The sequence below is a fragment of the Catenulispora yoronensis genome (assembly GCF_039531695.1).
Classification (GTDB): Bacteria; Actinomycetota; Actinomycetes; order Streptomycetales; family Catenulisporaceae; genus Catenulispora; species Catenulispora yoronensis.
Genome location: NZ_BAAAQN010000021.1, coordinates 1 through 56,023 on the forward strand (window position 1 = coordinate 1; position 56,023 = coordinate 56,023).

50 protein-coding genes (1 of these 50 cut by a window edge) are annotated in these 56,023 nt (G+C 72.1%); 33 read left to right on the forward strand and 17 right to left on the reverse strand.

Going from position 1 to position 56,023, the window contains the following annotated elements; genetic code table 11:
• The first annotated feature begins 127 nt into the window (after positions 1-127).
• The 4 genes from ABD481_RS18745 to topA all read left to right on the forward strand — a co-directional run bounded on the left by ABD481_RS18745 (position 128) and on the right by topA (position 8,105).
• Positions 128-706, forward strand: coding sequence for an ATP-binding protein (locus ABD481_RS18745; protein ID WP_344666980.1), 579 nt, complete (start codon positions 128-130; stop codon positions 704-706).
• Positions 707-929: 223 nt separating this feature from the next.
• Complete coding sequence (locus ABD481_RS18750; protein WP_344666981.1) at positions 930-3,380, forward strand: sodium-translocating pyrophosphatase; 2,451 nt, start codon at positions 930-932, stop codon at positions 3,378-3,380.
• Positions 3,381-3,483: 103 nt separating this feature from the next.
• Positions 3,484-4,974, forward strand: coding sequence for a DUF7059 domain-containing protein (locus ABD481_RS18755; protein ID WP_344666982.1), 1,491 nt, complete (start codon positions 3,484-3,486; stop codon positions 4,972-4,974).
• Positions 4,975-5,282: 308 nt separating this feature from the next.
• On the forward strand, positions 5,283-8,105 hold the full coding sequence (topA, locus tag ABD481_RS18760; protein WP_344666983.1) for a type I DNA topoisomerase: 2,823 nt from the start codon (positions 5,283-5,285) through the stop codon (positions 8,103-8,105).
• A 91-nt stretch (positions 8,106-8,196) separates the two neighbouring features.
• On the opposite strand, the gene ABD481_RS18765 is transcribed toward topA, so the two are convergent.
• The gene (locus ABD481_RS18765) at positions 8,197-8,382 is read right to left on the reverse strand and encodes a hypothetical protein (RefSeq protein WP_344666984.1); all 186 of its coding nucleotides are present in this window, start codon (positions 8,380-8,382) and stop codon (positions 8,197-8,199) included.
• On the opposite strand from ABD481_RS18765, the gene ABD481_RS18770 reads away from it, so the two are divergent.
• Complete coding sequence (locus ABD481_RS18770; RefSeq protein ID WP_344666985.1) at positions 8,381-8,923, forward strand: GNAT family N-acetyltransferase; 543 nt, start codon at positions 8,381-8,383, stop codon at positions 8,921-8,923. The genes ABD481_RS18765 and ABD481_RS18770 overlap by 2 nt on opposite strands.
• A gap of 248 nt (positions 8,924-9,171) precedes the next feature.
• The gene (locus ABD481_RS18775; protein ID WP_344666986.1) at positions 9,172-10,527 is read left to right on the forward strand and encodes a C40 family peptidase; all 1,356 of its coding nucleotides are present in this window, start codon (positions 9,172-9,174) and stop codon (positions 10,525-10,527) included.
• A 46-nt stretch (positions 10,528-10,573) separates the two neighbouring features.
• Here ABD481_RS18775 and ABD481_RS18780 read toward each other — a convergent pair whose 3' ends face one another.
• On the reverse strand, positions 10,574-11,974 hold the full coding sequence (locus ABD481_RS18780; protein ID WP_344666987.1) for an MFS transporter: 1,401 nt from the start codon (positions 11,972-11,974) through the stop codon (positions 10,574-10,576).
• A 55-nt stretch (positions 11,975-12,029) separates the two neighbouring features.
• On the opposite strand from ABD481_RS18780, the gene ABD481_RS18785 reads away from it, so the two are divergent.
• Complete coding sequence (locus ABD481_RS18785; protein ID WP_344666988.1) at positions 12,030-13,109, forward strand: ArsR/SmtB family transcription factor; 1,080 nt, start codon at positions 12,030-12,032, stop codon at positions 13,107-13,109.
• A gap of 151 nt (positions 13,110-13,260) precedes the next feature.
• Here ABD481_RS18785 and ABD481_RS18790 read toward each other — a convergent pair whose 3' ends face one another.
• Positions 13,261-13,770, reverse strand: coding sequence for an inorganic diphosphatase (locus ABD481_RS18790; RefSeq protein ID WP_344666989.1), 510 nt, complete (start codon positions 13,768-13,770; stop codon positions 13,261-13,263).
• 94 nt (positions 13,771-13,864) lie between these two features.
• Between ABD481_RS18790 and dacB the strand changes: the two genes are divergently transcribed.
• Entirely contained in the window at positions 13,865-15,397 is a 1,533-nt protein-coding gene (gene dacB / locus ABD481_RS18795; RefSeq protein WP_344666990.1) for a D-alanyl-D-alanine carboxypeptidase/D-alanyl-D-alanine endopeptidase, read from the forward strand.
• Positions 15,398-15,504: 107 nt separating this feature from the next.
• On the opposite strand, the gene ABD481_RS18800 is transcribed toward dacB, so the two are convergent.
• Positions 15,505-15,882 carry a MerR family transcriptional regulator gene (locus ABD481_RS18800; RefSeq protein WP_344666991.1) on the reverse strand — a complete coding sequence of 126 codons (378 nt, stop codon included), beginning with the start codon at positions 15,880-15,882 and terminating at the stop codon, positions 15,505-15,507.
• A gap of 61 nt (positions 15,883-15,943) precedes the next feature.
• On the opposite strand from ABD481_RS18800, the gene ABD481_RS18805 reads away from it, so the two are divergent.
• The 13 genes from ABD481_RS18805 to ABD481_RS18865 all read left to right on the forward strand — a co-directional run bounded on the left by ABD481_RS18805 (position 15,944) and on the right by ABD481_RS18865 (position 29,830).
• Positions 15,944-16,813 carry a polysaccharide deacetylase family protein gene (locus ABD481_RS18805; protein ID WP_344666992.1) on the forward strand — a complete coding sequence of 290 codons (870 nt, stop codon included), beginning with the start codon at positions 15,944-15,946 and terminating at the stop codon, positions 16,811-16,813.
• 38 nt (positions 16,814-16,851) lie between these two features.
• Entirely contained in the window at positions 16,852-17,907 is a 1,056-nt protein-coding gene (locus ABD481_RS18810) for a zinc-dependent metalloprotease (protein ID WP_344666993.1), read from the forward strand.
• Between the two features lie 171 nt (positions 17,908-18,078).
• Entirely contained in the window at positions 18,079-19,167 is a 1,089-nt protein-coding gene (gene tilS / locus ABD481_RS18815) for a tRNA lysidine(34) synthetase TilS (protein WP_344666994.1), read from the forward strand.
• Between the two features lie 37 nt (positions 19,168-19,204).
• Positions 19,205-19,744: a hypoxanthine phosphoribosyltransferase gene (hpt, locus tag ABD481_RS18820; protein WP_344667113.1), complete on the forward strand. Its 540-nt coding sequence runs from the start codon at positions 19,205-19,207 to the stop codon at positions 19,742-19,744.
• A 204-nt stretch (positions 19,745-19,948) separates the two neighbouring features.
• On the forward strand, positions 19,949-21,964 hold the full coding sequence (ftsH, locus tag ABD481_RS18825; protein ID WP_344666995.1) for an ATP-dependent zinc metalloprotease FtsH: 2,016 nt from the start codon (positions 19,949-19,951) through the stop codon (positions 21,962-21,964).
• A gap of 101 nt (positions 21,965-22,065) precedes the next feature.
• On the forward strand, positions 22,066-22,662 hold the full coding sequence (gene folE / locus ABD481_RS18830; RefSeq protein ID WP_425559219.1) for a GTP cyclohydrolase I FolE: 597 nt from the start codon (positions 22,066-22,068) through the stop codon (positions 22,660-22,662).
• Positions 22,663-22,919: 257 nt separating this feature from the next.
• Entirely contained in the window at positions 22,920-24,968 is a 2,049-nt protein-coding gene (locus tag ABD481_RS18835; RefSeq protein ID WP_344666996.1) for a phosphatidylglycerol lysyltransferase domain-containing protein, read from the forward strand.
• Positions 24,969-24,977: 9 nt separating this feature from the next.
• Entirely contained in the window at positions 24,978-25,859 is an 882-nt protein-coding gene (gene folP / locus ABD481_RS18840; RefSeq protein WP_344666997.1) for a dihydropteroate synthase, read from the forward strand.
• The gene (locus ABD481_RS18845; RefSeq protein WP_344666998.1) at positions 25,856-26,440 is read left to right on the forward strand and encodes a nuclear transport factor 2 family protein; all 585 of its coding nucleotides are present in this window, start codon (positions 25,856-25,858) and stop codon (positions 26,438-26,440) included. The genes folP and ABD481_RS18845 overlap by 4 nt, the downstream gene beginning before the upstream one ends.
• Before the next feature lie 172 nt (positions 26,441-26,612).
• Complete coding sequence (gene folB, locus ABD481_RS18850; protein ID WP_344666999.1) at positions 26,613-27,044, forward strand: dihydroneopterin aldolase; 432 nt, start codon at positions 26,613-26,615, stop codon at positions 27,042-27,044.
• Positions 27,041-27,592, forward strand: coding sequence for a 2-amino-4-hydroxy-6-hydroxymethyldihydropteridine diphosphokinase (gene folK / locus ABD481_RS18855; protein WP_344667000.1), 552 nt, complete (start codon positions 27,041-27,043; stop codon positions 27,590-27,592). The genes folB and folK overlap by 4 nt, the downstream gene beginning before the upstream one ends.
• Positions 27,593-27,656: 64 nt before the next feature.
• Complete coding sequence (locus ABD481_RS18860; RefSeq protein ID WP_344667001.1) at positions 27,657-28,268, forward strand: DUF3180 domain-containing protein; 612 nt, start codon at positions 27,657-27,659, stop codon at positions 28,266-28,268.
• A gap of 158 nt (positions 28,269-28,426) precedes the next feature.
• Positions 28,427-29,830, forward strand: coding sequence for a hypothetical protein (locus ABD481_RS18865; RefSeq protein ID WP_344667002.1), 1,404 nt, complete (start codon positions 28,427-28,429; stop codon positions 29,828-29,830).
• A gap of 29 nt (positions 29,831-29,859) precedes the next feature.
• Here the strand turns inward: ABD481_RS18865 and ABD481_RS18870 are convergent, their stop codons facing one another.
• The gene (locus ABD481_RS18870) at positions 29,860-31,032 is read right to left on the reverse strand and encodes an NADH-quinone oxidoreductase subunit D (RefSeq protein ID WP_425559214.1); all 1,173 of its coding nucleotides are present in this window, start codon (positions 31,030-31,032) and stop codon (positions 29,860-29,862) included.
• 86 nt (positions 31,033-31,118) lie between these two features.
• On the opposite strand from ABD481_RS18870, the gene ABD481_RS18875 reads away from it, so the two are divergent.
• Entirely contained in the window at positions 31,119-32,531 is a 1,413-nt protein-coding gene (locus ABD481_RS18875) for a hypothetical protein (RefSeq protein ID WP_344667004.1), read from the forward strand.
• A 71-nt stretch (positions 32,532-32,602) separates the two neighbouring features.
• Here the strand turns inward: ABD481_RS18875 and ABD481_RS18880 are convergent, their stop codons facing one another.
• The 3 genes from ABD481_RS18880 to ABD481_RS18890 all read right to left on the reverse strand — a co-directional run bounded on the left by ABD481_RS18880 (position 32,603) and on the right by ABD481_RS18890 (position 36,576).
• Positions 32,603-33,325 carry an SWIM zinc finger family protein gene (locus ABD481_RS18880; RefSeq protein ID WP_344667005.1) on the reverse strand — a complete coding sequence of 241 codons (723 nt, stop codon included), beginning with the start codon at positions 33,323-33,325 and terminating at the stop codon, positions 32,603-32,605.
• A gap of 137 nt (positions 33,326-33,462) precedes the next feature.
• Complete coding sequence (locus ABD481_RS18885) at positions 33,463-35,433, reverse strand: serine/threonine-protein kinase (protein WP_344667006.1); 1,971 nt, start codon at positions 35,431-35,433, stop codon at positions 33,463-33,465.
• Positions 35,434-35,487: 54 nt separating this feature from the next.
• Positions 35,488-36,576, reverse strand: coding sequence for an SAM-dependent methyltransferase (locus ABD481_RS18890; RefSeq protein WP_425559215.1), 1,089 nt, complete (start codon positions 36,574-36,576; stop codon positions 35,488-35,490).
• Positions 36,577-36,667: 91 nt separating this feature from the next.
• Between ABD481_RS18890 and ABD481_RS18895 the strand changes: the two genes are divergently transcribed.
• The 3 genes from ABD481_RS18895 (at position 36,668) to ABD481_RS18905 (ending at position 39,459) form a co-directional block, all read left to right on the forward strand.
• Complete coding sequence (locus tag ABD481_RS18895; protein ID WP_344667008.1) at positions 36,668-37,993, forward strand: sensor histidine kinase; 1,326 nt, start codon at positions 36,668-36,670, stop codon at positions 37,991-37,993.
• Between the two features lie 119 nt (positions 37,994-38,112).
• Entirely contained in the window at positions 38,113-38,721 is a 609-nt protein-coding gene (locus ABD481_RS18900) for a response regulator (RefSeq protein ID WP_425559220.1), read from the forward strand.
• A gap of 165 nt (positions 38,722-38,886) precedes the next feature.
• Positions 38,887-39,459, forward strand: a complete 573-nt coding sequence (locus ABD481_RS18905; RefSeq protein WP_344667009.1) for a Uma2 family endonuclease — start codon at positions 38,887-38,889, stop codon at positions 39,457-39,459.
• A 13-nt stretch (positions 39,460-39,472) separates the two neighbouring features.
• On the opposite strand, the gene ABD481_RS18910 is transcribed toward ABD481_RS18905, so the two are convergent.
• Positions 39,473-40,909: an NCS2 family permease gene (locus tag ABD481_RS18910; protein ID WP_344667010.1), complete on the reverse strand. Its 1,437-nt coding sequence runs from the start codon at positions 40,907-40,909 to the stop codon at positions 39,473-39,475.
• A gap of 165 nt (positions 40,910-41,074) precedes the next feature.
• Between ABD481_RS18910 and ABD481_RS18915 the strand changes: the two genes are divergently transcribed.
• The 5 genes from ABD481_RS18915 to ABD481_RS18935 all read left to right on the forward strand — a co-directional run bounded on the left by ABD481_RS18915 (position 41,075) and on the right by ABD481_RS18935 (position 44,797).
• Positions 41,075-41,395: a DUF2530 domain-containing protein gene (locus tag ABD481_RS18915; RefSeq protein ID WP_344667011.1), complete on the forward strand. Its 321-nt coding sequence runs from the start codon at positions 41,075-41,077 to the stop codon at positions 41,393-41,395.
• Between the two features lie 139 nt (positions 41,396-41,534).
• A complete protein-coding gene (locus tag ABD481_RS18920) occupies positions 41,535-42,107 on the forward strand; it encodes a DUF2617 family protein (protein WP_344667012.1) in 573 nt (190 codons plus the stop codon).
• Entirely contained in the window at positions 42,104-42,868 is a 765-nt protein-coding gene (locus ABD481_RS18925; RefSeq protein WP_344667013.1) for an SDR family NAD(P)-dependent oxidoreductase, read from the forward strand. Before ABD481_RS18920 ends, ABD481_RS18925 begins: the two co-directional genes overlap by 4 nt.
• A gap of 71 nt (positions 42,869-42,939) precedes the next feature.
• Positions 42,940-43,854, forward strand: a complete 915-nt coding sequence (locus ABD481_RS18930; protein WP_344667014.1) for an SRPBCC family protein — start codon at positions 42,940-42,942, stop codon at positions 43,852-43,854.
• Between the two features lie 76 nt (positions 43,855-43,930).
• Positions 43,931-44,797 carry a FadR/GntR family transcriptional regulator gene (locus tag ABD481_RS18935; protein WP_344667015.1) on the forward strand — a complete coding sequence of 289 codons (867 nt, stop codon included), beginning with the start codon at positions 43,931-43,933 and terminating at the stop codon, positions 44,795-44,797.
• Between the two features lie 254 nt (positions 44,798-45,051).
• Here ABD481_RS18935 and ABD481_RS18940 read toward each other — a convergent pair whose 3' ends face one another.
• The 3 genes from ABD481_RS18940 to ABD481_RS18950 all read right to left on the reverse strand — a co-directional run bounded on the left by ABD481_RS18940 (position 45,052) and on the right by ABD481_RS18950 (position 47,322).
• On the reverse strand, positions 45,052-45,528 hold the full coding sequence (locus tag ABD481_RS18940; protein ID WP_344667016.1) for a helix-turn-helix domain-containing protein: 477 nt from the start codon (positions 45,526-45,528) through the stop codon (positions 45,052-45,054).
• 328 nt (positions 45,529-45,856) lie between these two features.
• Positions 45,857-46,441 (reverse strand): anthrone oxygenase family protein, encoded by a 585-nt coding sequence (locus tag ABD481_RS18945; protein WP_344667017.1) that lies wholly within the window; start codon positions 46,439-46,441, stop codon positions 45,857-45,859.
• Positions 46,438-47,322 carry a Rossmann-fold NAD(P)-binding domain-containing protein gene (locus ABD481_RS18950; protein WP_344667018.1) on the reverse strand — a complete coding sequence of 295 codons (885 nt, stop codon included), beginning with the start codon at positions 47,320-47,322 and terminating at the stop codon, positions 46,438-46,440. Before ABD481_RS18950 ends, ABD481_RS18945 begins: the two co-directional genes overlap by 4 nt.
• A gap of 82 nt (positions 47,323-47,404) precedes the next feature.
• Here ABD481_RS18950 and ABD481_RS18955 point away from each other — a divergent pair, with 82 nt between their 5' ends.
• Entirely contained in the window at positions 47,405-48,388 is a 984-nt protein-coding gene (locus ABD481_RS18955) for an AraC family transcriptional regulator (protein WP_344667019.1), read from the forward strand.
• Between the two features lie 47 nt (positions 48,389-48,435).
• Here the strand turns inward: ABD481_RS18955 and ABD481_RS18960 are convergent, their stop codons facing one another.
• The 3 genes from ABD481_RS18960 to ABD481_RS18970 form a co-directional block, all read right to left on the reverse strand.
• On the reverse strand, positions 48,436-49,545 hold the full coding sequence (locus ABD481_RS18960; RefSeq protein WP_425559221.1) for a DNA polymerase III subunit delta': 1,110 nt from the start codon (positions 49,543-49,545) through the stop codon (positions 48,436-48,438).
• A gap of 155 nt (positions 49,546-49,700) precedes the next feature.
• Positions 49,701-52,607: a dTMP kinase gene (gene tmk, locus ABD481_RS18965; RefSeq protein WP_344667021.1), complete on the reverse strand. Its 2,907-nt coding sequence runs from the start codon at positions 52,605-52,607 to the stop codon at positions 49,701-49,703.
• A 114-nt stretch (positions 52,608-52,721) separates the two neighbouring features.
• Entirely contained in the window at positions 52,722-53,543 is an 822-nt protein-coding gene (locus ABD481_RS18970) for a DUF4232 domain-containing protein (RefSeq protein ID WP_344667022.1), read from the reverse strand.
• A 156-nt stretch (positions 53,544-53,699) separates the two neighbouring features.
• On the opposite strand from ABD481_RS18970, the gene ABD481_RS18975 reads away from it, so the two are divergent.
• The gene (locus tag ABD481_RS18975; RefSeq protein WP_344667023.1) at positions 53,700-54,938 is read left to right on the forward strand and encodes a helix-turn-helix domain-containing protein; all 1,239 of its coding nucleotides are present in this window, start codon (positions 53,700-53,702) and stop codon (positions 54,936-54,938) included.
• A gap of 54 nt (positions 54,939-54,992) precedes the next feature.
• Here the strand turns inward: ABD481_RS18975 and ABD481_RS18980 are convergent, their stop codons facing one another.
• Together ABD481_RS18980 and ABD481_RS18985 are read right to left on the reverse strand one after the other, a co-directional pair.
• A complete protein-coding gene (locus tag ABD481_RS18980; RefSeq protein WP_344667024.1) occupies positions 54,993-55,436 on the reverse strand; it encodes an SRPBCC family protein in 444 nt (147 codons plus the stop codon).
• 57 nt (positions 55,437-55,493) lie between these two features.
• A complete protein-coding gene (locus ABD481_RS18985; RefSeq protein WP_344667025.1) occupies positions 55,494-55,856 on the reverse strand; it encodes a DUF488 domain-containing protein in 363 nt (120 codons plus the stop codon).
• A 29-nt stretch (positions 55,857-55,885) separates the two neighbouring features.
• On the opposite strand from ABD481_RS18985, the gene ABD481_RS18990 reads away from it, so the two are divergent.
• Positions 55,886-56,023, forward strand: partial view of a class I SAM-dependent methyltransferase gene (locus ABD481_RS18990; RefSeq protein WP_344667026.1) — the beginning only. It continues 681 nt past the right edge of the window; the window shows 138 of its 819 coding nt (coding positions 1-138); its start codon is at positions 55,886-55,888; the stop codon falls past the right edge of the window.

A 56,023-nucleotide genomic window follows, 5' to 3' on the forward strand; every position in this document is an offset into this window, starting at 1 on the left:
GCCGGGCCGGCGGCCCCGGCCCCCCCGGCCGTCGCCGGTGACCGCGCGCGCCGGCCCGGCACACCGCGGCCCGCCGCGGCACCGGCACCGGGCCGTCCAATCCGCACTTGTTCCTAAGGGGTCTGCAATGGATGCGCAATCGTCGGCCGTCGGCACGGTGGCCAAGACCGAGAGCGCCACGGCCGTCCTGCTGCGGTTCACGCCGCAGCCCGAGCACGTCCGGACCGCCCGCCTGGTGGCGGTCGCGCACGCCCGCCGGGTGGGCGTCGAGGCCGGCCTGCTCGACGAGGTCCGCCTCGCCGTCGGCGAGGCCTGTTCCCGGGCGGTGGGCCTGCACCAGCGGCACTGCCCGGGCGAGCCGGTGGTGGTGGTGCTGGACGCGGTCGACAGCACCGACTCCGGCCTGGCCCCCGACCGGTTCGTGGTCGCGGTCGCCGACCGGGTCTCCGGCGCGGTGCCGGGGCCGCGCGGCGAGGACGCCGACGGCGCGGCCGAGGCCCAGGCCGGTGCCGAGGGTGCCGACGGCGCCGAGGGTGTCGAGGGTGCCGACCACGCCGCCGCGCCCGCGCCGGCCGCCGACGAGGACGACCTCGACGACGCCGAGATGGGCCTGGCGGTCCTCACCGGGCTGGTGGACGACCTGGACATCACCGCCGGACCGGACGGCGGGGCCGTCCGCATGGGCTGGCCGGTCAAGGAATTTTAGAAAGGGAGATATCCGTCCGCGGCCAAAAAGCGGCGCGTAAACCCACATCAGCGTAGGCAAGCGTTCACCAAACCGAGTGAAAGTGGCCTTCGTCACATAGCGATCCGTGAGGTCGACGAAACGATCTGTTGACCGACCTCGTGTATTCACGCGTAGACTCCCCTGCCATTGGCTGTGATCTGAGTTACAGCGTCGGAAAACGGATCGTCACAGTGGAGGACGCATGCCGCGTATCGCGGACAGCGGCTCGACGGTGATCTCATTGGCCGGGGGAAACCTCGCCTGGATCTTCGTGGTGGCCGTGATCGCCCTGGGTGCGCTCGGTGTCGCCGGCATTCTCGTCAAAGAGGTGCTGGCGGCCAGTGAGGGCACGGAGAACATGAAACGCATCGCGGCAGCGGTGCAGGAAGGTGCGTCCGCATATCTGGCTCGACAGTTCCGCACACTGTCGATCTTCGCGGCCGTCGCCTTCTTCCTGCTGCTGGCTCTGCCGGCCGACGACTGGTCCCAACGGATCGGGCGCTCGGTCTTCTTCCTGGTGGGGGCCGCCTTCTCGGCGGTGACCGGGTACGTGGGGATGTGGCTGGCGGTGCGCGCGAACGTGCGCGTGGCGGCGGCCGCGAACGAGTCCGGGTCGCCGCGCGCGATGCGGATCGCCTTCCGCACCGGCGGCGTGGTCGGCATGTTCACGGTGGGTCTGGGCCTGTTCGGCGCCGCCGTGGTCGTGCTGGTCTACAAGGACAACGCGCCCAAGGTGCTGGAGGGCTTCGGGTTCGGCGCCGCGCTGCTGGCGATGTTCATGCGGGTCGGCGGCGGCATCTTCACCAAGGCCGCCGACGTCGGCGCCGACCTGGTCGGCAAGGTCGAGAACAACATCCCCGAGGACGACCCGCGCAACGCCGCGACGATCGCCGACAACGTCGGCGACAACGTCGGGGACTGCGCCGGCATGGCCGCGGACCTGTTCGAGTCCTACGCGGTGACGCTGGTCGCGGCGCTGATCCTGGGCAAGGTCGCCTTCGGCACCCAGGGCCTGGTCTTCCCGCTGCTGGTGCCGGCGCTCGGCGTGATCACCGCGGTGATCGGCATCTTCGCGGTGTCGCCGCGGGTCGGCGACAAGAACGCGATGGCGGCGATCAACCGGGGCTTCTTCATCAGCGCCCTGGTGTCCGTGGTGCTGGTCGCGATCGCGGCCTTCGCCTACCTGCCGGACCAGATCCAGAAGCTCGACGGGGTGGACCCCGGGGTGCTGGCGCAGGCGGCCACCAAGGACCCGCGGATCGTGGCGCTGGGCGCCGTGATCGTCGGCATCATCGTGGCCACCGTGATCCAACTGCTGACCGGGTACTTCACCGAGACCACCCGGCGGCCGGTGCGCGACATCGGCAAGACCTCGCTGACGGGCCCGGCGACCGTGGTGCTGGCCGGCATCTCGGTCGGCCTGGAGTCGGCGGTCTACTCGGCGCTGCTGATCGGCGGCGGCGTGTTCGCCGCCTACCTGCTCGGCGGGGCCTCGCTGACGCTGTCCCTGTTCGCGGTGGCGATGGCCGGCACCGGCCTGCTCACCACGGTCGGCGTCATCGTGGCCATGGACACCTTCGGCCCGGTCTCGGACAACGCGCAGGGCATCGCGGAGATGTCCGGCGACGTCGGCGAGGAGGGCGCGCAGGTGCTGACCTCGCTGGACGCGGTCGGCAACACCACCAAGGCGATCACCAAGGGCATCGCGATCGCGACGGCGGTGCTGGCCGCGACCGCGCTGTTCGGGTCCTTCCACACCGCCATCGGCGAGGGCGTGGCCAAGGCCGGCGGGATCGAGAAGGCCGGCCAGGACGTGCAGAACGGGCTGCAGTACGTCGGCGTGCTGGACGTCTCCAACCCGCGGAACCTGTTCGCCATCATCATCGGGGCGGCGGTGGTCTTCCTGTTCTCCGGGCTGGCCATCAACGCGGTGTCCCGGGCGGCCGGCGCGGTGGTCTACGAGGTCCGGCGCCAGTTCCGGGAGATCCCGGGGATCATGGAGGGCACCGGGCGGCCGGAGTACGGCCGGGTGGTGGACATCGTGACCACCGACTCGCTGCGCGAGCTGGTCACCCCGGGTCTGCTGGCGGTCATGGCCCCGGTCGCGGTCGGCTTCTCCCTCGGAGTCGGCGCGCTGGGCTCCTACCTGGCCGGGGTGATCGGCACCGGCGTGCTGATGGCGGTGTTCCTGTCCAACTCCGGCGGGGCCTGGGACAACGCCAAGAAGATGGTCGAGGACGGCCACTTCGGCGGCAAGGGCTCCCCGGCGCACGAGGCCACGATCATCGGCGACACCATCGGCGACCCGTTCAAGGACACCGCCGGTCCCGCGATCAACCCGCTGATCAAGGTGATGAACCTGGTCAGTCTGCTGATCGTGCCGGCCGTGGTGCAGCTGTCGATCGGCACCGACGCCAACGCCGGCATCCGCGCGCTGATCGCGGCGGCGGCCATCGTGGTGATCGTCGCCGCCGTCTGGAACAGCAAGCGCAAGTCGATCGCGGTGTCGGACTCCAACTCGGACGCCGGCTCGGGGTCCGGGGCCGCGGTGGCCGCCGCGGTCGAGGGTGCCCCGGGCGCGTCAGGTGCCCCCGGCGCTCCGCGCAACGGCGGCGAGGACAAGACGGTGGAGGCCTCGGCCGGTTCGGTCTGACCCTTCTCCTTATTAATGGGTGCCCCCGGCCGTCAAGGCCGGGGGCACTTCTGCTGGGGCGGGTGTGGCGGGCCGCGGGCCGGCCAACCCCGACAATGGGTCCATGGAGAAGCTGCGCGAAGCCCTGATGAAGGCCGACTACACCGTGGACGGCGTGCTGGAGGTCCTCGGCCCGCTCGCTTATGCCGCCCTGGCCCGTAGCGAGAGCGTCCCGGCTTTGCGCGCGACCGGGGGCGGTTCCCCCGTGGAGACCCTGATCCGGCTGTTCCTGCTCCAGCAGGCGGTGGACCGCGCAGCCGTGGAGGCGGCGCTGCCGGTCGCCGACTGCCTGGCCGCCGGCCTGGTCGTCGCGGACGGCGGCCGGCTGCGGGCCGCCCTGGACATCCGCCCCTACGGCGACGACGACGGCCACGACTGGTACCTGGTCAGCGACCTGTCCGGCGGGCTGCACGCGCAGGGGCAGGGACATCCCGTGCGGGAAGACCATGTACTCGGCGTCGGCGGCGCCTCGACCACGCTGGCCCAGCTCACCATCCGGGACCGGTTCGGCTCCGCGCTGGACGTCGGCACCGGCGGCGGGGTCCAGGCCCTGCACCTGTCGACGCACGTCGGCCGGGTGGTCGGCACCGACCGGAACCCGCGGGCGCTCAAGCTGGCCGCGCTCACCCAGCGGCTGTCCGGCGTCGAGCCGTTCGACCTGCGCGAGGGATCGCTGTTCGAGCCGGTGGCCGGGGAGAAGTTCGACCTCATCGTGTCGAACCCGCCGTTCGTCATCTCTCCGGACAACGCCGCGCAGGGCGGCCGGTTCGTCTACCGCGACTCCGGGCTGCCCGCCGACGAGGTCTGCCGGCGGCTGGTCGCCGACGCCCACCAGCACCTGGCCGAGAACGGCTGGTGCCAGGTGCTGGCCAACTGGCTGCACGTCGACGGCGTCGACTGGCGGGAGCGGGTGGCCGGCTGGGTCCGGGACACCGGCTGCGACGCCTGGGTGGTGCAGCGCGAGGCCCAGGACCCGGCCGAGTACGTGGAGCTGTGGCTGCGCGACTCCGGCGAGTACGGCACGCCCGACTACCCGCGGCGCTACGACGCCTGGCTGGACTACTTCGAGCAGAACAAGGTCGGCGCGATCGGGTTCGGGTGGATCACCCTGCACCAGGCCGGCTCCGACCACCCGCTGCTGCGGCTGGAGGAGATCTCGCACCCGGTCGAACAGCCGCTCGGGCCGCACATCCCCAGCTGGTTCGCGCGCCACGACTTCCTGCGCGACGTCGACGACGAGGAGCTGATGGGCCGGCGCCTGGCGGTGGCCCCGGACGTCCGCTGGGAACAGGTGGCCCGGCCCACCTACGAGCAGGGCAGCGGCTGGGGCGGCGACTCCTCCCGGATCAGCCAGACCGAGGGCTTCATGCGCTCGGCCGACATCGACCCCATCGGGGCGGCCGTGGTCGGCGCGGCGGACGGGGAGACCCCCTTGGGGGAGATCCTGGACGCCGTCGGCGAACGCTACGGGATCGACGCGCGCAGTCTGCGCGGCGGCGCGATCGAGGCCATCCGGGGGCTGGTGGAGGATGGATATCTCTTCCCCGTCGGGTAGCGGCACCGCGCCCGCCATCAGCGTCGATGCGCGTCGCATCGGCCCCGGGAGTGCTCCGGCGTCCCAGGGTAGGGCGATTTCCGGTTCCGTCCTATACGCCAGTTCGGGTTAACGTTCGGTTGTACGCCGACCATTCAAGACAACGAGTAGGACACAGTAGACAGCGCGGGGACGTTCGGCTGAGGTACGGTCACTCTCCGTTGGTGTCGGTTGGTGCCGCTGTCGGACGACGACGTGTCGGGCCGCGGTGTGCGGGGTACGCCCAAGCGCGTATCCCTTGGGGCTAGCAGCTGGAAGCAGAGGTAACGGTGGCAGGCAAGGGTTCAGCGGACTCGGGCGGCGCGACGCGCCGTCTGGTCATCGTCGAGTCGCCCGCCAAGGCGAAGACGATCAAGGGCTACCTCGGTGCGGGCTACACCGTCGAGGCTTCCGTGGGCCATATCCGCGACCTGCCCGCCGGGGCGGACGAGGTGCCGGAGAAGTACAAGGGCACCTCGATGGGCCGGCTCGGCGTGGACGTCGACGGCGAGTTCGAGCCGCTCTACCTGGTCAACGCCGACAAGAAGAAGCAGGTGGCCAAGCTCAAGGACCTGCTCAAGGAGGCCGACGAGCTCCTGCTGGCCACTGACGAGGACCGGGAGGGCGAGGCCATCGCCTGGCACCTCCAGGAGGTGCTCAAGCCCAAGGTCCCGTCCAAGCGCATGGTGTTCCACGAGATCACCCGCGAGGCGATCCAGGAGGCCGCGCAGAACACCCGCGAGATCAACCTGCAGCTGGTCGACGCGCAGGAGACCCGGCGCATCCTGGACCGGCTGTACGGCTACGAGGTCTCCCCGGTGCTGTGGAAGAAGGTCCGCACCGGACTGTCCGCCGGGCGCGTGCAGTCCGTGGCCACCCGCATGGTGGTGGACCGGGAGCGGGAGCGCATGGCGTTCACCGCCGCCGAGTACTGGGACCTGACCGGCTCGTTCGAGACGCTGAAGGCCGCCGGGCCGGACGACCCGCGCGGCATGACCGCGCGGCTGGCCAACGTCGATGGCAAGCGGGTCGCCGCCGGCCGCGACTTCGGGCCGGACGGGCAGCTCAAGTCCGGCAGCCAGAACGTCGTGCACCTCACTGAGGTCACCGCGAAGGCGCTGGCGGCGGCGCTGCGCCAGGCCGACTTCAGCGTCCGGGGCGTGGAGCGCAAGCCCTACCGGCGCTCGCCCTACGCGCCGTTCCGGACCACCACGCTGCAGCAGGAGGCCAGCCGCAAGCTCGGGATGGACTCCAAGCGGACCATGCGGGTGGCGCAGAGCCTGTACGAGAACGGCTTCATCACTTATATGCGTACCGACAGCATCACGCTGTCGGACACCGCGCTGAACGCCGCCCGGACCCAGGTGCGCGAGCTCTACGGCGCCGACTACCTGCCGGACGTGCCGCGGCGCTACGACTCCAAGGTCAAGAACGCGCAGGAGGCGCACGAGGCCATCCGGCCCTCCGGCGACACCTTCCGGACGCCGGCCCAGACCCGGCTCACGGGCGACGAGTTCCGGCTCTACGAGCTGATCTGGATGCGCACCGTCGCCTCGCAGATGAAGGACGCGACCGGCCACACGGTGACGGTGAAGGTCGGCGGCGCCGCCGCGGACGGCCGGGACGTGGAGTTCAGCGCCAGCGGCCGGATCATCAGCTTCCACGGCTTCCTGAAGGCGTACGTCGAGGGCACCGACGACCCGGACGCCGCGCTGGACGACTCCGAGCAGCGGCTCCCGGCGGTGGCCGAGGGCGACGCCCTGAGCACGACGAAGATGACCGCGGACGGGCACTCGACCAAGCCGCCGGCCCGCTTCACCGAGGCCTCGCTGATCAAGGAGATGGAGGAGCGCGAGATCGGCCGGCCCTCGACGTACTCCGCCATCCTGGGCACGATCCTGGACCGCGGCTACGTCTCCAAGAAGGGGACGGCGCTGGTGCCCTCCTACACCGCGTTCGCCGTGGTGGGGCTGCTCGAGCAGCACTTCGGCGACCTGGTGAACTACGAGTTCACCGCGCGGATGGAGGACGACCTGGACCGCATCGCCCGCGGCGAGGCGCAGCGCGTGCCGTGGCTGCGGCGGTTCTACTTCGGCCCGACCGAGACCGAGCGCGCGGCCCTGGAGCGCTCCGGCGACCACGGCGCGGTGGCCGACCACCTGGGCGGCCTGAAGGACCTGGTGACCGACCTGGGCAACATCGACGCCCGGGAGGTGAACTCGTTCTCGGTCGGCGAGGGCATCGTGCTGCGCGTCGGCCGCTACGGGCCGTACATCATCCGCGACCTGGAGGACGGCACCCAGCAGCGCGCGAACGTGCCCGACGACCTGCCGCCGGACGAGCTGACCGTGGCCTTCGCCGAGGAGCTGTTCCTGCAGCCCAGCGGCGACCGCGAACTGGGCAAGGACCCGTCGACCGGCTACGAGGTGGTGGCCAAGACCGGCCGCTACGGGCCCTACGTCACCGAGATCCTGCCCGAGGGCACCCCGACCCGCGGCAAGAACGCGGTGAAGGCCCGCACCGGCTCGCTGTTCAAGAACCAGACGATCGACACCGTCTCCCTCGACGAGGCGCTCAGGCTGCTGTCGCTGCCCCGCGTCGTGGGCCGGGACCCGGAGTCCGACGAGGAGATCACGGCCCAGAACGGCCGCTACGGGCCGTACCTGAAGAAGGGCACGGACTCCCGCTCGCTCACCAGCGAGGAGCAGATCTTCGACATCACCCTCGACGAGGCGCTGGAGATCTACAAGCAGCCCAAGGCCCGCGGCCGCGCCGCCGCGAAGCCCCCGCTGCGCGAGCTCGGCCCGGACCCGGTCTCGGGCAAGCCGATCGTGATCAAGTCCGGCTTCTACGGCGAGTACCTCACCGACGGCGAGACCAACGTCACGATCCCCAAGAGCGAGACCGTCGAGGGGATCACCCAGGCGAAGGCCTACGAGCTGCTGGCGGAGAAGCGCGCGAAGGGCCCGGCGAAGAAGACCGCGAAGAAGGCCGCGGCGAAGAAGACGACCGCCAAGAAGACGGCGACGACGAAGTCGGCGGCCGGGAAGACGACGAAGACCGCCGCGAAGAAGACGGCGGCGAAGAAGACGGCCGGGTCGACGACGAAGTAGGAACGGGGCGGGAGCGGGGCTGCGGGCCGGGGCGGGGCGGGGCGCGTCAGGGCTCGGGTTACTCGAAGGAGTGAACGCGGTCGGGTTTTCTTCACTCGATGGAGTGGGGAAAACCTTTGATCGAGATCTCCCTGAGTAGTGATGGCGCGACCGCCTGAAGCTGCCGGTGCCGTTCGACATCGATATCGACTTCGCCGCGCTGCGCGGCTTCCGGTGACCCGGCCGATCGCCTGATCAGCCGCTCTCGGCACGTGCGAACCGTCATAATGGCGCGCATGAGTTCGAGCGCGGGCCGGGTCCATGGCGTCCACCTTCGGGAAGCCGTGGACGAGGACTCGGGGGCGATCGGGCGGGTGCGGCATGCTTCGTGGCAGCGGGCGTATTCGGGGCTGATGCCGGCGGACTATCTGGCCGGGCTGTCGGTGGACGGGTTCGAGCTCAGTGCGCGGCGGATGCTGGACGACCGGGTGGAGCGGCGGATGTCGGTGTTCGTCGCGGACGTCGGCGGGGTGGTGGCCGGGTTCGCGTCGGTGGGCCCGAGCCGGGACGCCGGGGAGCCGGCGCGGGTGGGCGAGCTCTACGCCATATACCTGGACCCGGCGATCTGGCGGCTGGGCATCGGGCGGCGGCTGCAGGAGGTCGCGTTGGGGCGGCTGCGGGACGACGGCTACCGCGAGGCGACGCTGTGGGTGCTGGCCGCGAACACCCCGTCGCGGGCGTTCTACGAGCACACCGGGTGGCGGCACGACGGCGGCGTGTCCGGGTTCGAGGCCGGGGCCGAGGTGCTGGACGAGACCCGGTACCGCAGGGCCCTGTGATCCTCGGGGCGGGCCCGGGGCGGGCCCGGGTGGTTAATCAGTTCTTTGAACCAGTGGCCGGATCCGTGGCCGGCGACGGCCTAACCCGTTCGGGGGAAAAGCCGGGCGGCTGACCTCGGAACCGCGCAGTGCGTCCATTTTGAGATGAAAGATGACGTGACGGGTGGGTAGCTCACCTCACAGTCGTCGATGGCTGTCACCGGCCGTCGACAGTCATCGACCTCTGGGCGGCGCGGAAGGAGACCGGCATGCGGGTGCGCGGGCACGGCCGCCGTGTGACGCTCGTGACGGCGGGCGTGATGGCGGGCGCGATGGTGGCGGCGCTGGTGAGCGTCACGGCGCATGCGGATCCGAACGGACTCGGGGGGTCCGGCGGGGCCGGCCGCCCGGCACCGACGATCCCCGGCCAGGGCGACATCGACCGGGCGAAGTCCGGCGTCCGCGACCGGCAGGCCGCCGCCGACCGGATCGAGGCCGACCTGGCCGCCGCCGACCGCTCGCTGCGCGCCCTGGAGGCGTCCTCCGGCCTGGCCGCCGAGGCCTACGACACCGCCGTGGCGCAGGCCGCCACCGCGACCCGCGCCGCCGCCGACGCCCGGACCAGGGCCGAGGCCGCGGTCGACATACAGCACCAATCCGAACGGCGGCTCGGCGCGCTCGCGGCCGAGACCTACCGCCAGGGCCCGGACATGGCACGGATGCTCGTCCTGCTGCACGCCGACTCCCTCCACGACTTCGCGACCCGCCGCCAGGCGCTGGCCAACTCCAACGCGGCCGGGGCGCTGGCCGTCAAGGACGCCCGCCAGGCGGCGAAGGACGCCGCCACGGCCCGGCAGCAGGCCGAGCGGGCCGCGCGCGATCAGCAGACCGCCGAGGCGAAGGCGCGCGCCGCGCGGGACCACGCGCGAGCGCTGACGGTGTCCCAGCAGGGGCAGGTGACGGGGATCAAGGCCCGGCGAGAGGCGCTGCTGGGGCAGCTCGCCGCCGCGCAGGGGATCGAACTGGGGCTGGAGCGGCAGCGGCAGGCCGGGCTGGCGGAGGCCGCGGCGCGGGCGGAGGCGGCGCGGCGGGCGGCGGTGGCGGCAGCAGCGGCGGCGGCTTCGGCTGCGGCAGCCGCAGCAGCGGCAGCGGCTTCGGCGTCGGCGGCCCAGGCGGCGGCCGGCCAGTCCCCCAAATCGGGCACCCCGGCGGCCGCGTCCGGCTCCCGCACGCCTCCAGCCGCGTCGCCCAACACCGACGGCGCCGTCCGCACCATGCTGAACTACATCTACGCCCAGCTCGGCAAGCCCTACGTCTGGGGCGGCGCGGGCCCCGACGTCTTCGACTGCTCGGGCCTGGCGATGCGCGGCCTGGAAGCCGCCGGCTGGAACTTCCCCCACCCCGCGCAGTGGCAGTACCTGGCGATGCACCCGCTCACCTACAGCCAGCTCCGCCCCGGCGACCTGGTCTTCTGGGCCGAGGACGACGCCGACCCGCACACCATCTACCACGAGGCGATCTATATCGGGAACGACCGCATCATCCAGGCCCCGCACCCCGGCGGCGTCGTGGAGCAGCAATCGTTGTGGATCAACGGGACGCCGAGTTTCTACGCGCGACCGTGAGCCGGCGGAACGGCGGACCCCATAAATCAATACCCTGCGAGATCCGCTACTTCCCGTCGCCGCGCCGCGCCACCGGCTCGATCGCCGCCCCCGCGACCGCGAACACCAGCCCCAGGACCACCCACCCCGCGAGCCCGTGCCGCAGCGCGGTCTGCGTCACCACCAGCGGCCCCGCCATCTGCCCGGCGGCGACGCCCGCGTTGAACACGCCCTGGTAGGCCCCGACGGCGCGGACGTCGGCGAGGTCGTAGCTCAGGGTCCAGGCACCGGCCTGGTTCAGGACCTCGCCGAGCGTCATCAGGACGCCGCAGGCGAGCAGGACCAGGGTCGCGGCGACCGGGGACAGGCCCTCCGCACAGGCCGCCACCACACAGGAAGCGGCCACGGCCAGGCCGCCGAGCCGCAGGGCGCGCGCCGCCGACGCGATCCCGCGCACCGAACGCGCAGCTCGCACCTGGAGCAGCACCACCAGGGCGGTGTTGACGATCAACATGCCGGACACCAGGACGCGGGGCGCGCGGGTGTCCTGGAGCAGCCACAGCGGCAGACCGATCTCGCCGAGGGCGAACTGGATCATCAGGACCGCGTTCAGCGCCGAGACGGCCTGGTACCGCCGGGACACGCGCACCTTCGGCGGTCGACGAGCGGCGGCGGATACGGATACGGATACCGAGCCTGAGCCGGAATCCGAGCCCAGGTCCGAGCCCGAGCCGGAATCCGAGCCCAGTTCCGAGCCCGAGCCCAGGTCCAGGTCCGAGGCCGAGTCCAGGTCCGAGCCTGGTTCTGGGTCTGGCACTGAGTCTGGGGCTGGCACTAGGTCTGGTTCCGGGTCTGCTTCCACCACCTCCCGGAGCCTCAGCCGCGGCAGCAGAGCCACCATCCCCAGAAAGCTGACCGCGTCCACGACGATCGCCCCCTGATAGACCGCCCGGCTGTCCGTCTGCAACGCCAGCGCGGCCACCGCGGCGCCCGCCCCGATCGCCGCGTTGGTGACCGCCCGGATGTAGGCCCGGTCCGCCACTCGCGTCGCGGGGTCGAAGGCGCGCGCGTACAGCGCCTGTCGGACCGCCGCCGCGCCCCGGTCCAGCGCCGTGGCGATGCAGACCACCGCCGCGAACGCCCAGAACGTTGTGCAGAACGCCAGCGCGGCGACCGCGACGGCCTCGCCGCACAGCAGCACCGTCGACACCTGCTTGATCCCGTACCGGTCCGCCGCGCGGCCGGCCGGGACGCTCGCGAGGACGCCCGCCAGCCCCGCCAGGGTCAGCACCACGCCGACGCGGGTGGCGCTGAAGCCGAGCGTGCGGGTGAAGAAGAGGGCGGAGATGGTCAGGTAGAGGCCGTTGCCGAAGCTGGTGAGCAGCGTCGCGAGGGCGAGCCGGCGCCGGGGGCCGGGGACCGGGCGGGCCGGCGCCCCGGTCCCGGGCCGGGTGAAAAGCAAGGTCATGGGGCCAGCACAGCCCGATAGCATCGGCACCGGAATCGATTCAGCGGGGGACTGAATGATCACGATCGAACTCGGCCTCGACGATCTGGCGGCCACCTCCTTCGCCTACTCGGCGACCATGGAGGCCGGCATGAGCCTGCGGATGTGGACCCACGCCTCGGCCTACGCCGAGCACATTCCGCTGTTCAGCCGCATGCGCCCGGCGTTCGAGCGGCTGGACACCGTGCTGCTGACCTCGCTGGTCGGTGCCACGCGGTGGATCCCGGACTTCCTGACCCCGCGGCCGACGACACCGTGGCCGGACTTCCGGCGCGAGCTGGCCGTGCTGCGTGCGACGCCTCCGGAGCAGGTCTGGCCGGAGCTGGAGCGCACGTTCCTGCCGATCGAGGGTGCCGTACCCGAGCGGCTGACCGGTGCGCGGGAGGACCCGGAGCGGCTGCTGGCCGACATCGCCGACACGCTGGAGGCGTACTGGGAGACGTGCCTGCTGCCCGAGTGGTGGCCGCGCGCCAAGTCGCTGCTGGAGGCGGACCTCGTCCACCGGGCCCGGGTGCTCGCCGAGCGGGGGGCCGCCGCGCTGTTCGCCGAGCTCAGCAACCGCCTGAGCTGGGACGGCCGGCGGCTGGTGATCCGGTGGGACAACGAGCCGGTGCCCGGCGCGCCCTCCTACGACGTGGACGCCGCCGGACAGGGCCTGCTGCTGATCCCGACCTGCTTCTCGCACGGCGCGCTCAGCGTCATCACGCCCGCCGGCCCGCCGTGGATCGCCTACCAGGCGCGCGGGGTGGCGACGCTGGCCGAGCGCGTGGAGCCGCCGCCGGCCGGGCCGGCGCTGGAGCGGCTGCTCGGTCTGCCGCGGGCCCGGCTGCTGCTGATGCTGGACCAGCCGGTGTCGACGACGGAGCTGGCCCGGCTGCTGGCCGTGACGCCGGGAGCGGTGAGCCAGCATCTCAAGGTGCTGTCGGACGCCGGCCTCACGGCGCGGGCCCGGCACGGGCGCAGCGTGCTCTACGTCCGCAGCCCGCTCGGGAACTCCCTGGCGGGGATGTCACCGGGGATGTCGCCGGGGGTCTCACAAACGGCGGCGAGCGCCGGTCAAAGCGGAGAAGCGACGGCGGAGGACGACGCGGCCTGAGGGTCTTCCCGTCCGCCGCCGCGAGCGTGAAACCCCCGACGGGGACATTCCCGTCGGGGGTTCGACGTTCTCACCGGCGTGTCCGGCGGGCCGGCGCCCGCCGGAAGTCCGGAAGCGGCCCGAGGGAACCAGAGGGAGCCTGAGCGAGGTCCTACAGGTGGTGGACCTTCTCCTCCTCCGGGAGCTCCTCGAAGCGCTTGTAGGAGCGCATGATCTCGACCTCGGCCTGGGCGCGGTTCTGCCACTCGGCGTGGTGGACCTCCTTGCCCGGCTCCAGGTCCTTGTAGGAGGTGAAGAAGTGCTGGATCTCCTGGCGCTCGAACTCGGAGATGTGGTGGTAGTCCCGCAGGTGCTCGAAGCGCGGGTCGGTGGCCGGCACGCACAGGATCTTGTCGTCGCCGCCGGCCTCGTCGGCCATGTTCAGCATGCCGATGGCGCGGCAGCGGATCAGGCAGCCGGGGAAGGTGGGCTCGTCGAGCAGGACCATCGCGTCCAGCGGGTCGCCGTCCAGGGACAGCGTGTCCTCGATGAAGCCGTAGTCGGTCGGGTAGACCATCGAGGTGAAAAGCATGCGGTCCAGCCGTATGCGGCCGGTCTTGTGGTCGACCTCGTACTTGTTGCGCTGGCCCTTGGGGATCTCGATGAGAACGTCGAACTCCATGGTCTTTCCTCGTTTCCGCGCTTTCAGGTGCTGCTACTAGTGTCGCCCAGACAGGCGGTGACGACAGAGTTCGCAAGATCAAGGAGTGACCCGAGTGGCAAGACAGGTGCCGGGAACGCTGCCGACCGCCATTGTGTCAGCCGCGATCGGGATCGTACTGGCCGGTGCCGGCGTCTGGGCGGCCGGTCCGTGGTCCGGTGGTCAGCGGGTGAGTGAACGGCAAGTGCGGTTCACGGGCACCGGGACGCCGTCCGGAACGCCGGTCGCGCAGGCTTCGCACGATTCGATCGCGCCCGCCTCGCCGTCGCCGTCGGTGCGGTCCACCGGGCCGACACACAGCCCGGCCCAGGCCGCCCTGGCGCCGGTTCTCGCAGGTGAGAAGGTCGGCGGCGCGCTCACGACGGCACAGCTGGCCGGCGCGCTGGCGCCGCTGACGACCGCGGCGGGGCTCGGCAAGCACGTCGGGGTGGCGGTCGCCGATCCCGCCTCGTCCGCACTGTTGTTCGACAACCGTGCGGCGGACGGCTTCGCACCGGCGTCCACGAACAAGGTCGTGACGGCGGTGGCCGCGCTCGCCGCGCTGGGACCGGACAAGCAGTTCACGACCCGGGTCGTCCAGACCTCCGGCGGGGCCGCGGACGGCGCTTCCGGAGCGGCGATCGTGCTGGTCGGAGGGGGTGACCCGACGCTGTCGACGCAGCCGGCGCCGGCCGATCCGGCCTGGCGCCCGGCGTCGCTCGACGAGCTGGCGGCGGCCACCGCGGACGCGCTGCGGGCCAAGGGCGTGAATTCGGTCACACTTGGCTACGATGCGTCACTGTTCGGAGGCCCGGCGCTCAATCCGACGTGGTCGGCGGGCTACACGGACGGGAACGTGGCCCCGGTCGTCGGCCTGATGGTCGACGAGGGCCGGAGCCGACCGGGTGACGAGCTGAGCCCGCGGGTGCCGGATCCGGCGTCGACGGCGGCGTCGGCGTTCGCGGCCCGGCTGACGGCGCACGGCGTGAAGGTCGTCGGGAAGCCGACGTCCGCGCCGGGAGCGGGGGCTGGCACCGGCACCGGCGCCACCCTGGCCGGCGTCTCGTCGGCCCGGCTCGGCGACCTGGTCGAGCACATGCTCACAGTCTCGGACAACGACCTGGCGGAGGCCCTGCTGCGCCAGGTGGCGCTGGCGGGCGGGAAGCCGGCCACCTTCGAGGGCGGCGTCGCGGCGGTGCGCGAGCAGCTGGGCCGGCTCGGCGTCGGCCTCACGGGGCTGTCGGTGCTCGACGGCAGCGGACTGTCCCGCGACGACCGCATCAGCCCGGCCTTCCTGGTCAGCGTCCTGTCGGCGGCCGCCGCCGACGACCACCCGGATCTGCGCGCGGCCCTGACCGGCCTGCCGGTCGCCGGCCTCACCGGCACACTGGCCGAGGACGGCAGGTACACGACACCGCAGTCGTCGGCCGGCGCCGGCCTGGTCCGGGCGAAGACCGGATCCCTGACCGGAGTGGTGACCCTGGCCGGCCTGGTCCGGGACAACGACGGCCAACTCCTGGTGTTCGCGCTGATGGCGGATCAGGCCACGGACACGGCGTCCGCGCGAGCCGCGGTCGACCGGATCGCGACGACGCTGGCCGGCATGTAGGGATGCGGCGCGTGCCGGGGCAAAGCAGCCAGTCAGAAACCAGAACCAGAACCTGGAAGCCAGAACCAGAACTCAGCGGGTAACCGAAAGCCGCCGGTTGCCGGAACCTACCGCTCCACCCCCAGCGCGCACTGCTTCAACGCCCCCACATAATCGGCCACCGCCGCGTGGTTCCGCGTCAGCAGTTCGATCCGCTGCGCCAGCTTGTCCCGGTGGCCCTCCAGGGTCGCGATGATGTCCGGCGTCGCGTCGGCGAAGTGGATGTCGCGCGGGTCGTCGAGGCAGGGCAGGATCTGCTTGATCAGGCGGGTCGACAGGCCCGCCTCCAGCAGGCCGCGGATGTGGCTGACCTGCTCGACCAGGCGCTCGTCGTAGTCGCGGTAGCCGTTGGCCGCGCGGTCGACGCGGATCAGGCCCTGCTCCTCGTAGAAGCGCAGGCGGCGCGGGGTGGTGTCGGTGAGTTCCGCCAGCTGTCCGATGCGCATCGTCGCCCCCGTCGGTGATCGCTTGACCTTGACACGGATGTGAAGGTTTCACCATGGTCGCATGAGCACCGACCTTGAACTCTTCGACTACCGCCCCATCACCGAACGCGAGCCTCTGAGCTGGCCGGAAGGCAAGCGGGTGGCCTTCTACGTCGGCCTGAACATCGAGCACTTCCACGTCGATCTGCCCGGCACCTCCACCTACGACGGCACTACCTCGCTGACCCCGGACAGCCTCAACTACGGCTGGCGCGACTACGGTCCCCGCGTCGGCATCTGGCGGATCGTCAAGCTGCTCGACAAGCACCGGGTCCGGGCCAGCGTGCTGCTGAACTCGGACGTCGTCGACCGCTACCCGCAGATCATCGCCGCCGGGCGCGAGCGCGGTTGGGCCTGGATGGGGCACGGCGCCAGCAACAGCCACCTGTTCAGCGGCCTGGAGCGGGACGAGGAGCAGGCGCGGATCCGCGAGGTGCTCGGCACCATCGAGCGCGGGACCGGCGTGCGGCCCCGGGGCTGGATGGGCCCTGCCCTGATCGAGACCTTCAACACCCCCGGGCTGCTGGCCGAGCAGGGCGTGGAGTACCTGCTGGACTGGACCAACGACGACCAGCCCTACCCGACCAACGTTCCGGGGCTGCTGAGCCTGCCCTACTCGGTGGAGCTCAACGACATCGGCGTCTTCGTCTCCAAGGGCCTCACCGGGCCCGATTTCGTCCGGATGGTCAAGGACCAGGTCGACCAGCTGGCGCAGGACGCCGAGGACGGCAGCGGCCGGGTGCTGGCGCTGGCGCTGCACCCGTTCGTGATCGGGCAGGCGTTCCGGGCGCGCTACCTGGACGAGGCGCTGGAGCACGTCGTGAACCATCCGGCGGTGTGGACCGCCACGAGCGACGAGATCGTCGATCACTACCGCTCCGTGACCGGCTGATCTAGGTTTCCCCGCCGCCGCCCCGTAGCCTGAGAGCCATGACGGCGAGAGCGCAGCTGGTCGACTGGCAACTGGCGGTGGCGACGGCCGAGCGCCTGGTGCGCCCGGGGCCTGCGACCTCCCCGGCCGAGGCCGCCGCCGCCGTGGCGGACCTGCGCCGCTATGCCGTCGAGTCGCGCGAGCACGTCGCGGAGTTCACCGGCCTGGCGAACCAGGGCAGCATCCTGACCGAGCCGCAGGTCCTGGTCGTGGACCGGCCGGGATGGGTCCGGGCCAACGCCGAGGGCTTCCGGATCGTCACCGAGCCGCTGGCCCGCAAGCTCAACGAGAAGCGCGAGGGCGTGCCGCCGTCCGGGCTGGCCGCCCTCGGGCCCAAGGCCACCGCGCTGGAGCTGGGCACGCTGCTGGCCTACCTCTCGCACCGGATCCTGGGGCAGTACGAGATCTTCCAGGAACCGGGGCGGCTGCTGCTGGTGGCCCCGAACATCGTCAGCGTGGAGCGCGAGCTCCAGGTCAAGCCGGACGACTTCCGGCTGTGGGTCTGCCTGCACGAGGAGACGCACCGCACCCAGTTCGCGGCCGTGCCGTGGCTGCGGGCGCACATCCTCGGCGAGATCGAGGCCTTCATCGCCGGCATGGACACCGACCCCGGGGCGCTGGCCAAGCGGCTGCGCGAGGCCGGGCAGAAGCGCCGCGAGACCGGCGAGAAGCGGCCGCTGACCGAACTGGTGCAGACCCCGCAGCAGCTGGCCGTGCTGGACCGGATGGTCGCGGTGATGTCGCTGCTGGAGGGGCACGCCGACGTCGTCATGGACGGCGTCGGGCCGCGCGTGGTGCCCAGCGTCTCGGACATCCGGCGCAAGTTCGGGCAGCGCCGGGCCAAGGGCGCCAGCCGGGTCGACGCCATCGTGCGCCGGGTGATCGGCATGGACGCCAAGATCCGGCAGTACCGGGACGGCGCGCGCTTCGTCAACGCCGTGGTGGAGCAGGCCGGGATGAGCGGCTTCAACCGGGTGTGGACCTCGCCGAACACCCTGCCCACCCGGGCCGAGATCGCCGACCCCGGCGCCTGGCTGACCCGGGTGCGGCCGTGACGGTCATTCCGCGATCCGGCCGAGGAATTCCGGCCGTCCGCGCCGTAAGGGTGGTCCTGCGGAGTGTCGCCGCGACCTGAACCGCGCCGCGTCGTTGCTCAGGGAAAGATGCCCAGGGAGCGCCGAAGACGCCCCGGACCGGGGCGTCCTCCCGCACGAAGGAGTTCGAACATGGGCCCAGCCCCCGTCATCGCCTCAATACGTCTGGCCGTTCGCCGGACCCTCGCCGGCCACGCCCCCGGCTCGCTGGTGCTGGTGGCCTGTTCCGGCGGCGCCGACTCCATCGCCCTGGCCTGCGCCACCGCCTTCGTCGCCCCGCGCCTGTCGCTGCGCTTCGGCGGCCTGACCGTGGACCACAACCTCCAGGCCGGCTCCGCGGCCCAGGCCGAGCGCGTCGTGCGCTTCCTGGCCGGGCTCGGTTTCGACCCGGTGGAGAACCTGTCGGTCCAGGTCGACGGGCGCGGCGGGCCCGAGGCCGCGGCCCGGGTCGCGCGCTACGGCGCGCTGGACGCCGCCGCCGAACGCCTGGGTGCGGCCACCGTACTGCTCGGCCACACCCGCGACGACCAGGCCGAGACCGTGCTGCTCGGGCTGGCCCGGGGCTCCGGGGCGCGCAGCCTGGCCGGGATGCCGGCCCGCAACGGCCGCTATGCCCGGCCGTTCCTGGATCTGCCGCGGGCCACCACTGTCGCGGCCAGCAAGGCCGAGGGCTTCGAGCCCTGGGACGATCCGCACAACACCGACCCGGCCTACACCCGCTCGCGGGTCCGGCACGCCGCGCTCCCGGCGCTGTCCGCCGCGCTCGGGCCGGGGATGCCGGAGGCGCTGGCCCGGACCGCCAAGATGCTGCGCGAGGACACCGAGGCGCTGGACGCCTGGGCCGCGCGGGAGTTCGACCGGCTGCTGGAACCCTTCGGCGACTGTGATCTGTCCCACTACCTCGACGTGGTCGAATTGTCCGCACTGCCCACCGCCGTGCGCACCCGGGTGCTGCGCCTGGCCGCGCTGCGGGCCGGGTGCCCCGGTTCTGACCTGGCCGCCGTCCACATCGAGGAGCTGGACCGGCTGCTGACCGACTGGCGGGGCCAGGGGCCGTTGCACCTGCCCAGCGCCGTCGCGGCGGCCCGCCGGTATGGAAAGCTGGCCTTCGAGAGATCCGGAGCGCTGCGCCGCGGGGCCCCGGAGCCAGACCACGCGGACGACGGCGAGGCCGGGGCGGACCCCGACCGAGCCCCGGCCGCGCAGCTGATGCCGGCATAAGCGACGCACGAGGGACCGCAGCGTGGACGACAAGGACATGGGCCAGGACCTGGAGAAGGTCCTGATCTCGGCGGACGAGATCCGCGCCAAGCTGGCCGAGCTGGCCCGTGCCGTGGAGGCCGACTACGCCGGGCAGGAAGTGCTGCTGGTCGGCGTCCTCAACGGCGCCCTGGTGGTGATGGCCGACCTGATCCGGGAGCTGCACATCGACACCGAGATGGACTGGATGGCGATCTCCTCCTACGGGGCCGGCACCAAGTCCTCCGGCGTGGTCCGGATCATGAAGGACCTCGGCGCCGACATCCAGAACCGGCACGTGCTGGTGGTCGAGGACATCATCGACTCCGGGCTGACCCTGTCCTGGCTGCTGTCGAACCTGCGCTCCCGGGGCCCGGCCTCGCTGGAGGTGGTGACGCTGCTGCGCAAGCCGGACGCCGCCAAGGTCGAGATCGACGTCAAGTACGTCGGCTTCGACATCCCGAACGAGTTCGTCGTCGGCTACGGGCTGGACTACGCCCAGCGTTTCCGGGGCCTGCCCTTCATCGGCACCCTCGCCCCGCACGTATACAGTTCGTAGTGGCCCGGCTCAGCCGATCCGGGCCGAGTCGGCCGCGCCGACATGGTCCGAGCGCAGTGGAATGACACTCCGGTAAGCCACGTTGGGACCAGTGTGGGTTCATTCGCAACGTCGCGCGGGAACGCAGTGACCGCGTACGGTCGTTAGGCAACAAAGAACCACACCCCCCCGCCGTGAACCGCTAGCACGAGTCGTAGAGGATCGATGGACGTCAAGCGTTACTTCCGAGGCCCGGTGATCTGGGTCGTCCTGGCCGTCGTGGCGGTCCTCGCGGTCATGCAGCTGGTCTCCTCGGCCGGCGGCCCGAAGTCCGTGGACACCTCCGTGGTGCTGGACGCAATCCACAACAACCAGGTCGTCTCGGCCAAGGTCGTGGGCGGCTCCGGTTCCAGCGTCGAGGTGAAGCTGGACCCGAACGGGTCCATCGCGCAGGCCCAGGGCACCGACAACCTGAAGGCCGTGTACCTGAACGACCAGCAGGGCTACGGGATCACCCAGGCCCTGGACGAGTCGAAGAAGGCCGGCGGCCTGAGCAAGGGCTACAACATCTCGCTGGCCAAGCAGAACGCCTTCGTCGGCATCCTGATCACGCTGCTGCCCTTCGTGCTGATCGCCCTGGTCTTCCTGTTCCTGATGAACCAGATGCAGGGCGGCGGTTCCCGGGTGATGAACTTCGGGAAGTCCAAGGCCAAGCTGGTCAGCAAGGACACCCCGAAGACCACCTTCGCCGACGTGGCCGGCGTGGACGAGGCGGTCGAGGAGCTCCAGGAGGTCAAGGAGTTCCTGGAGGCCCCGGCCAAGTTCCAGGCCATCGGCGCCAAGATCCCCAAGGGCGTGCTGCTCTACGGCCCGCCCGGAACCGGCAAGACCCTGCTGGCCCGGGCCGTGGCCGGCGAGGCCGGGGTGCCGTTCTTCTCGATCTCCGGCTCGGACTTCGTCGAGATGTTCGTCGGCGTCGGCGCCTCCCGGGTCCGCGACCTGTTCGAGCAGGCCAAGGCCAACGCCCCGGCGATCGTCTTCGTCGACGAGATCGACGCCGTCGGCCGGCACCGCGGCGCGGGCCTGGGCGGCGGGCACGACGAGCGCGAGCAGACCCTGAACCAGCTGCTGGTGGAGATGGACGGGTTCGACGTGAAGGGCGGCGTGATCCTGATCGCCGCCACCAACCGCCCGGACATCCTGGACCCGGCGCTGCTGCGCCCGGGCCGCTTCGACCGGCAGATCGCGGTTGAGGCCCCGGACCTCAACGGCCGCAAGCACATCCTCCAGGTGCACGCCAAGGGCAAGCCGCTGACGCCCGAGGTGGACCTGGACTCGCTGGCCAAGCGCACCCCCGGCTTCACCGGCGCGGACCTGGCCAACGTGCTGAACGAGGCGGCGCTGCTGACCGCCCGCGCGGACAAGAAGCTCATCGACAACAACGCGCTGGACGAGGCGGTGGACCGGGTGGTCGCCGGCCCGCAGAAGCGCACCCGCCTGATGAGCGACAAGGAGAAGAAGGTCACCGCCTACCACGAGGGCGGGCACGCCCTGGTGGCGCACGCGATGCCGAACCTGGACCCGGTGCACAAGGTGACGATCCTGTCCCGCGGCCGCGCCCTGGGCTACACCATGGTGCTGCCGGAGGAGGACAAGTACTCCACCACGCGCAACGAGATGCTGGACAACCTGGCCTACGCCATGGGCGGGCGCACCGCCGAGGAGCTGGTCTTCCACGACCCGACCACCGGCGCCAGCAACGACATCGAGAAGGCCACCAACATCGCCCGCTCGATGGTCACCCAGTACGGCATGACCGAGCGGCTGGGCCCGATCAAGTTCGGCAAGGACTCCGGCGAGGTCTTCCTGGGCCGCGACATGGGCCACCAGCGCGACTACTCCGAGGAGATCGCCTCGATCGTCGACGAGGAGGTCAAGCGGCTCATCGAGAGCGCGCACGACGAGGCCTGGGAGATCCTGGTCGAGTACCGCGACGTGCTGGACAGCCTGGTCCTGGAGCTCCTGGAGAAGGAGACCCTGAACAAGGAGCAGATCGCCGCGATCTTCGCCCCGGTGCAGAAGCGCCCGCAGCGTCCGGCCTGGACCGGTTCGGCGCGCCGGGTCCTGCAGAGCCGTCCGCCGGTGCAGACCCCGCGTGAGCTGGAGGCCTCCCGGGCCGCGGCCAACGGCTCGGTCACCGAGGGGATCATCGGCCGCACGGACACGGTGCCCGAGCAGTGACCGAGAACGCACCGCGGAACCACCGGGACGATGCCGTCCCCCCGCCGCACGACGGCCAGGGGGGCGGCATCTCCCGCGTCAGCCTGGCCGGCCAGCCCGCGCTGGCCGCGCCGGACCTGGGCCGGGCCGTGGCCGGCTACGACGCCGAGCGCGCCGAGCGCGCGGTCCGGGAGCTGCTGGCCGCGGTCGGCGAGAACCCGGACCGCGACGGCCTCAAGGACACCCCGGCCCGGGTGGCCCGGGCCTACCGCGAGATGTTCGCCGGGCTCCAGCAGGCGCCCGAGGACGTCCTCACCACCACCTTCGACCTCGGCCACGACGAGATGGTGCTGGTGCGGGACATCGAGCTGTACTCCACCTGCGAGCACCACCTGGTGCCGTTCCACGGAGTGGCCCACGTGGGGTACATTCCGTCGGTGGACGGGCGCATCACCGGCCTGTCCAAGCTCGCCCGTCTCGTCGACGTCTACGCCAAGCGGCCGCAGGTGCAGGAGCGCCTCACGACTCAGATCGCCGACGCGCTGGTGCGCATCCTTGAGCCGCGCGGAGTCATCGTCGTTGTGGAGTGCGAACACTTGTGCATGTCGATGCGGGGGATCCGGAAGCCGGGCGCCAAGACGGTGACGTCGGCGGTGCGCGGGCAGCTGCTCGCCCCGGCCAGCCGGGCGGAGGCGATGAGCCTGATCCTGGGGCGCTGAGCCCCGGCGGCCCCGGCGGCCCCGGCGCCGGGCCCGGGCCGCGGGGAACCGCGAGCGGCACCGGGCGCGTCAAAGACTCCGTGGCGGGTAATCGCGGCCATGACGACACCCGTTCGGGTCGCACCGCCGGTGATTTCCCGAAGGATGCCCCGACCGGCGCCGGCAAGCGCGACAATCGGGTGGGATCCGCCACACCCGCGGACGACAACCCGCGGGGTGCCCTCGAACGTCCCTCCAACATGACTCGGGCCAAAGCCATGACCTCCAAGACCGTGCCGCCCAAGTCCGACGCGACGGCGCCGCCGCAGCAGCCTCGGACCTGGGTGCCCCGGCTCGTCGCGTTCATCACCTATCTGGCCGGGTTCGGCAACATCGCCTCGGCCATCTCGCCGGGCTTCAAGCACTCCCGGCTGCACGCGATCAGCGTCCGGGTGCCGACCGAGGTGCAGAACCTGGCGGCCGCGGCGACCCTGCTGTCCGGCATCCTGCTGGTGCTGGTCGCGCACGCACTCAAGCGGCGCAAGCGGCGGGCCTGGTGGGTCGCGGTGGTTCTGCTGGTCACAGTGGTGGTGTTCCACCTGGTGCGGTCCTTCCGGGTCCCGGACCACGACGCGCCGATGCACTACCTCGGCATCCAGATGGTGCTGACCATCCTGCTGCTGATCCTGCTGGTGGTGTACCGGGACGAGTTCTACGCCCTCGGCGACCCCTACACCCGGTGGCGGGCGCTGCGCGCCTTCGTGCTGCTGGCCGGGTTCTCCTTCGTCACCGGCATGGCCCTGATGTACTGGCAGGGCAAGCGGATCGAGGGCGACCCCAGCGCCTGGGAGCGGCTCCAGCACGTGGCGCTGGGCCTGGTCGGCATCGAGGGCCCGGTGCGGTTCAAGCCGCACGCCGGCTCCACCGACGACCTGGTGGCCGCGATGCTGCTGGGCCTGGGCCTGATGACCGCGCTGATCGTGGCCTACCTGCTGCTGCGCCCGGCCGAGCCGATCGCCCGGCAGTCCGCCGAGGACGACACCCGGCTGCGCGAGCTGATCGCCAAGCAGGGCCGGCGCGACTCGCTGGCGTACTTCGCCACCCACCGCGACAAGTCGGTGATCTGGTCCCCGTCCGGCAAGGCCGCCATCACCTACCGGGTGGTCTCCGGCGTGATGCTGGCCTCCGGCGACCCGATCGGCGACCCCGAGGCCTGGCCCGGCGCCATCAAGGTGTTCGTGGAGGAGGCCGACCGGCACGCCTGGGTGGTCGCGGTGGTCGGCTGCTCCGAGACCGGCGGCGAGGTCTGGTGCCGCGAGGCCGACCTGGACGCGCTGGAGCTCGGCGACGAGGCCATCTGCGACGTCGCCGCGTTCTCCCTCGAAGGCCGCGCGATGCGCAACGTCCGGCAGATGGTGAACCGGGTCGAGCGGCAGGGCTACGAGTGCCAGGTGCGGCGGCTCAAGGACATGCCGCGGGCCGAGGTCGAGCGGATCAAGACCGGGATCCAGGCCTGGCGCGGGGCCAGCGAGCGCGGCAGCTTCTCCATGGCGCTGGGCCCGGAGCGGTTCGGCGACCCGGCCGACGGCGAGTGCGTGGTGGCCACCGCCACCAAGGACGGCGAGGTCCGGGCCCTGATCAACTTCGTGCCCTGGGGTCGGGACGGGATGAGCCTGGACCTGATGGTCCGGGACCGCGAGGCTGAGCCGGGCCTGAACGAGCTGCTGATCGTGAAGGCCGTGCAGGCCTGCCAGGGCCTGGGCATCATCCGGGTCTCGCTGAACTTCGCGGTGTTCCGCTCGGCGCTGGAGCGCGGCGAGAAGCTCGGCGCCGGCCCGATCACCCGGATGTGGCGCTCGGTGCTGGTGTTCTTCTCCCGCTGGTACCAGATCGAGTCGCTGTACAAGTTCAACTCCAAGTTCCAGCCGGTGTGGGTGCCGCGGTTCGTGGTCTTCAAGAACACCCGCGACATCCCGCGCGTCGGCCTGGCCTACGCCGAGGCCGAGGGCTTCATCGTCCCGCCGGGCCTGCCCTGGTCCAAGAAGCACCAGGACGAGCGCGACCTGGACGTCGACGGCGGCCCCGACGACTGCCCCGGCGAGCACGACGGGTATCCCGCGCCGGACGAGCAGCGCGACCACGAGGGCAAGGACTGCGCCGGGCCGCCGGCCGCCGAGCGGGCAGCCCAGCGGGCGGTCGAGCAGCGGGCGGCCGAGCAGCGGGCGGCCGAGCAGCGGACGCTGGCCGCGGCGGCGGCCCGCAAGAGCGGCGGAACCGGGGAGTCCACGCCGGACGTCCCCCCGGGACGGAAGGCCGCGAACGACTAGGCTTTCACCATGAACGCGCCGGGCCGGCCCCTCAATCGCAGCCAGACCGTGCTCGGTCTGCCGGATTTCGGACGGTGCGCCGTCTTCGGCGTGGTGAACGTGACCCCGGACTCGTTCTCCGACGGCGGCGAGTACTACGCCGACGGCGACACCGCCAAGGCCGTGGCCCACGGCCTGCGGCTGCACCGCTACGGCGTGGACGTGGTCGACGTCGGCGGGGAGTCCACCCGGCCGGGCGCCGCGCGGGTCGGCCCGGAGCAGGAGATGGACCGGGTGCTGCCGGTGATCGACGCGCTGGCCGGGGCCGGCGTGCGGGTGTCGGTGGACACCATGCGCGCCTCGGTCGCGGCCGCGGCGCTGGACGCCGGGGCGGTGATCGTCAACGACGTCTCCGGCGGGCTGGCCGACCCGGAGATGTTTCCCCTGATCGCCCGGTCGGGTGTGCCGTACATCCTGATGCACTGGCGCGGGCACAGCACCGACATGATGGCGCGCGCGGTGTACGGGGACGTGGTCAAGGACGTGATCGAGGAGCTCCAGGCGCGCTACGACGCGGCGGTGGCCGCCGGGATCGCGCCCGAGCAGGTGATCCTGGATCCCGGCCTGGGCTTCGCGAAGAACGCCGACCACAACTGGGCGCTGCTGGCCCATCTGGACAAGCTGGAGTCGCTGGGCCGGCCGCTGCTGATCGCCGCCTCGCGCAAGAACTTCCTGGGCCGGCTGCTGCCGGACACCGCGGGCGAGCCGCGGCCGCCGCACGGCCGGGACGCCGCCACCACCGCGCTGTCGGCGCTGGTCGCGGCGGCCGGGACGTGGGGCGTGCGGGCGCACGACGCGCAGGGCTCGCTGGACGCGGTCCGGGTCGCGGCGGCGCTGGCGGCGGCCCGATGAGCGTGGACGAGGGCGGGGTCGACGGCGCCGGCGGCACCGAGAACACCAGCCACCCCGAAGGCGACGGCCTCGGGGAATTCGACGAGTTCGAGTTCGAGGAGGAGTTCGGCGTGTTCCCGCCCGAGGACGGCGGCCCCCCGCCGCAGGTCGCCGCGGACATAGCGGCGATCGGCGAGGCCAACGAGGAGTTCTACGCCGCCGCCGAGGCCGGCGACCTGGACCGGCTGGGCGCGGTCTGGCTCTCCGGCCCGTTCGAGGCCTCCGTGCAGTGCGTGCACCCCGGCTGGGCCCCGGTCTTCGGCCGGGAGGACGTGCTGCGCTCCTGGGCGGTGGTCTGCGCCAACACCCCGTTCCTCCAGTTCTTCCTCACCGACGTCCGGATCGACGTCGTGGACCGGATCGCCGTGGTCACCCTGACCGAGAACATCATCACCGACATGTCGGCCGGGTCCTCCGAGGACGACCCGGGCTTCATCGCCGGCGGCCGGGCCACCACCATCAACATCTTCCGCCGCACCGACGACGGCTGGCGCCTGTGGATGCACCACGCCTCCGCGGTGATGGAGAGCGCCGAGGACTAGCCGAGGACTAGCCGACCGACCCGACCCGGCCCGGCCCGCCGGCCCCCTCGGTGATCATCGCCCTGGTCAGCGGCGGCCCTGCGGCGCGCTCCTGACGCCGGGGCCGGGGCGAGGCGGTATTCGGGCGATCCCGGGACGGCGGCCCGACACCGGCCCCGGTATGTTCGTCATGATGTCTATTCCAACGAAGCGGCTCGACCGGGTGAAGGTGCACGGCCTGCGGGGCCGCGGCCACCACGGCGTCTTCGAGCGCGAGCGCGAGAAGGGCCAGACCTTCCTGGTCGACGTCACGCTGGGGCTGGACACCCGGCGTGCGGGCGCGACCGACGACCTGGACGACACCGTCAACTACGGCGAGGTGGCCGAGCGGATCGTGGCCCTGATCGAGGGCGAGCCGGTCAACCTGATCGAGACCCTCGCGGCCCGGATGGCCGCGGCGTGCCTGGAGTACCCCCTGGTCGAGGAGGTCGAGATCACGCTGCACAAACCGGACGCGCCGATCACGGTGCCGTTCGAGGACGTCACCGTGACCGTGGTGCGGACACGGGAGGACCTGGCGGGCGCGAAGGAGCGCCCGCCGGAGAACGGCGGGTCGGCGATATGACCGAGGCACCCCACACCGAAGCGCCGCGGACGCACTCCGCGGTGCTGGCCATCGGCGGCAACCTGGGCGACCGCCTGGGCAACCTGCAGGCCGCCGTGGACTCGCTGGCCGACACGCCCAGCCTGACCATCACCTGGCTCTCGCCGGTCTACGAGACCGCGCCGCTGCTGGAGCCGGACGCCGAGCCGCAGGAGGACTACCTCAACGCGGTGATCGGCGTGGTGAGCGCGCTGCCGCCGGACATGCTGCTGATGCGGGCGCACGCCATCGAGGAGGCCCTCGGCCGGGTCCGCGAGGTGCGCTGGGGCGCCCGCACCATCGACATCGACATCGTGCAGGTCGACGACCTGGTCTCGGACGACGCCGAGCTCACGCTCCCGCACCCGCGCGCCGCGCAGCGCGCGTTCGTGCTGGCGCCGTGGCACGACGTGCGCCCCGAGGACGTGCTGACCGGTGCCGGGCCGATCGCGGACCTGCTGGCCGCGCTCGGCGGGGCGGCGGCCCAGGGCGCGGCCCGCCGGGACGACCTGGAGCTGGTGCTTTCCTGACCGGGCGGGCCCGACGTCCGCGAGCGGCTCGCGGCCCGGGCCGCCGTCCGCGTACCGTGGACCTGTGAAGCCCACACGTCCCCTGGCACTCGTGACCGCGTTCCTGGTGACCGGCGCCGTGTCGTACGGCGGCGGCCAGCTCTGGTCGCACTACGGCACCCCGCCCGGCGTCCCGGCTTCCGCCCCGCTGACCCCGGCGATCCTGGCCGCGATCATCCTGGCCACCGCGCTGGCCTTCCGTTCGCGGCTGCACGCGCAGCGCGAGGCGGTGCGGCGGACCCTGGACGGGGAGCCGGCGCCGCCGATCCTGCCCGGGCAGCGCGCGCCCAAGCCGGTGGACCCGCTGCAGGCGGCGCGCGCGGTGATGTTCGCCAAGGCCTCCTCGATGGTCGGCGCGATCGTGTCCGGCGTGTACGCCGGTTACGGGGTTTTCCTGCTGGGGCACCTGGACATCGACGTCTACCGGAGCCGGGCCGTGGTCTGCGGGATCACGGTGTTGGCGGGGATCGCGCTGGTGGCCGCCGCGCTGTTCCTGGAGTACGTGCTGCGGGTGCCGCCCGCGGGCCCGGAGGACGGGGTGCCGAAGAACGGGAACAAGACCACCTCCCCGCCACGCTCCGGCTCCGGCTCGGTCCGCAACCGTCCCGAGGGCACGTTCCCGGTCCGGCGCACCTGAGCAGGCCGGCTTCGGTGCTCCGGTCCGGCCCGGGCGGGCCGGGGACCCGGGCGGAATGCCCGATCTGCTCGGTATTGCAAGATCTTGACACTCACGGGTGCGGTATCGCTCGTACGTTTCGCTTGTCCGTGCGAGGTCGCAACCAGTAGCCTTCGGCCATGCGTCACGCTCGGCAGCTTCAGGCTCAGCGACGCGGGGGCGACATAGCCGGCCCGGCATGGCCCTCGATCGTCGCCACCACCACGTCCCTCACCGGTGCGGCCGCGGGGTTCGTCACCATGTTCGTCTGGGACGACGCCTTCCACTTGCGCCTGGGCATCGGCATGGCTGCCGCCGGCGCGGTGTTCTCCTCGCTGGCCACGCTCGTCGTGCGCCGGGACCGGACCACCCGCCGCGAGCTGGTGGCCGGGATGCGCGAGGACCACGCCGCCGCGCTGCGGTACGAGACCGGCCGCCGGGACAAGCAGATCTCCCAGCTGAAGACCGAGGTGCTGGCCGCCGAGGAGATCGTGGTCCTGTTCGAGCAGCGGGTCGGCGCCGAGCAGTCGCGGGCCGACTCCTCCGAGGCGGCGCGGGTCCGGGCCGAGCACGACCTCGCGGTGCTGTCGGCGTGGGTGCAGCAGACCACGGCGGCCGCGGAGCTGACGCGCTCGGCGGTGCAGTCCTTCGCGCAGGTGCAGCCGTTCGAGCCGGGGCAGACCTTCGAGCCGGTGGCGGTGCACGACGCGCGCTACACGGCGGTGGGCGGCACGTACCAGGGCTCTTACGACGCCCTCAACGGGCACGGCGCCTACGACGGCTACAGCGGCTACGGCGCTGTGGAGGTTTACCAGGAGCCCGCGGTCTACGCCGAGGTGTACGAGGACGCGGTGTACACCGAGGCCGTCTACGACTCGGTCCAGGCCTTCCAGGATGACTACGGCACGGCGAGCCGCCAGGGCGGCCAGTACTCCTCGACGGGCCAGTACGCCCAGCCCGCCCAGTACTCTTCGACCGGCCAGTACAGCCAGACCGGGCAGTACAGCCAGTCCGGCCAGTACAGCCAGACCGGGCAGTTCGGCCAGACCGGCCAGTTCAGCCAGTCCGGTCAGCCCGGCCCCGCCGCCGGCTCGCGCGGGCAGCACAGCAGCGGCAAGGAGATCGACCTGCGTCCGGCCGCCGCCGTCCCGGTGCACCACGCCCCGGTCCCGGCCGCCCCGCCGGTCCCGGCCACCGCGGCGACCTCGCCGATCCTGGCCGCCGCCTACGAGCAGCCGGCCGCCGTCGCCCCGCGTCCGCTGCGCCCGGCGGTGCTGTCGGTGCGCGAGGACGTCGGCTTTGACGTCGCCGAGGCGATCGCCGGCCCCGGTGCCGAGCCGTACACGGTGCCCGGCGTCGTGATGCCGCGCCAGCGCGAGGACGGCCCGGCCGCGGTGCTGTCGGCCCGCCCGGTGCCGCCGGAGCGGCTCTACCGCCCCTATCTCAGCCCGGAGCACCGCGGCGCCGGCCCGGTCGACCTGACCATGCACGACGAGACCCAGCAGCTGCGCAAGGTGGAGCACCGGGAGACCGGGACCGGCTGAGCGCCGCCCGGTCCCGGGCCCGCCCGGGCCTACTTGTCGATGTCCCCGACCACGAAGAACATCGAGCCCAGGATCGCCACCATGTCGGCGACCAGGGTGCCGGGCAGCAGCTCGGAGAGCACCTGGACGTTGTTGAACGACGCCGAGCGCAGCTTCAGCCGCCACGGGGTCTTGTCGCCGTGCGAGACCAGGAAGTAGCCGTTGATGCCCAGCGGGTTCTCGGTCCAGGCGTAGGTGTGGCCCTCGGGCACCTTGAGGATCTTCGGCAGCCGCTGGTTGATCGGGCCGGTCGGCAGCGTGTCCAGCTTGTCCGCGCAGGCCTGCGCCAGGTCCAGGGAGTTGTGGGCCTGCTCCAGCAGCACCTCGAAGCGGGCCAGGCAGTCCCCGGCGCCCCGGGTCACCACGGTGAGCCGCTCGCGCAGCTCCGGCTCGCCGTAGGCCAGGTACGGATCGTCGCGGCGCAGGTCGAAGTCGACGCCGCTGGCCCGGGCGATGGGGCCGGAGACGCCGAACGCGGCGATCTGCTCCGGGGTCAGCACGCCGACGCCCCGGGTGCGGGCCCGGAAGATCTCGTTGCCGGAGATCAGCCGGTCGATGTCGGACATCCGGGAGCGGACCTTGGCGATCGCCTCCCGGACCCGGCCGGTCCAGCCCAGCGGCAGCTCCTCCTTCAGGCCGCCGACCCGGTTGAACATGAAGTGCATGCGGCCGCCGGAGATCTCCTCCATCACCGCCTGGATCTCCTCGCGCTCGCGGAAGGCGTAGAAGATCGGGGTGATCGCGCCCAGCTCCAGCGGGTAGGAGCCGAGGAACATCAGATGGTTGAGAATGCGGTTGAGCTCGGCGAGCAGGGTGCGGGCCCAGGTGGCGCGCTCCGGGACCTCCATGCCGAGCATCCGCTCCACGGCCAGCACCACCCCGAGCTCGCTGGCGAACGCCGAGAGCCAGTCGTGCCGGTTGGCCAGCACGATGATCTGCCGGTAGTCGCGGACCTCGAACAGCTTCTCGGCGCCGCGGTGCATGTACCCGATGATCGGCTCGGCGGTGACGATGCGCTCGCCGTCCAGCACCAGGCGCAGGCGCAGCACGCCGTGGGTGGCCGGGTGCTGCGGGCCGATGTTGAGCACCATGTCGGTGGTCTCCAGCCCGGTTCCGGTGCCGGCGACGCGCTCGGTGAGCCCCTGGGAGGTCATGGCGGTCATTTTGCCTCATCGCGCGGGGGCGGCGGGTCCGAGGTCCGCCGGGCCCGGTCCGGGACACGGCGAGGACGCCGGTGGATCACGGTTCGATGACGGTGCGCAACCCGCCCGGCGCCCCGGCGTCTAGGAGGTGGGAGGCCCGGACCACGCGGGCCGGCGGGAGCGATCAGGGGACGGACATGAGCCGAGGGCTGCGTGCGCTGGCAAGGGGTCTGGCGGCGGTTCTGGCCACGGGGACGGCGGTCGCGGCGGCGGGGGCCGGCGTGGCACGGGCCGCGGACAACGGCTCCGGGCCGGTCGCCACGGCGCCGTCGGCGCCGGCGACGCAGACGCTGAGCGGGGTGGCCGTCAACGGCGTGCGGCTGGAGCTGACGCTGCCCAAGCAGCTGCCGGTGGACCTGCCGGGGCAGCAGCTCGCGGCGCGCGAGGTCGACGTCGCGGTGGACGACGCGGGGGGCCAGGGCTACACCGGCACGGTCGACGTGTCGGTGACCGCCGAGGGGAGCGCCGCCGCGCATCCGCCGCGGGTCGACCAGTACGACACCGACTCGGGTTCCTGGCGTCCGGTGACGGCGGCCGCCGGCGGCGGCGCGGCCCTGACCGTGGCGGCCTCGGTGACCGTGCCGGCCGGCGGGTCGGCGCAGGTGCGGCTGCGGGTGTCGCCGGGCACGGCGGTGCTGGACGACGTGAAGGTGTCGGCGGCCACGAACGGGGCCAGCGTGGTGGGCAGCGTGCCGGTGACCGTGCCGACCTTCCAGAGCACCGGCCTGACGGCGTCGGTGCAGGCCGGGACGCCGGACATGGTGACCGGCCAGCTGACCAACCCGACCGACGTGGCCTACAAGCACGTGCCGGTGAAGCTGTACCTGAAGGCCTGCCCGGCCCCGCCCGGCAAGTGCTTCGGCGCGGCGGACGTGAAGCTGGAGGCCCGGATCGGCGGGGCGTGGCAGACCGTCGCGGTGCACGCCGACCCGAGCGTTACCGGCGGCCTGAGCGGGACGGTGTTCCCGGACGTGTCGCTGGCGCCGGGGGACTCGGTGCAGCTGGCCGCGCGGATGACGCTGAACTCCGGCGCGGTGGCGGTGAACCCGGTGCCGATGGCCTTCGGCCCGGCCGGGCTGACCGTCGTGGACCACGGCGCCGCCGGCGGGATGCTGACGGTGCAGCCGCAGGCGGCGCCCCCGCCCACGCCGACCTCCACGGCCGGCTCGGCGAGCTCGACGACCGCGAGCACGGCGCCGTCGAGCACCGAGTCCTCCCCGTCGGACCCGGGCTCCTCCACCGACCCGGCGACGCCCTCGGCGACGTCCGCGACCCCGGCGAGCGACTCGCCCGCGGTCGCGGCCGGGACCCCGACCGCGGGCGAGTCGTCGTCGAGCGCCACGATCCTGGTGGCGGCCGGGCTGTTCGCGGTGTGCCTGGCGCTGGTGCTGTGGTTCGTGCAGATGAAGCGGCGGGAGCGGAGCGCGGCCGCCGCGCGGCGGGCCGGGTACGACCGGTAGAGCCGGCCTTCACCAGGGTTCTTGCTCCGGCGGCCGCTACCCCATAGCGGCCGCCGGAGGTCCCCGTCCCGCTACAGCCCGTGCTTGGCCAGTTCTTCGAGCAGGTTGTGCTTGCGCGCGTTGGCGGCGCGCAGCCCCTCGATGTAGGCCACGGCCTCGGACTTGCGGTGCAGCCGCTGGTAGGCGGCCTTCAGATGTTGCAGATAGCGGGCGGCCTCGGCGTAGTCGCGGCGGTTGCGCGCCGCTATCCGGGCCTCGATGTGCTTCTTGTACACCGGTATGGCGCTGGCCGGGTCGGTCAGCGCGCGGACGTCGGCCAGCCGCAGCTCGGTGTCGTTGACGTCGGTCCCGGGCTGGACCAGCTCGTCGACCCGGGCCGCGAGGTGCCGGCGCAGGTCGTGGTCGTCGTGGGCGCAGTCCAGCAGCAGGCCGATCAGGTCCTCGCGGTCCAGGATGCCCAGCAGCCGCCGCAGCCCGGCGATCTCCCGCTGCGCGACCGCGAACTCCGCGCCGCGGGTCTTGGCCACCGGCCCGTCCAGGTACACCATCCCGACGGCGACGCAGTGGCGACAGAACTCCCCGGTCATCCCGCGAGGGCAGTCGCACGAGAAGTCCAGGCCGGCGGGCCGCCGGTCCAGCCGTACCTGCCACGGCTCGGAGCCGTAGACGGTCGCGGTGATCTCCGCCCCGGACGTGTTCAAGGCGTCGACGGCCGGGACGGAGGCTGCCCCCCGCTGATAGGCGCGCGGCCCGGCCAGCCGCTCCAGATCCTTCTTGCTGAAGAATGCTGTCATACGCACATTCTATCGAGCGGGTCTGACAAAGTCGGGGCGTAAACGGACGCCCTACCCCAAAGCCGGATGGCGAAACCAGCGCGGATCGATCGTTGTCCGCGCGTTATGTCCGCGCGAAGGTCTGGCGAGGTCCCAGGTCAGGGCGCTGAGCCGCACACCGCGACCAGTTGCGCGGCGGTGACGGAGGACCCGGCGGGATGCGCGGCGTCGCCGGCCTGATCGTTGGCGAGGGTGACGGCGACCGTGCCGTCCGCGCCAGGCGCCGCGACGCCGAGCTCGACCCACTCCCCGGCGTGCGCGCCGCCGGACATCGGGAACTGGCTGCCGTGGCCGGGGAGCACGTAGTCGCCGTACGCGCGGTTGGCCGGGCTGGTGGCGTTGTAGGCGAACAGCGCGCAGGCGGCGACGGCCCGTCCCGGAGTGAACGTCCAGGTGAGGGTATGCGTGGCGGCCTGGCCGGGGGCGACCGTCGAGGAGACCAGGGCGCTGCCGTCGCAGCCGTCGGCGGGGGAGCCGCCGCGATCGGGGTCGGCGGTCCACCCGGGGGTGCTCGCCAGGGCGTGGCCGGCGCCCGCCGGGCAGCCGGGGCCCGCGACCGCCGACCAGAGCGGGCCGGCGCTCCAGGGGGCGGAGGAGGCGGGGATCTGGAGGCTCTGGAACCAGGCGAGGTTCTGGCCGGTGAGGCGGCCGGAGTAGGTGGCGAGGGCATGGGGGAGCGGGGGCGGGGTCGTGGTGGCGCCTTGCGGGCTCGCGGGCGTGCTTGTCGAGGGCTGAGAGGTGGTGGAGGGGGAGGAGGGGGTGGTGGAGGGCGCGGTGGCGGAGTGTGAACTGGTGCTGGGAGGTGGGCTCGTGGTCGGGCCGCTGCCCTTGGTCGAGGACGTCAGCCACAGGACGAGGACGATCACCAGCACCAGGGCTGCTCCGGCCGAAGTCGCTATGAGGAGCCTGACGCCGGTGCTGGCCTTCACTCGCGTGCGGGGTTGCTCGCCCGGATCAGGCTCCTGCGGTGTGACATAGACCGACTGCCGTGTGCCGACATCGGAATGCGCGGTCTCGACGCCGGCCAGACTTGCCGAACTGCCCGGGCTCCCCGGGCTCCCCTGACTCCCCTGACTCCCCTGACTCCCCTGACTTGCCTGACTTGCCTGGCTCCCCTGGCTCCCCTGGCTTCCCTGACTTGCCTGGCTCCCCGGACTTCCCGCCGCCTCCGGCGCGATCAAAGCGTGCGAAGCGGGCTCGTCCCCGAATTCCGCCAGCAGCTCCCGGGCTGTCGGCCGGGCCTCCGGGTCCTTGGCCAGACAGCGCAGCGCGACCTCGCGCAGTTCCTCCGACAGGTCGCCGAGTTCCGGCTCCCCGTGCACCGCGCGGTACATCAGGATCGACGGCGCGGCGTTCCCGAACGGGTTCGCGCCCGTCCCGGCGTAGACCAGGCACGCGCCGAGGGCGAACACGTCGGCGGGCGGTCCGGTCTCCCCGTCCTCGATCTGCTCCGGCGCCATGTAGCCGGGCGTCCCGGGCAGGCGGCCGGTGGCGGTCAGCGAGGCCAGGTCGGCGGCGCGCGCTATACCGAAGTCGATGATGCGCGGGCCGTCCGGCGCGAGCAGGAGGTTCGAGGGCTTCAGGTCGCGGTGGACCAGGCCGTCGGCGTGCAGCGCGGCCAGGGCCTCGGCCAGGCGGCTGAGCAGGGTGCCGATGTTCTCCGCGGTCAGCGGACCGAACCGCGGCACCTGGGTGGCCAGCGTCCAGCAGCGGAAGTACTCGGTGGCGACCCACGGCTGCTCGGCCAGCACGTCCGCGTCCAGCACGCGCGCCGTGTACCGGCCGGCCACCCGGCGGGCGGCGGCGACCTCGCGGACGAACCGGGCGCGGAACTCCTCGTGGACCGCCAGGTCCTCGCGCACCAGTTTCAGCGCCACCTCGCGGCCGTCGTCGCGGTGGGCCAGGTACGCCACGCCCATGCCGCCGACGCCGAGGCGGCCGGCGAGCGTGTAGCGGCCGATGCGCTCCGGGTCGCGCGCGAGGAGCGGGCCGGGGTCCGGCGGGTGCAGGAAGCCCGCGGCCAGCGAGGCCCGCGGGCCGAGGGCCCAGACGTTCGCCGGCTGTGCCAAGCCCACCACCTCCCCGGCCCCGGACGCGCGTTCCCCCGGCAGCCTAGGAGTGAATCAGCACCCTGCAAAGGCCAGCAGCCAGCCGAACGCCCCGAGCCCGGCCGGGTCGGTCAGCTCGGCGGCGGCCGAGGCCCGGCTCAGCCCGCGCAGGTAGCCGATCGGATCGGTCGAGGCCTGGGCCAGGTCCGGCCGGGTGCCGGAGACGCCCAGCCGGTGCAGCTCGTCCCGCTGGGTGGTCAGCACCGTCTCGATTCCCGGATCGAGCGCCGCGGCGCAGGCGTCCAGGGCGACATGCGCGGTGATGTCGCAGGAGCCGTCCGGCACCGCGGGCACCTGGTGGCCCTCGCGGTAGCCGGTCAGCGTGCCGAAGCGGGGGCGGCCGGCCACGGTGTGCGAGTAGTCGACGGCCACCGCCACCCCCCGCTCCACGCGCCGCACCGCCGATCGCCAGGCCGCGTCGCGGTCCAGGCCGATCTCGGCGCGGGCACCGGGGAGGGAGCGGGGCCCGTCGGCGCCGGGGACGCCGGGGACGCTCGGGACACTGGGGACGCCGGGGACGTCGGCCGGGTCCGCGGTGCTTTCGTCGCCCCCGGCCAACGGCCACCACCGCGCCAGCCACTCCCGCTGCGCCCGGTCCGGCTCCGGCCCCAGCCGCTCGGCCCCGGTCTCCGGATCCACCTCCACGATCCGCACCGCTCCGTCCGGCCCGACCTCGGCGACGTCGCAGACCACGTTGTCCAGCCACTCGTTCGCGATCAGCAGCCCGACGATCCCGTCCGGCGCCTCCGCGGCCCACTCCACCGCCTCCGGCAGCCCCTCCGGCCGCGGACCCAGGTCCACCGCGACCGTGCGCAGCCGCCGGGTCAGCGCCGGCGCCGCCACGGCCAGCCACTCCACGACCCCGGCCGCCAACTCCCCGCGTCCGGCCGCCATGTCGACGAAGTCCAGGCGGTCCGGGGCGCCGAGGCGCGCGTCGAGCTCCAGCAGCAGCCGGCCCACCGCCTCGGCGAACACCGGGTTGTGCGCCGAGGTGCGGAAATGCTCCGCCGGTCCGGCGCCGGGTCGGCGGTAGAAGCCGTCCGCGCCGTACAAGGCGCGCGCCATCGCCGTCCGCCACGTCAGCCATTCCGTCACGCGCGTCACGCTACCGCCCAGGTCGTGCGACCTGAGTATGACCGGCGGATCATCCCGGCGCGCCATGCCCGGAGGCCGGGCGCGCGCCTACGCTGGGACCGTGTCCCGTTTGTACGCCTGGATCCAGCGCCACCCGAAGCTGACCGACAGCCTGCCCGCGGTCTTCCTGCTGCTCTCCGGGCTGGGGACGGTGGCGGCGCAGGACGGGGCGACCACCCTGAACCGGGTGCTGGTCGCGCCGCTGGTGGTGGCGATCTCGGCGCCGCTGGTGATCCGGCGGCGCTGGCCGATCGGCGGCTTCGCGGTGGCCTCGGTGGCCGCGTTCCTCGGGTTCTTCGGCGGCCGGATCGCGTTCAACGTCGTCGACGCGGCGTTCCTGATCTACCTGTACACCGTCGCCGCCTACCGGCCGCGCCGGTGGTCGATCCCGGCGATGCTGCTCACCGTCGCCGGGGCCCTGATCCAGCTGGCGCTGGTCAAGGCCTTCAACGACAGCACGGACTGCGACACGCTGGCCACCGACCTGCAGCGGACCCAGTGCCGGCAGCACGTCGGGCAGTGGGGCAGCCTCGGCGCGTTCAACTGGGGGACGTTCCTGGTCGCCACCGTCTTCGTCGGCGGTCTGATCGGCCTGTTCTGGGTCATGGGCGACTCGATGCGCTATCGGCGGGAGTATTACGTGCGTCTGGAGGACCGGGCCGAGCGGCTGGAGCGGGAGCGCGACGCGCAGGCGCAGATCGCCGCGGCGTCCGAGCGGGCGCGGATCGCGCGCGAGCTGCACGACGTGGTGGCGCACAACGTCTCGGTGATGGTGGTGCAGGCCGACGGCGCGACGTACGCGCTGGACCAGGATCCGGAGGCGACGCGCAAGGCGCTGCTGGCCATCGCGCAGACCGGGCGCACGGCCCTGACCGAGATGCGCCGCATGCTCGGCGTGCTGCGCTCGGCCGACGACGCCGGGACCTACGCGCCGCAGCCGGGCATCGAGCAGCTCGGCGACCTGCTGGAGCAGGTGCGCTCCACCGGGCTGCCGGTGACGCTGACGGTGGAGGGCGTGCCCCGGGAGATGCCGACCGGCCTGGCGCTGGCGGTGTACCGGATCGTGCAGGAGTCGCTGACCAACACCCGCAAGCACGGCGGCCCGGACGTGCGGGCCTCGGTGGGCCTGGTCTACATCGACGACAGCCTGCTGCTGCGCATCGTCGACAACGGCCGCGGCGAGGCCGCCCCGACCGACGGCCTGGGCCACGGCCTGGTCGGGATGCGCGAGCGGGTGGCGGTGTTCGGCGGCACCCTCGTCACCGGGCCGCACGTCTCCGGCGGCTACGCTGTGGAGGCGATCCTGCCCTTCCCCGCGCCGGACTCCGCCGGCGGTCCCGACCCGGACGGCGCCGCCGGGGCCCCGGCCGAACCCCAGGAGTTGTGACGTTGAGCCAGCCCACCCCGGAGGCCCCGTACGACAGCGGGTACGACGCCCCCGAGCCCTCCGGCCCGATCCGCATTGTCCTCGTCGACGACCAGGAGCTGCTCCGCACCGGCTTCCGCATGGTGCTGAACAGCCAGCCGGACATGGCGGTGGTCGGCGAGGCCGGCGACGGCCAGGCGGCGCTGGACCTGATGCGCACCCTGGAGGCGGACGTGGTCCTGATGGACGTCCGCATGCCCCGCCTCGACGGCGTTGCCGCCACCCGCGAGCTCGTGGTCCGCGGCGAGCGCCCCAGAGTCCTGATGCTGACCACCTTCGACCTCGACGAGTACGCCTTCGCGGCCCTGAAAGCAGGCGCCTCCGGCTTCCTGCTCAAGGACGTCCCACCCCCGGACCTCCTCGCCGCGATCCGCGCCGTCCACAGCGGCGAGGCGGTGGTGGCGCCCTCCACCACCCGCCGCCTGCTCGACAAGTTCGCCCCCCTGCTGCCGAGCGAGTCCGAGCCCGCCCCGCCGGAGCTGACCGTGCTGACCGACCGCGAGCACGAGGTCCTGCTCCTGGTGGCGCAGGGGATGTCGAACGCGGAGATCGCCTCGAAGCTGTTCCTGTCGGAGGCGACGGTGAAGACGCACGTCGGCCGGATCCTGATGAAGCTGGGCCTGCGGGACCGGGTGCAGGCGGTGGTGCTGGCCTACGAGACGGGGTTGGTGAAGGCGCGGGGGCGGTAGGGCGGGGCGGCGGGGGCGGGGCGATGGGGGCGGGAGCGCACTCGTTCGAGGTCTGACAGTGGGCTGAACGGGTGATTGCTGCTCATGTCGGCGCGGCTGTTCGCTGATGTGTGCACACTGGGTATCGGCAGCGAGACCATCTGTATCCGGAGGTGCCCTGTGCTTATGCCCGCGCGGCTGCCCGAATGGCTCACGCCTCCCGAGGACGGCTACACCGCCGAAGACCTCGACCGGATCTCCGATCTGCCTGCGCACACCGAGCTGATCGACGGGAGCCTGGTCTTCGCGAGTTCGCGACCGGCCTTTCACATGGTCGTGATTGACGAGCTCAAGAGTGCCTTGCGCAGTCAGGCTCCTGAAGATTTCGTCGTCATGCGTGAGATGACCGTGACCTTGGCGCGAAGGCAGCGTCCGGAACCGGATCTGTCCGTCATCACCAGGGCGACGTTCCAAGGCCTTGATCACGGCGACCTGCTGGTGGCGGGGGTGGTTCTGGTCGTCGAGGTCGTGTCCCGGGAGTCGGAGATCCGCGACCGCGAGCGCAAACCGCGGCTGTACGCCGCCGCGGGCATCCCGGACTACTGGCTGGTCGAGAACGAAGCCGGCGAGCCCGTCGTCCATGCCCACGAACTCGGCCCCGATGGCACCTACCGTCCGGCCGCGGTGCACAGAGGGCGGCTCAAAACGAGCCGCCCCTTCCCGCTCGACATCGACCTGGCCGGTCTGACGCGGGTGTGATCGGCGGCTCCGCCTAGTCGATCCCCAGCGCCTGCTTGATCGGGTCCAGCGCGAAGTACACCACGAACAGCGCCGCCACGATCCACATCAGCCAGTTCACGTCCCGCGCCTTGCCGAGCACCACCTTCAGCACGCAGAACAGGATGAAGCCGGCGCCGATGCCGTTGGTGATGCTGTAGGTGAACGGCATCAGGGCGATCGTCAGGAAGGCCGGGACGGCGATCTCCCAGTCGTCCCAGTCGATGTCCTTGGCCTGGGTCATCATCAGGAAGCCGACCGCGACCAGGGCCGGGGCCGCGGCCTGGGACGGGACGATGGTCAGCACCGGGGTCAGGAACGCCGCCAGGAACAGCAGGACGCCGGTCACGATGTTCGCCAGGCCGGTGCGGGCGCCCTCGCCGACGCCGGCCGCGCTCTCCACGAAGCAGGTGTTGGAGGACGCCGAGCCCGCGCCGCCGGCGGAGGCGGCCAGGCCGTCGATGAACAGCACGCGGCCGATGCCGGGCAGGCGGCCGTCGTCGTCGAGCAGGCCCGCCTCGCCGCTGACGCCGATGATGGTGCCCATCGCGTCGAAGAAGTCGGCCAGGATCAGCGTGAAGACGAACACGACCGCGGTCAGGACGCCGGCGTGGCCGAAGCCGCCGAACAGGCTGAACTTGCCGAGCAGGCCGAAGTCGGGGTGCGCCACCACGCCGTCCGGGACCTTCGGGGCGATGGTGCCCCAGGCCGCGTCCGGGACGGTGGCGATCTTGTTGACCACGATGGCCAGCACCGTGGTGGCGACGATCGAGATCAGCAGGCCTCCCGGCACCCGGCGCACCAGCAGGCACAAGGTGAGCAGCAGGCCGACGCAGAAGACGAACATCGGCCAGCCCTTGAGGGTGCCGCCCGCGCCGAGGGTCACCGGGGTGCCCGCGCCCTTGCCGACGAAGCCGGCGTCCACCAGGCCGATGAAGGCGATGAACAGGCCGATGCCGACGCCGATCGCCTTCTTCATGGCCAGCGGGATGGCGTCCATGATCCGCTGCCGCAGGCCGGTCACCACCAGCAGGCAGATGCCCAGCCCCTCCAGCACCACCAGGCCCATCGCGTCCGGCCAGGACATGGTCGGCGCCAGCGTGTAGGCCACCACGCCGTTCAGCCCCAGCCCGGCGGCGATGGCCAGCGGCAGGTTGCCGCCGATGCCCATGATCAGCGTCATCACGCCGGCCACCACCGCGGTCGACGTGACCAGCTGCGTGTGGTCCAGGGTGTGCCCGAACTTGTCCTTGGCGGTGTCGCTGCCCAGGATGATCGGGTTCAACACCAGGATGTACGCCATGGTGAAGAACGTGGCCAGTCCGCCCCGGACCTCCCGGACGTAGGTCGAACCCCGCTCGTGCACCTTGAAGAGGCGCTCGAGAACCCCCACCCCGCCGGGACCCCCGGCGCCGTCCACCTGAACCGTCACCTCTACACCTGCTCCTCACCCGGTGCGAACGACCGCCGATATCCTGTGCACATGACAACCCAGGGCCGCAGGCGCCGAGCGGAGGAACCGGAGGGCACGCCGGAGCGTGACCCGTCCGGGCGCACCGCCCCGAGAGGGCGCGTCGGCCGGCCCAAGCTGGAGCCGATGCAGATCAACGAGGCAAAGGTTATCTGGATCGGCATCGGCCTGTGGGCTGCTGCTTTCCTCATTTTGTTGCCTTTTCGTAAAACCCTCATCTCTGATGGCCACGGCTGGTGGCTTTACACCTGTCTGGCCGGTGCGGGTCTGGGGATGGTCGGCCTGCCCATGGTCGGGCGCCGCAAGACGGTGATGGCGCGGGAGACCGAGCGCGGGCGCGAGATCGGCCGGGACGAGGGCGGCCGGGGCGGAACCGGCCGGGACGGAAGCGGCCGGGACGGCGGAGGGCGCGGGAGCCGCGTCGGCCGCGGGCGCGGTCGCCGCTAGCTCCACCGTTAGCTCCACCGGCGGCCCGCCGTCAGCTTCCTCGTCGGCCCGCCGCCGGCTCGTTTCCCCGTCGGACCTCGATTCATCGGACCATACGCTTTCTTCGTGACCGTGGAACCGGCCGACTCGTTGACCGAGCGTGATCGCTCCCTTATCGGTCCCCTATAGGGATGTCCGCGCATCAGAACTGTCCTGGTCCCTGGAAGCCCCCGACCAGCCCCCGCTCCACGCCCGCCACCACCGCATCGGCCCGCTCGACGTCGAAGTCCGCATCCTCGGCGCCTCGCACCAGATCGTGGTGCGCGCCGACGGCCGCCTGATCTGCCGCGAGACCGTCGCCTGCCGCGACGCCGCGCCGGGACCGCTGCCCAGCGCCGCGGAGCGCGAACTCGACGACGGCTTCCACTACGAGGTCCGCTGCGAGGTCCGGGCCGTCGACGCCGCCCACTTCCCGGCCTGGGCCACCGCCCTGAACGACTACGCCGGCGCGCTGCCCGACGCCACCATCGCCGTGTTCCCGGCGATCCCGAACGCCGTCACGGCCGTCGTCGTCGAACCGCTCCCGGCCCGCCTGCACGGCGCGCTGTGGCGCACCTGGCACACCTATCCCCAGGCCGGAGGCGGCGGCGAGGTGGTCGCGACCAGGACGGTCCTGCACCGCGCACCCCCCTCTGGTGGCGCCGGAGGGGGCATGCCAGGCTTGAGGCCATGACGACGGCCTTGATTACCGGGGCGACGGCCGGCATCGGTGCCGCGTTCGCCCGGCGTTTCGCGGCGGCCCGCTATGACCTGGTGCTCGTGGCCCGGGACGTCGCCCGCCTGGAGAACAGCGCCGCCGAACTCTCCCTGCTCGGGGCCGCCGGCGTCGAGGTCCTGCCCGCCGACCTGGCCACCGCCGAGGGCCGCGCGCTGGTCGAGGACCGCCTGGCCGACCCGCTGCGCGGTATCGACGTGCTGGTCAACAACGCCGGCTTCGGCCAGGGCTCGGCCTTCCTGTCGCACCCCGTCGAGGACGAGGAGGCGATGCTCGACGTGCTGGTGCGCGCGGTGCTGCGGCTCACCCGCGCGGCGCTGCCCGGCATGATCGAGCGCGGCCGCGGCGCCGTCATCAACGTCTCCTCCGTCGCCGGCTTCGTCCCCCGCGGCACCTACAGCTCCGCCAAGGCCTGGGTCACCAACTTCAGCGAGTCCGTCGCCGCCGAGGTGTACGGCACCGGCGTGCGCGTGATCGCGGTCTGCCCCGGCTTCACCCATACCGAGTTCCACGAGCGCGCCGAGATCGACACCGGCGACATCCCCGGCTGGATGTGGCTGGAGGCCGACGAGATCGTCGAGGGCGCGCTGAAGGACCTGCGCCGCGGCGTCCCGGTCAGCGTCCCCAGCGTGCAGTACAAGGCCCTCACCGCGGTCGCCAAGCTGGTTCCCCGGAATCTGGTGACCAAGGTCAGCCGCGGGATGTCCAAGCGCTGGTAACGTGCCACCAGGCACGTGATCCGTGAGGCCGCGCCGATGCGGCCGACATCCGGCAAGGGGGTGGGTACGCGATGACGTTCGAAGTCGAGGTGCCGCTGCGGCACCGCACGGTCTGGCCGGCGTTCACCGATCCCGAGAAAACGGCGCGCGCGGTCCCCGGGCTGATCGTCGACGCGGTGCACCCGGTGCCGCCGGCCGAGGGCTCCGACGGCGTGGCCGGCGACGTGGTGGCCGGCCGGCTGCGGCTGCGCGTCGGTGCCGGACCCGGCGGCGCCGTCATCACCTACCGCGGCACCGGCTGCATAGCGTCGGCCGACGCGACCAAGGGCACGCTGGACATCGCCGTGGACGCCGCCCAGGCCCGCGGCGACGGCGCGCTGGCCGGCTACCTGCGGATCACGCTGACCCCGGCCGGGGACGCGGGGGAGCGGACGCTGGTGTCCGTGGTGCCGGAGCTGGAACTGTCCGGGCGCGCGCTGGAGTTCGCGCGGGAGGACTGGCACGCGGCCGTCAGCGCGCTGGCGCAGACGTGGGTCGAGGCGCTGACGGCGGATCTGGTCGAGGACAGGCCGGCGGCGGAGCGGGCAGTGGCGGAGCCGATTGCCGAAGCCAGGCCGATTGCCGAAGCCGAGCCAGTTGTCGAGCCCGAGCCGATTGCCGAGCCCGGCCCGGTCGCCGAGTCCGAGCCGATTGCCGAAACCGAGCCGTCGGCCGGGACCGACCCGGTTTCCGAAGTCCCGGAGCCCTCACAACCCCTTGTCGTGAAGCCGTCCGATAAATCGCGGGAATCTGCACGGGAGGCCGTCGCGGAGATCGCCGCCGATTCCCATTCCGAAGACCCGTTGGCACCGGTCTGGCAAGGGCGATACGAGAAGAACCGGCGGCTTCCGTTGATCGCCGCTCTGGCATTGTTCCTGCTGATCAAGAGGCGCCGCCGCCAGCGCGCCGACAAGGCGGGCGCGGATTCATCATTTAGGATGGAATAGCCCTCGGAAAGCTGCCTTGAGCAGACCTCGGCTCGTACATTGGCGCGCAAGTCGGTACATCACACCGGATGGCTGGATGCCTGGCATCCAGCGACGCGAGCAGTACGATCCGAGGAGCACCAGCAGCATGTACGTCGAGGGATGGAACGTCCACCGGGTCATCCGGCCCGCCCGCCTCGCCAACGCCGTCGTCGAGCGGCTGCTGCTGCGCATACTGGAAGGCGAGTTCCCGCCGGGCACCGATCTGCCGCCGGAGGCGGCGCTGGCGGCCGAGTTCGCGGTCAGCCGCACGATCCTGCGCGAGGCCCTCAAAGCCCTGGAGGAGAAGCGGGTCCTGCGCATCCGCCACGGCCGCGGCACGACCGTCCGCCCCAAGGCCGAGTGGAACCTGCTCGACCCGCTGGTGCTCTCGGTCCAGCTGGAGTACGAGTCCTCCCCGGAACTGGTCGAGGAGCTCGGCGAGGTGCGCACCGCCCTGCTGACCCTGATGGCCGAGCTGGCGGCCCGCCGCATCCACCCGCCGCAGCGCGAGCAGCTGGCGGCGGCCCTGGAGCGGATGCGCGCCGCGGCCGAGGACCCGGCGCCGTTCCACGACGCGGCGGTGGCGTTCACCCGGACCCTGGCCGAGGCGGCCGGCAACGAGGTGGCGCGCTGCGTGATCGAGACCATCGACGTGCCCTACGGCGGCCAGGACGACGACGCGGGCAAGCTGGCCGAGGCGATGAAGCTGCGGCTGCTGCTCGCCGAGGCGGCGTACGCCACCGTGGCGGCCGGCCCCGGCGCCCCGGCGGGCGCGGTGCCCGCCCCGGCCTCGGCCCCCGCGACGTCCCCGGCCCCGGCGGTCGCCTCGGCGGCGCCCGGCTCGCAGCCGTTACGCCAGGTCGCGACGGTTCCGCTCAACCGCCACGGGCTGCGGACGCCGGCCCAATCGGCACGGGTGTAGGTAGGCTGCCCTCCTACTTCAAACGGGGACTGAGAAGTGACGAGCGCGCATATGGCCCCGCCGGGTTGATGAGAACCCTGCGGGGCCTTCGCGTGCTCGGTGCTCGGTGCTCGGTGCTCGGTGCTCCGTGGTCGGTGCTCGGGCCCGGCGCTCCGTGCTCGGGCCCGGTGCTCGGTGTTCGGGGACGGTGGCTCGAGCTCGGGCTCGGCGCTTGAGGTCTCGGTGGTCGGTGCTCGGGGGCTCGGCTTTCCGGTTCACGCCGCGGCTGAAGCGCCCCGGCCGCCGCCTGCCAGCAACCGCCGCACCGCCACCGGCGTGTGCCCCACGTGCTCCCGCACCGTCCGCGTCAGATGCGCCTGATCGGCGAACCCGAGCTCGACGGCCATATCAGCGAGCGCCGTCTCCCCGCCGCCGAGCCGCTCCATCGCCCGCCCGACCCGGACCCGGTTCCGGTACCGCGTCAGCGAGACCCCGGTCCGCCGCGAGAAGACCCGGCTGAGCCGGAACGGCGATACCTCAAGCAGCTCGGCCAGAGCGCACAGGCTCACCGCCTCCGGAGCATCGGCGATGATCGCCTCCCGCGCGGCGGCGGCCAGAGCGTCGTCGGACGTCGACGACCGCGCCGTGAAACCGGCGGCGATCGCCACCAGCTTCAGCAGTTCTTCGGCGGTTGCATAATCGGCGTCTCCAGTAGCGGCCGCTATGAGCAGTCGCCTATGCGTGAACTCCATACGTGCATCGATATATAGGGCAGTTCCCTTAGGGATCCGCCTCCAGAGATCGGCAGAGAATCCGATCGATGTGCACAGGTCGCCACCCGCCGGATGCGCAAAGCGTTCTTCCTCTCCCGGCGCGGCCAGATATGCGGTCGTCCGGTCGAGATCGGCTTCCGCCCCGTTCGCCGACCGCCGGAACCGCCCTCGCCGGACCAGCACCAGCCGGTGCTCCTGATGCTCCTCGGTCGCCGACCAGGTGGCGTGACCGCCCGCACACGTCACCTCATGCACCGAGAACTCCGGCCGGGTCGCGAGCGTGACGGCTGTCTGCACCTTCCCGACGCTACGTACTGCCACCCACAAGAAGCGGCCCTGAGTCGACCGGCGGATACAGACGCTGCTCGGGCTCAGCTTTTCCCAGGAGCATCATCGCCCGCGCCAAGCAGGCGGCGGCTCCGGTGGAAAGCAGAGCCCGAGCGATGTTCCACGTGTTCCAGGTGTTCTCGAAGTGCGCCCGCACCGCCGCCGGATCGGCGATCTTCGCCGGGTTCCCGGCCGCCGCCAGGTCGTTGTTCAGCGGGATGTTGATCCCCATCGTGGTCAGCAGGCCGATCACGTAGAGCCCGAGCGCGGCGGCGATCCACAGCCGCATCCGGCGGTCGTGCCGGTACTTGCGCAGCGCCCAGGCCGGCAGCACCAGCGCCCCGAAGAAGCTCAGGAAGAACAGCGGATTCTCGATCTTGGTGTTGATGTTCTGCATCGCCTCGATGAAGGTCCGGTCCCCGGAGGCTCCGAGGCCCAGCATCACCGCGCAGGCGAAGGCGTAGTAGACGCCGGCGATCAGGCCCATGACGATGGTGGCGGAGGCCAGGATCGTCGCGGCACCGCGGGTGCCGGTGTGCTTGGCAGGCGAGTAGTCGGCGGTCACTTCCAGGCTCCGTTCGCGGCGACGGTCTCGGCGTAGTCGGCAAAGTCGCGCGGCGGCCGTCCCAGGGCGCGGAACACTCCGTCATCGATGTGGGCGTTGCGGCCGTCCAGGACCTCGGTGAACAGGTAGGCGAGCATGTCGATGACCTCCTGGGGCTCTCCCGCCTCGGCGAGATAATTGGTGAAGGCTTCCAGCGGGATCGGCGTGAAGGCGATCTCGCGCCCGGCGGCCTGCGCGATGGCGGCGACCGCCTCGGCGAACGTCAGCAGCCGCGGGCCGGTGACCTCGTAGACCTGGCCGTGGTGGCCGTCCTCGGTGAGGGCGGCGACCGCGACGTCGGCGATGTCCTCGGCGTCGACGAAGGGTTCGCCGACGTCGCCGACCGGCAGCGCGACCTCGCCGGACAGGACCGAGTCCAGGAACGCGCCTTCGGAGAAGTTCTGCGCGAACCAGCTGGCCCGGACCACGGTCCACTCGAAGGGGCCGTCGGCGACGATCTGCTCGCACCGCTGGGCCTCGACCTCGCCGCGGCCCGACAGCAGCACCACGCGCCGCACTCCGGCCGCCTTGGCCTGCTCGGTGAAGGCCGCGACGGCCTCCGGCGCGCCGGGGACGGCCAGGTCGGGGAAGAAGGACAGGTAGACGGCGCCGACGCCGTCCAGCGCGTCCGGCCAGGTCACCGGATCGTCCCAGTCGAAGGCCGGGTCGGCGACGCGGCTGCCGCGCCGGATGTTCACTCCGGCCAGCTCCAGCCGGTCGGCCACGCGGCGGCCGGTCTTGCCGGAGGCGCCGAGGACCAGGGTCAGCGGGGAGGCGGCGGTCCCGGCGGTCTCGGTGGTCTTGTTGGTCTTGTTGGTCTCTTCGTTCGTGTTCTCGTTCATGAGAACCAGTACACCGGCCGCGAATGAGATTCAGAATGGCTCAGACTCCACACATCCATACGCCATCGTCTACAGTCGAGGCATGGACGTGATAGCCGGTCTGCTGAACGGACCGCGCGCCGACGGCGCCTTCCTGCTGCGATCACACCTGACGCCGCCCTGGGCGCTGGAGGTGCGGGACCGCGCGCCGCTGACGCTGGTCGCCGTGGTCTCCGGATCCGCCTGGGTGCTGCCCGAGGGCCTGCCCCCGACCGAGCTCCGTCCCGGCGACCTGGCGATTCTGCGCGGCCCGGACCCGTACGCGGTCGCCGACGACCCGGCGACCGAGCCGCAGGCGCTGATCCACCCCGGGCAGCGCTGCACGACGCCCTCCGGCGAGGACCTGGGCGACCTGCGCACCCTGGGCACGCGCAGCTGGGGCAACGCCCCGGACGGCGCGACGGTGCTGGTCACCGGCACGTACCAGGTCCTCAGCGAGATCTGCGCGCCGCTGCTGGCCGCGCTCCCGCCGCTGGCCGTGCTGCGCAGCGGCGAATGCGACACGCCGCTGATCCCGCTCCTGGGCGCCGAGGTCGCCCGGGACGCCCCCGGCCAGGACGCGGTGCTGGACCGCCTGCTCGACCTGCTGACCGTGGTGGCGCTGCGGACCTGGCTCGCCCGCCCCGACGTCGAGGCGCCGGCCTGGTACCGCGCCCAGGACGATCCGGTGATCGGGACCGCGCTGCGGCTGATGCACGACGATCCCGCGCATCCGTGGACCGTCGCCGAACTCGCCGACGCCGCGCACGTGTCCCGTGCGGCGCTGGCCCGGCGGTTCACGACCGAGGTCGGCGAGCCGCCGATGGCGTACTTGGCGAACTGGCGGCTGGCGCTGTCGGCCGACCTGCTGTGCGACCCCGCCGCGACCATCGCGTCGGTCGCCGAGAAGGTCGGCTACGGCAGCGCGTTCGCGCTGAGCACCGCGTTCAAGCGGGTGCGCGGGATCAGCCCGAAGGAGCACCGGGAGCGGGCCGCCCGGGAGGCGATGCCGGTGGCGGCGGTGCGGCCTTGGCGGATGGCGGTGTAGGCGGCGAGGCAAGACGGCTGCCGGACGCCTGATGCCGGCTGCCGGAACTACCGCAAGCTCACCGCCATCGCCTCCACCGCCAGCAGCGGAGCCACGTTCCGCTCCACCGCCTTCCGGCACGCCAGCACCGCCTCGATCCGCCGCAGCGTGGCCTCCGGCGTCCCGTTGGCCGCGATCCGCCGCACGGCGGCGTACTGGTCGTCGTGCACCGGCTCGGTGACGTCGCCGCCGGGCCCGCCGAGCGCGCCGAGCTGCACCGCGAGCACGTCCCGGTAGAACGCGGCCAGGTCCACCAGCGCCAGGTCCAGGGCGTCGCGCTGCATCCGCGTCGCGCGCTTCTTCTGCCGCGACTCCAGATCCTTCAACGCGCCGGCCGCGCCGGGCACCGCCTTGCGCGAGCCCTCCTGGAAGCCCAGCGCCAGCCGCAGATCGGCGGTCTCGTGCGCGTCGCGCTCCTCGGCGGTCCGCTTGGCCTCCGATATCGTCGCGTCGACCAGCTTCTGCGCTGCCGCCAGCGCCGACCCTATGTCGGTCAGCGACGAGGCCAGCGCCAGCACCTCGGTCCGCTTGGCCCGCGCCTCGTCGTCGGTGGCCAGCCGCTTGGCCCGGCCGATGTGGCCCTGCGCGGCGCGCGCGGCCTCCCGGGCCCGGATCGGGTCCACGCCGTCGCGGCGCACCAGGATCTCGGCTACCGCCCCGGAGGGCGGCGTCCGCAGCAGCAGGTGGCGGCAGCGGGAGCGGATCGTGGGCAGCATGTCTTCGCGGCCGGGCGCGCAGAGGATCCACACCGTGCGCGACGACGGCTCCTCGACAGCCTTCAGCAGCACGTTGCCCGCCGCCTCGGTGAGCCGGTCGGCGTCCTCGATCAGCAGCACCTGCCAGCGGCCCGACGACGGGGTCATCGACGAGCGCCGGACCAGCTGGCGGGTGTCGGCGACGCCGATCGACAACTGGTCGGTGGCGAGCTGGAGCACGTCCGGATGCGTGCCGTCGAGCACGGTGCGGCAGCCCAGGCAGTGGCCGCAGCCGGGCTCGCCGGGCGTGGTGCACTGGAGCGCGGCGGCGAACACCCGGGCCGCCGTCGACCGCCCCGAACCGGGCGGACCGGTGAGCAGCCACGCGTGCGTCATCCCGTGCCCGAGCGCGGCCTGGACCAGCTCGGCGCCGACATGGTCCTGGCCGACGAGGTCGCTCCAGACGCCGTAGGGCTCGAAGGCTGTCGTCGAGCGCGGCGTGGCTCGGGAATCGGCGCCCGCGCCGGCCGCTTCGGGAACGCTGTCGAAGCCGTCGCCGCTCACGAGTCCTGCGCCGCTCACGAGTCCTCCCCGGACCGGCCCGGCCGCGCCGGCCGCACGCCGAACAACTCGTCGGCCAGCGACCGGGCGTCCGGCTCGCCGATCTCGTCGAACTCCGGTTCGGCGACGTAGTCCGGAACGTCCCACTCGCCGCGCGCCGACGGCGCCGTGATGTCGGCCGCCTCGGCGGACTGCGGCCTGGCGTGCTGCGCCGCGGCCTGCTCCCAGGCCTGCTGCCGCGCCCGCTCCCGGGCCTGCTCCTGCGCGCGGGCCTCGGCCGTGGCCCGGGCCGCGGCCGATACTTGCTCCGGCGAGGCCCCGAACCGGTCGGCCCGGGTGCCGATTGCGCTGGTCGTGCCGGTCGTGCCGGTTACGCTGGTGGTTCCGGTCGCGCCGGTCGCGCCGGTCGCGGACAGGTCCCGCTCGGCGGCCTCCCGCGCCCGGGCCGCCGCCTCGCGCTCGGCGCGCGCCGCGCTCTCCTCCAGCCGCTGCCGGTGCTCGTGCCGCACGACCGCGCGGGCGGCCTCCTCCACGCGCTCCCGCTCCTGCCGCTCGGCCTCGGCGGCGACCTTCTGCCGCTCCTCCTCCGACAACAACGCCAGCTGCTGGGCGCGGATCTGCGCGAGCATGGCCGCCTCGGCCTGCTGCCGCGTCGCCTCTTCCTTCTGCTCCCGCCGCGAGAGGTGGACCCGCCCCTCCAGCCGGGCCCGGACCCGGCCGCTGATCTCGGTGATCGGCGCGGCGGCGTCGATCACGACGAACCGCTCCGGATCGGCCTCGGCCAGCGCCAGGTAGCTGTCGCGGACCCGCCGGTGGAAGTCCGCCGACTCCAGCTCCAGCCGGTCGGCCGGACCGGTGCGGCGTCCCGCCGCCACCGTCGGGTCCAGGTCCAGCAGGACCGTGATGTCCGGCATCAGCCCCTGCGTGGCCCAGCGCGAGAGCAGCTCCACCTCGCGCTGCGACAGCTCGCGGCCGGCGCCCTGGTAGGCCAGGGAGGAGTCGATGAAGCGGTCGGTGAGGACCACCGCGCCCCGGGCCAGCGCCGGGCGGATCACCCGCTCCACGTGGTCGGCCCGGTCGGCGGCGTAGAGCAGCGCCTCGGCGCGCGAGGAGATGGCGCCGGCGTTGCGGGCGTCGAGGACGATGGCCCGCAGCTTGGTGCCCAGCGGCGTACCGCCGGGCTCGCGGGTGACGACGACCTCGTGGCCGCGGCTGCGCAGCCAGTCGGCGAGCGCGGCGAGCTGCGTCGACTTGCCGCTGCCGTCGCCGCCTTCGAGGGAGATGAAGGTGCCCGGGTAGGGGCCGGTGTTCGGGTCGGCGGCCTGGCCGGGGGCCGGGGCGGCGGTCGAGGCGCCGGCGTTCGGGCCGGCGGTCGGTCCGGCGGTCGAGGCCGGATGGGTGCCGGCGGCGATGGTGTTTCCTGTCCTGGTCCCGCGTCCGGGCGTGTCGGCGCCCGGCGGCAGGTGCACGCCGCCGTCGGCGTCCGCTCCCGTTCCCGCTGATCCCGACGCCGATCCCGATCCCGCTCCGCCTCCGGCGGCGCGCGACGACGGGGCGGTGCGCTTGAGCGCCGCCTTCAGTTCCTGCCGCAACGATTTCCCTGGCACGTCATCCATCATCCTGTACGCCACCCACCCGACGCCCGCCGCCAGCAAACCGGCCGCGAACAAGGTGATGGCGGCGCCACCGTACGTGATCGACGCCGGGCCGGGCAGCTCGATCGTGCGGGCCCCGACGGTACCGGCCACGGCGGGCGCGACGGCCAGGATCAGGATCAGCGTCACCCGGATCAGCGACTGCACGAACGCGAAGGTGCGGCCGCGCAGCTCGTCCGCGACCTCGCGGCCCAGCATGGTCTGTCCGACGATCCACGCCGTCCCGCCGAGGAATCCCACGAGCAGCGCGCACAGCACCCCCACCAGCAGGCTCGGCACGACCGCGAACACGCAGAGCACCAGCCCGGCGGCGGTGATCGCGACGCCGAACAGGCGCTCGCGCGGCAGCCCGGCGAGCACCCGCGACCCCGTCGCCATCCCGGCGGCCAGGCCCAGGAACACCGCGCCGAACAGCACGCCGTAGGCGGCCTGCCCGGCGTGCAGGTCGCCGACGTAGGTCCGGGCCAGCCCGACCACCGCGCCGCCGGCCGCGAACGCCCCGGTGGTGCCGATGATCACACCGCGGATCCGGTTGTCGGCGGCCAGGTAGCGCCAGCCGTCGAGCAGCGTGCGCAGCGCCGAGCGGCTGTCGGTGCGGTTCTCGCGCCGAGCGGCGCGCTCGGTCGCCGACCGCGCGGGGATGCCCTTCAACCTGGCGATGGTCAGCGCCGAGAACAGGAAGGTCAGGCCGTCGAAGTAGAGGGCCAGGTTGACCGGCTTGGCGGTGAAGAAGGCGAAATGGCTGGCCAGCGCGTCGGTGACCAGGGCGAGTGAGGTGAAAACCCCAGCGGCCAGCGGCGCGGTGCCGTAGGCGGTGAGCAGCGACACCTGGTTCGCCGACTCCAGCAGCCGCGGCGGCACCAGGTTCGGGACCGTCGCCTCCTTGGCCGGGATCCAGAACATGGCCGCGATCTCGATCAGGAACGTCGCGACCAACAGCCACCACAGAGTCCCGACCAGCGGGATCGAGACGAACAGCAAGCACCGCGCGCTGTCCCCGACCACCATGGTCGACCGCCGGTCCAGGCGGTCGGCGGCGACCCCGGCGATGGGTCCGAACAACACCGCCGGGACCAGCCGCAGCACGAACACGCCCGCGACCGCGTAGGAACGGCCCGCGTAGCCGCCGCCGGCGAGAGAGGCCGCCAGCGAGGACTGCGCGAGCAGCCCCAGCCAGTCGCCGAGGCTGGACAGCGACAACGCGATCCAGAGCCGACGGAAGTCGGGGATGGCGAGCGCTGCGCGGACCCCGGGCGGCGATGACTCCATGCAACCACCGTAATGCGCAGAGTTCTCGGGCAGGTTTGTGGTGGGTTCGCAGCAGGTTCGCGGCGGTTTCGCAGCAGGTTCGCGGCGGTGCCGCATTTCGTACCTGTGCGCCGGCTACCAGGCGACGGCGCTTTGCAGGTCGGACTGCCAGTAGGTGACGAAGGCCTTGTCGTCGACATAGGTGTTCGCCGGCAGCGGCAACGTCAGTTCGCCGGGGAGCGACCCGGACTGGTCCCGGGACTCCAGGAAGACCTCGACCTGCTTCTCGACCCGGCCGGCGCCGCCGGAGCCGTCCGCCGCGGAGGTGCCGATGGCGGCGTAGGCGGACTCGCCGGGGGCGATGGTGACGACGGCCTGCGGCTTGCTGTCCTCGACGGCTTGGGTGACGGACTGCTGGTCGGCGTCGAAGCGCAGGCCGGGGTAGTAGTACAGGTTGCACGGACCGGTGCCGGTGTTGGTGACGGTGAGCAGGACGTGGTTCACAGGGCGGGTGAGGTTGGTGACGGTGGGCTTGAGCTGGGTGGTGGCGCAGTCGGTGGGGCGGGCCGGGGCGGTGGTTTTGGGGGTGGAGGGTTTGGCGGTGGTGGTTTTGGGGGCGGTGGGGGCGGAGTGGGTCTGGGTCTGGTTCGGGTTCTGGTTCGGATTCGGGCTCTGGTTCTGGCTCTGGGTCGGGTTCTGGCTCGGGTTCTGGCTCGGATTCGCGGTGGCGGACTCGGCCCCGGATCCGGACGTGGCATCGGCCCCGGGCGGATTCGTGCTCGGCGCGCCGACGGCCGGGGTGCTCGTGGCCGCCGAGCCGGAGCCGGCGTTCGCCGCGTCGGCCTTGCCGGCGCTGCCACAAGCGGTCAGCCCGAGGAGGCCGGAGGCGGCTATCGCGGCGACGGCGAGGAGGTGCTTGCGGGGCGTGCCGAGGCGGTCGGTCATTTGATCGGTCATTCGGTCGGTCATTCGATTCGTCATGGCTCCGCAGCTTGTCCGTTCCGGCGTGGCGCTCGTCGGGGGTAGAACAGGGTTTTGTCGTGCCTGGGACGGTTTCCCGTAGCATGAGCTGCGGATTCGCGCAGGGGATGGGACGCGGATCCGGGACGGAAGGTGGATCTGGTGGGCTCGGGGGCGGACGGTTTCGCCGAACTGCTGGGGTCGTTGAAGGAGCGTTCCGGGCTCAGCTACGGCGTTCTCGCCAAGCGGTTGCATGTGGGGACGTCGACACTGCACCGGTACGTGCGCGGGGAATCGGTGCCGGCGGAGTACGCGACGATCGAGAAGTTCGCGCGGCTGACCGGTGCCACGGCGGCGGAGATGGCGGAGCTCTATCGGCTGTGGATGCTGGCGTCCGAGGCTCGTTCCTCAACGGTCGCTGAGGTGGCTGCTGGGGAGGAGTCAGGGCCGGAGCCGAAGCCGAAGCCGGTCGAGACTTCGCCTATTGGTGAAGTTCTGCAGAATCCGCCAGAGTCCTCTGGCGTTGGACCCACAGTGCGGACTCCACGCCGCTTGCTTCCAGCGCTCGCGATCGTTGCTGTTCTGGGCGTCGGGGCTGGGGTCGCAGGGGTTGTGTTCGCCACCTCCGGGAAGTCGAGCCCACAGCAGTCGCCAGGCGCAGCGGGGCCCGCCTCTTCTACCTCCGCTGCTTCTACTTCTGCGGCTCCTATCTCCACTGCTCCTACATCTCTGCTGCCCTCTTCGCCGTCTCCATCCCTCCCCGCTCCTCTCTCGGTCGATATCCGTCCCTACCAGTGGGAGGACAAGTGCGACCAGTGGTACCTGCTCAACCGGAAGCCCTCAGAGGTTCCGCCGCCACCTCCTGAGCAGGACGCGCGCGGCTGGGCCAAAGCGCTGGGCGCTGTACCGGCCGGGACGATGAAGCTGGAGTTGGCAGTGCAGGGGACGTCGGGCGACACCGTCGTACTGCACTCTCTGCATGTACGGACGATGAGCAAGGCCGCGGCGCTGCCATGGTCGGCGTTCTCTATGGCGTCGGGATGCGGAAGCGGTATGGCGGCGACTTCGTTCGCAGTGGATCTCGACGCCGACCGTCCGCTGGTGCGTCCCCAGGCGGGCAAGGAGGGCGACACAGTGATTCCTGCGGTGGACTTCCCCTTTAAGGTTTCCAAGACCGATCCGCAGGTGCTGACCGTCTATGCGCACGCGACCGCGGTCAACGTCAGCTGGTACCTGGAACTGGACTGGAGCAGCGGGGATCGCAGCGGCATAGTGCGGATCGACGACCACGGCCAGCCGTTCCAGACCAGCGGGGGCAAGGGGCGTCCGTTGTATGACTACAACATGGAGACGGGCAACTGGGATTCGGATGAGACGGCGACCTTGGACTGATGGGGCCTGAGGTCGGTCTCGGAGCCCAAGGTCGCTTCTCGGTTTCGCTTACTGCTATTGCTCCTCGGGCTTCGCCCTTAGCGATTCCGCTGCGTTCTTGAGGCCCTCTGCCTCCATGGAAACGTACTGGCGCGTGCGCTTACCGAAGATCGCCTCAATGAGACCGCTCAGCGAGCCGGTCTGCTCGACGATGAGAACCATGCGTGTCCGGTCTTCGCTAAGCGCTTCGAGGCTGTGGCCTGCGCGCACCTTCACGCCGGTGGTTCGCATCTCCCAGGTGAAGGACTTGCCCGGCTCGCAGTCGGTGACGGTGTAGACGGCGGCCTTCAGCTTGGGTTGCGTTACGCGCGCACTGCTTCCGACCCCGACTTCGCCCTGCTGGAGGCGCTCTACAGAGGTCATGGACGCGGTCCAGTTCGGCCAGGACTCCACGTCGGTCAGGGTCCGCCACACCACGTCGGGGGCGGCGTCGACGTCGATCTGCGTCTGGAATCTCATCGGATTTCCCTCCGATTCCTTTGTACCGCAGAGCCTTAACGCGTCTTGCGCGGGCCCCTATGCATCGCGCTCCAGGTGCCGCAGAAGGATCGGTACGTGTGAGTGCTCGACGTCCTTGGCGGCGGTGATGAGGGTGACGGTGTGCTTAGCGTGCAGCGCGCGGAGCTCCGCCAAGGCTTGCTTCTGCGCGTCGCCTTCCAGCTCGGCGTCATAGCGTTCCTTGAAGACCGCGTACTCGTCCCGGTTCTCATGGAACCACTTGCGCAGCTCATTCGAGGGCGTCGCGTCCTTGGCCCAGCCGTCGAGCTCAGCCTCTTCCTTGCTGACGCCGCGGGGCCATAGCCGATCGACCAGGATCCGCTTCCCGTCCGCCTTTACCGGTGCGTCGTAGGCACGCTTCACTCGGTAGTCGCCGCTCATGGGGTCAGGCTACGTGAGAAACTCAGGGAATGAAGAATGCCCATGAGCTAAACCAGTTGGCCGCGGACTGGGAGCAGCTGGGCATGGAGGATCCGCTGTGGGCGGTGTGCGTCGATCCGCAAAAGAAAGGCCGCCGGTGGGATATCAACGAGTTCTTCGCATCGGGG

What these genes read in the sequence shown, in the direction of transcription:
- ABD481_RS18745 (WP_344666980.1), top strand. Translation starts at nt 128, where the DNA reads ATGGATGCGCAATCGTCGGCCGTCGGCACGGTGGCCAAGACCGAGAGC.
- ABD481_RS18985 (WP_344667025.1), bottom strand. Translation starts at nt 55,856, where the DNA reads ATGAGCGGCGACTACCGAGTGAAGCGTGCCTACGACGCACCGGTAAAG.
- ABD481_RS18880 (WP_344667005.1), bottom strand. Translation starts at nt 33,325, where the DNA reads ATGACAGCATTCTTCAGCAAGAAGGATCTGGAGCGGCTGGCCGGGCCG.
- ABD481_RS18770 (WP_344666985.1), top strand. Translation starts at nt 8,381, where the DNA reads ATGAGTTCGAGCGCGGGCCGGGTCCATGGCGTCCACCTTCGGGAAGCC.
- ABD481_RS18950 (WP_344667018.1), bottom strand. Translation starts at nt 47,322, where the DNA reads ATGAACGAGAACACGAACGAAGAGACCAACAAGACCAACAAGACCACC.
- ABD481_RS18930 (WP_344667014.1), top strand. Translation starts at nt 42,940, where the DNA reads ATGACGTTCGAAGTCGAGGTGCCGCTGCGGCACCGCACGGTCTGGCCG.
- folP (WP_344666997.1), top strand. Translation starts at nt 24,978, where the DNA reads ATGAACGCGCCGGGCCGGCCCCTCAATCGCAGCCAGACCGTGCTCGGT.
- ABD481_RS18835 (WP_344666996.1), top strand. Translation starts at nt 22,920, where the DNA reads ATGACCTCCAAGACCGTGCCGCCCAAGTCCGACGCGACGGCGCCGCCG.
- ABD481_RS18780 (WP_344666987.1), bottom strand. Translation starts at nt 11,974, where the DNA reads ATGACCTTGCTTTTCACCCGGCCCGGGACCGGGGCGCCGGCCCGCCCG.
- ABD481_RS18870 (WP_425559214.1), bottom strand. Translation starts at nt 31,032, where the DNA reads ATGACCGCCATGACCTCCCAGGGGCTCACCGAGCGCGTCGCCGGCACC.
- ABD481_RS18875 (WP_344667004.1), top strand. Translation starts at nt 31,119, where the DNA reads ATGACGGTGCGCAACCCGCCCGGCGCCCCGGCGTCTAGGAGGTGGGAG.
- ABD481_RS18940 (WP_344667016.1), bottom strand. Translation starts at nt 45,528, where the DNA reads ATGGAGTTCACGCATAGGCGACTGCTCATAGCGGCCGCTACTGGAGAC.
- ABD481_RS18775 (WP_344666986.1), top strand. Translation starts at nt 9,172, where the DNA reads ATGCGGGTGCGCGGGCACGGCCGCCGTGTGACGCTCGTGACGGCGGGC.
- ABD481_RS18865 (WP_344667002.1), top strand. Translation starts at nt 28,427, where the DNA reads ATGCGTCACGCTCGGCAGCTTCAGGCTCAGCGACGCGGGGGCGACATA.
- folK (WP_344667000.1), top strand. Translation starts at nt 27,041, where the DNA reads ATGACCGAGGCACCCCACACCGAAGCGCCGCGGACGCACTCCGCGGTG.
- ABD481_RS18785 (WP_344666988.1), top strand. Translation starts at nt 12,030, where the DNA reads ATGATCACGATCGAACTCGGCCTCGACGATCTGGCGGCCACCTCCTTC.
- ABD481_RS18900 (WP_425559220.1), top strand. Translation starts at nt 38,113, where the DNA reads ATGGTGCTGAACAGCCAGCCGGACATGGCGGTGGTCGGCGAGGCCGGC.
- hpt (WP_344667113.1), top strand. Translation starts at nt 19,205, where the DNA reads ATGGGCCAGGACCTGGAGAAGGTCCTGATCTCGGCGGACGAGATCCGC.
- ABD481_RS18800 (WP_344666991.1), bottom strand. Translation starts at nt 15,882, where the DNA reads ATGCGCATCGGACAGCTGGCGGAACTCACCGACACCACCCCGCGCCGC.
- ABD481_RS18935 (WP_344667015.1), top strand. Translation starts at nt 43,931, where the DNA reads ATGCCTGGCATCCAGCGACGCGAGCAGTACGATCCGAGGAGCACCAGC.
- ABD481_RS18955 (WP_344667019.1), top strand. Translation starts at nt 47,405, where the DNA reads ATGGACGTGATAGCCGGTCTGCTGAACGGACCGCGCGCCGACGGCGCC.
- ABD481_RS18980 (WP_344667024.1), bottom strand. Translation starts at nt 55,436, where the DNA reads ATGAGATTCCAGACGCAGATCGACGTCGACGCCGCCCCCGACGTGGTG.
- ABD481_RS18905 (WP_344667009.1), top strand. Translation starts at nt 38,887, where the DNA reads ATGCCCGCGCGGCTGCCCGAATGGCTCACGCCTCCCGAGGACGGCTAC.
- ABD481_RS18750 (WP_344666981.1), top strand. Translation starts at nt 930, where the DNA reads ATGCCGCGTATCGCGGACAGCGGCTCGACGGTGATCTCATTGGCCGGG.
- tmk (WP_344667021.1), bottom strand. Translation starts at nt 52,607, where the DNA reads ATGGAGTCATCGCCGCCCGGGGTCCGCGCAGCGCTCGCCATCCCCGAC.
- ABD481_RS18925 (WP_344667013.1), top strand. Translation starts at nt 42,104, where the DNA reads ATGACGACGGCCTTGATTACCGGGGCGACGGCCGGCATCGGTGCCGCG.
- ABD481_RS18970 (WP_344667022.1), bottom strand. Translation starts at nt 53,543, where the DNA reads ATGACCGATCAAATGACCGACCGCCTCGGCACGCCCCGCAAGCACCTC.
- ABD481_RS18810 (WP_344666993.1), top strand. Translation starts at nt 16,852, where the DNA reads ATGACGGCGAGAGCGCAGCTGGTCGACTGGCAACTGGCGGTGGCGACG.
- tilS (WP_344666994.1), top strand. Translation starts at nt 18,079, where the DNA reads ATGGGCCCAGCCCCCGTCATCGCCTCAATACGTCTGGCCGTTCGCCGG.
- ABD481_RS18765 (WP_344666984.1), bottom strand. Translation starts at nt 8,382, where the DNA reads ATGCGCGCCATTATGACGGTTCGCACGTGCCGAGAGCGGCTGATCAGG.
- folB (WP_344666999.1), top strand. Translation starts at nt 26,613, where the DNA reads ATGTCTATTCCAACGAAGCGGCTCGACCGGGTGAAGGTGCACGGCCTG.
- ABD481_RS18790 (WP_344666989.1), bottom strand. Translation starts at nt 13,770, where the DNA reads ATGGAGTTCGACGTTCTCATCGAGATCCCCAAGGGCCAGCGCAACAAG.
- ABD481_RS18915 (WP_344667011.1), top strand. Translation starts at nt 41,075, where the DNA reads ATGCAGATCAACGAGGCAAAGGTTATCTGGATCGGCATCGGCCTGTGG.
- ABD481_RS18755 (WP_344666982.1), top strand. Translation starts at nt 3,484, where the DNA reads ATGGAGAAGCTGCGCGAAGCCCTGATGAAGGCCGACTACACCGTGGAC.
- ABD481_RS18845 (WP_344666998.1), top strand. Translation starts at nt 25,856, where the DNA reads ATGAGCGTGGACGAGGGCGGGGTCGACGGCGCCGGCGGCACCGAGAAC.
- ftsH (WP_344666995.1), top strand. Translation starts at nt 19,949, where the DNA reads ATGGACGTCAAGCGTTACTTCCGAGGCCCGGTGATCTGGGTCGTCCTG.
- ABD481_RS18805 (WP_344666992.1), top strand. Translation starts at nt 15,944, where the DNA reads ATGAGCACCGACCTTGAACTCTTCGACTACCGCCCCATCACCGAACGC.